The organism is Streptococcus sp. NLAE-zl-C503 (assembly GCF_900104285.1).
Classification (GTDB): domain Bacteria; phylum Bacillota; class Bacilli; order Lactobacillales; family Streptococcaceae; genus Streptococcus.
On the sequence record NZ_FNJT01000001.1, the window covers coordinates 531946 to 589616 of the forward strand.

General features: G+C 39.3%; 57 protein-coding genes, 1 tRNA gene and 2 pseudogenes (2 of these 60 only partly in view). 25 read left to right on the forward strand and 35 right to left on the reverse strand.

The features are described 5' to 3' along the window. From BLS46_RS02575 to efeO, 13 genes are all read right to left on the reverse strand, one after another. A protein-coding gene (locus tag BLS46_RS02575; protein WP_000382509.1) for a PTS galactitol transporter subunit IIC crosses the window boundary here: on the reverse strand, positions 1 to 1151 show its 5' portion. 325 nt of this gene lie to the left of the window's left edge; only the first 1151 of its 1476 coding nucleotides appear in the window; the start codon lies at positions 1149 to 1151; its stop codon lies beyond the left edge, outside the window. A gap of 44 nt (positions 1152 to 1195) precedes the next feature. Then, positions 1196 to 1501 (reverse strand): PTS sugar transporter subunit IIB, encoded by a 306-nt coding sequence (locus tag BLS46_RS02580; RefSeq protein WP_000590551.1) that lies wholly within the window; start codon positions 1499 to 1501, stop codon positions 1196 to 1198. Between the two features lie 38 nt (positions 1502 to 1539). Continuing rightward, positions 1540 to 2016, reverse strand: a complete 477-nt coding sequence (locus BLS46_RS02585) for a PTS sugar transporter subunit IIA (RefSeq protein WP_093585493.1) — start codon at positions 2014 to 2016, stop codon at positions 1540 to 1542. A gap of 217 nt (positions 2017 to 2233) precedes the next feature. Next, positions 2234 to 2923, reverse strand: a complete 690-nt coding sequence (locus BLS46_RS02590; RefSeq protein ID WP_093585495.1) for a sugar phosphate nucleotidyltransferase — start codon at positions 2921 to 2923, stop codon at positions 2234 to 2236. Positions 2924 to 2934: 11 nt separating this feature from the next. Beyond that, entirely contained in the window at positions 2935 to 3813 is an 879-nt protein-coding gene (locus BLS46_RS02595; RefSeq protein ID WP_000791845.1) for a DMT family transporter, read from the reverse strand. Position 3814: 1 nt separating this feature from the next. Next, positions 3815 to 4672, reverse strand: coding sequence for a phosphotransferase family protein (locus BLS46_RS02600; protein WP_093585497.1), 858 nt, complete (start codon positions 4670 to 4672; stop codon positions 3815 to 3817). A gap of 16 nt (positions 4673 to 4688) precedes the next feature. Continuing rightward, positions 4689 to 5711 (reverse strand): ribitol-5-phosphate dehydrogenase, encoded by a 1023-nt coding sequence (locus BLS46_RS02605; RefSeq protein WP_093585499.1) that lies wholly within the window; start codon positions 5709 to 5711, stop codon positions 4689 to 4691. A gap of 4 nt (positions 5712 to 5715) precedes the next feature. Then, entirely contained in the window at positions 5716 to 6423 is a 708-nt protein-coding gene (locus BLS46_RS02610) for an IspD/TarI family cytidylyltransferase (RefSeq protein WP_093585501.1), read from the reverse strand. Positions 6424 to 6718: 295 nt separating this feature from the next. Beyond that, a complete protein-coding gene (locus tag BLS46_RS02615) occupies positions 6719 to 6889 on the reverse strand; it encodes a twin-arginine translocase TatA/TatE family subunit (RefSeq protein WP_038805334.1) in 171 nt (56 codons plus the stop codon). Further along, positions 6873 to 7604, reverse strand: coding sequence for a twin-arginine translocase subunit TatC (gene tatC / locus BLS46_RS02620; RefSeq protein WP_093585503.1), 732 nt, complete (start codon positions 7602 to 7604; stop codon positions 6873 to 6875). The genes BLS46_RS02615 and tatC overlap by 17 nt, the downstream gene beginning before the upstream one ends. Further along, a complete protein-coding gene (locus tag BLS46_RS02625) occupies positions 7605 to 9293 on the reverse strand; it encodes an FTR1 family iron permease (protein ID WP_093585505.1) in 1689 nt (562 codons plus the stop codon). Continuing rightward, the gene (gene efeB, locus BLS46_RS02630) at positions 9268 to 10482 is read right to left on the reverse strand and encodes an iron uptake transporter deferrochelatase/peroxidase subunit (RefSeq protein WP_093585507.1); all 1215 of its coding nucleotides are present in this window, start codon (positions 10480 to 10482) and stop codon (positions 9268 to 9270) included. Before efeB ends, BLS46_RS02625 begins: the two co-directional genes overlap by 26 nt. Positions 10483 to 10487: 5 nt before the next feature. After that, complete coding sequence (gene efeO, locus BLS46_RS02635) at positions 10488 to 11360, reverse strand: iron uptake system protein EfeO (RefSeq protein ID WP_093585509.1); 873 nt, start codon at positions 11358 to 11360, stop codon at positions 10488 to 10490. Between the two features lie 234 nt (positions 11361 to 11594). Between efeO and BLS46_RS02640 the strand changes: the two genes are divergently transcribed. Next, positions 11595 to 12290, forward strand: coding sequence for a VIT1/CCC1 transporter family protein (locus BLS46_RS02640; RefSeq protein ID WP_093585511.1), 696 nt, complete (start codon positions 11595 to 11597; stop codon positions 12288 to 12290). A gap of 39 nt (positions 12291 to 12329) precedes the next feature. Here BLS46_RS02640 and BLS46_RS02645 read toward each other — a convergent pair whose 3' ends face one another. Both BLS46_RS02645 and BLS46_RS02650 read right to left on the reverse strand, forming a co-directional pair. After that, complete coding sequence (locus BLS46_RS02645) at positions 12330 to 14318, reverse strand: FtsX-like permease family protein (protein ID WP_093585513.1); 1989 nt, start codon at positions 14316 to 14318, stop codon at positions 12330 to 12332. Between the two features lies 1 nt (position 14319). Beyond that, the gene (locus BLS46_RS02650) at positions 14320 to 15078 is read right to left on the reverse strand and encodes an ABC transporter ATP-binding protein (protein WP_093585515.1); all 759 of its coding nucleotides are present in this window, start codon (positions 15076 to 15078) and stop codon (positions 14320 to 14322) included. A 443-nt stretch (positions 15079 to 15521) separates the two neighbouring features. Between BLS46_RS02650 and BLS46_RS02655 the strand changes: the two genes are divergently transcribed. Further along, complete coding sequence (locus tag BLS46_RS02655; RefSeq protein ID WP_093585517.1) at positions 15522 to 17516, forward strand: DUF1430 domain-containing protein; 1995 nt, start codon at positions 15522 to 15524, stop codon at positions 17514 to 17516. 1 nt (position 17517) lies between these two features. Further along, positions 17518 to 18168, forward strand: coding sequence for an ABC transporter ATP-binding protein (locus BLS46_RS02660; protein ID WP_000571616.1), 651 nt, complete (start codon positions 17518 to 17520; stop codon positions 18166 to 18168). Positions 18169 to 18272: 104 nt separating this feature from the next. Here the strand turns inward: BLS46_RS02660 and BLS46_RS02665 are convergent, their stop codons facing one another. From BLS46_RS02665 to BLS46_RS02675, 3 genes are read right to left on the reverse strand one after another with little or no spacing between them, the layout of a single operon-like run. Next, positions 18273 to 18545, reverse strand: coding sequence for a PspC domain-containing protein (locus BLS46_RS02665; protein WP_093585519.1), 273 nt, complete (start codon positions 18543 to 18545; stop codon positions 18273 to 18275). A 59-nt stretch (positions 18546 to 18604) separates the two neighbouring features. Beyond that, positions 18605 to 19054, reverse strand: a complete 450-nt coding sequence (locus BLS46_RS02670; protein WP_093585521.1) for a SprT family protein — start codon at positions 19052 to 19054, stop codon at positions 18605 to 18607. Then, a complete protein-coding gene (locus BLS46_RS02675) occupies positions 19041 to 21170 on the reverse strand; it encodes a Tex family protein (RefSeq protein WP_093585523.1) in 2130 nt (709 codons plus the stop codon). The genes BLS46_RS02670 and BLS46_RS02675 overlap by 14 nt, the downstream gene beginning before the upstream one ends. A 130-nt stretch (positions 21171 to 21300) precedes the next feature. Between BLS46_RS02675 and BLS46_RS09985 the strand changes: the two genes are divergently transcribed. From BLS46_RS09985 to BLS46_RS02770, 18 genes and pseudogenes are all read left to right on the forward strand, one after another. Continuing rightward, on the forward strand, positions 21301 to 21432 hold the full coding sequence (locus BLS46_RS09985; protein ID WP_093585525.1) for an SPJ_0845 family protein: 132 nt from the start codon (positions 21301 to 21303) through the stop codon (positions 21430 to 21432). Then, entirely contained in the window at positions 21433 to 22338 is a 906-nt protein-coding gene (locus BLS46_RS02685) for a permease (protein ID WP_093585527.1), read from the forward strand. Then, positions 22335 to 23153 (forward strand): TIGR03943 family putative permease subunit, encoded by an 819-nt coding sequence (locus BLS46_RS02690; RefSeq protein ID WP_093585529.1) that lies wholly within the window; start codon positions 22335 to 22337, stop codon positions 23151 to 23153. Before BLS46_RS02685 ends, BLS46_RS02690 begins: the two co-directional genes overlap by 4 nt. Positions 23154 to 23981: 828 nt before the next feature. Continuing rightward, positions 23982 to 24296, forward strand: a complete 315-nt coding sequence (locus BLS46_RS02700) for a YdcP family protein (protein WP_000420682.1) — start codon at positions 23982 to 23984, stop codon at positions 24294 to 24296. A 15-nt stretch (positions 24297 to 24311) separates the two neighbouring features. Continuing rightward, positions 24312 to 24698: a YdcP family protein gene (locus BLS46_RS02705; protein ID WP_000985015.1), complete on the forward strand. Its 387-nt coding sequence runs from the start codon at positions 24312 to 24314 to the stop codon at positions 24696 to 24698. 28 nt (positions 24699 to 24726) lie between these two features. Next, a complete protein-coding gene (locus BLS46_RS02710; protein ID WP_000813488.1) occupies positions 24727 to 26112 on the forward strand; it encodes an FtsK/SpoIIIE domain-containing protein in 1386 nt (461 codons plus the stop codon). Between the two features lie 2 nt (positions 26113 to 26114). Next, on the forward strand, positions 26115 to 26267 hold the full coding sequence (locus BLS46_RS02715) for a hypothetical protein (RefSeq protein WP_000879507.1): 153 nt from the start codon (positions 26115 to 26117) through the stop codon (positions 26265 to 26267). A 22-nt stretch (positions 26268 to 26289) separates the two neighbouring features. Then, complete coding sequence (gene mobT, locus BLS46_RS02720; RefSeq protein ID WP_000398284.1) at positions 26290 to 27495, forward strand: MobT family relaxase; 1206 nt, start codon at positions 26290 to 26292, stop codon at positions 27493 to 27495. A gap of 42 nt (positions 27496 to 27537) precedes the next feature. After that, positions 27538 to 27759, forward strand: coding sequence for a hypothetical protein (locus BLS46_RS02725; RefSeq protein ID WP_001009056.1), 222 nt, complete (start codon positions 27538 to 27540; stop codon positions 27757 to 27759). A 116-nt stretch (positions 27760 to 27875) separates the two neighbouring features. Next, on the forward strand, positions 27876 to 28373 hold the full coding sequence (locus tag BLS46_RS02730; RefSeq protein ID WP_000342539.1) for an antirestriction protein ArdA: 498 nt from the start codon (positions 27876 to 27878) through the stop codon (positions 28371 to 28373). An 88-nt stretch (positions 28374 to 28461) separates the two neighbouring features. After that, positions 28462 to 28854 carry a conjugal transfer protein gene (locus tag BLS46_RS02735; RefSeq protein ID WP_000723888.1) on the forward strand — a complete coding sequence of 131 codons (393 nt, stop codon included), beginning with the start codon at positions 28462 to 28464 and terminating at the stop codon, positions 28852 to 28854. Continuing rightward, positions 28838 to 31285, forward strand: a complete 2448-nt coding sequence (locus BLS46_RS02740) for a conjugal transfer ATPase TcpF (protein ID WP_000331160.1) — start codon at positions 28838 to 28840, stop codon at positions 31283 to 31285. The genes BLS46_RS02735 and BLS46_RS02740 overlap by 17 nt, the downstream gene beginning before the upstream one ends. A gap of 2 nt (positions 31286 to 31287) precedes the next feature. Further along, entirely contained in the window at positions 31288 to 33465 is a 2178-nt protein-coding gene (locus BLS46_RS02745) for a CD3337/EF1877 family mobilome membrane protein (protein WP_000804748.1), read from the forward strand. Beyond that, positions 33462 to 34463, forward strand: a complete 1002-nt coding sequence (locus BLS46_RS02750) for a bifunctional lytic transglycosylase/C40 family peptidase (RefSeq protein WP_000769868.1) — start codon at positions 33462 to 33464, stop codon at positions 34461 to 34463. Before BLS46_RS02745 ends, BLS46_RS02750 begins: the two co-directional genes overlap by 4 nt. Continuing rightward, positions 34460 to 35392: a conjugal transfer protein gene (locus BLS46_RS02755; protein ID WP_001224319.1), complete on the forward strand. Its 933-nt coding sequence runs from the start codon at positions 34460 to 34462 to the stop codon at positions 35390 to 35392. Before BLS46_RS02750 ends, BLS46_RS02755 begins: the two co-directional genes overlap by 4 nt. 313 nt (positions 35393 to 35705) lie before the next feature. After that, positions 35706 to 35753: pseudogene (locus BLS46_RS10115) on the forward strand (hypothetical protein); the annotation flags it as partial. Between the two features lie 15 nt (positions 35754 to 35768). Continuing rightward, the gene (gene tet(M) / locus BLS46_RS02765; protein WP_000691727.1) at positions 35769 to 37688 is read left to right on the forward strand and encodes a tetracycline resistance ribosomal protection protein Tet(M); all 1920 of its coding nucleotides are present in this window, start codon (positions 35769 to 35771) and stop codon (positions 37686 to 37688) included. Positions 37689 to 37806: 118 nt separating this feature from the next. Continuing rightward, complete coding sequence (locus BLS46_RS02770) at positions 37807 to 37974, forward strand: cysteine-rich KTR domain-containing protein (RefSeq protein WP_000336323.1); 168 nt, start codon at positions 37807 to 37809, stop codon at positions 37972 to 37974. Positions 37975 to 38033: 59 nt separating this feature from the next. Here the strand turns inward: BLS46_RS02770 and BLS46_RS02775 are convergent, their stop codons facing one another. Continuing rightward, entirely contained in the window at positions 38034 to 38387 is a 354-nt protein-coding gene (locus BLS46_RS02775) for a helix-turn-helix transcriptional regulator (protein ID WP_001227347.1), read from the reverse strand. Positions 38388 to 38891: 504 nt separating this feature from the next. Between BLS46_RS02775 and BLS46_RS02780 the strand changes: the two genes are divergently transcribed. After that, entirely contained in the window at positions 38892 to 39314 is a 423-nt protein-coding gene (locus BLS46_RS02780) for a sigma-70 family RNA polymerase sigma factor (RefSeq protein ID WP_000804885.1), read from the forward strand. Continuing rightward, entirely contained in the window at positions 39311 to 39541 is a 231-nt protein-coding gene (locus tag BLS46_RS02785) for a helix-turn-helix domain-containing protein (protein ID WP_000857133.1), read from the forward strand. The genes BLS46_RS02780 and BLS46_RS02785 overlap by 4 nt, the downstream gene beginning before the upstream one ends. A gap of 225 nt (positions 39542 to 39766) precedes the next feature. Here the strand turns inward: BLS46_RS02785 and BLS46_RS09990 are convergent, their stop codons facing one another. Beyond that, on the reverse strand, positions 39767 to 40018 hold the full coding sequence (locus tag BLS46_RS09990) for a hypothetical protein (RefSeq protein ID WP_001845478.1): 252 nt from the start codon (positions 40016 to 40018) through the stop codon (positions 39767 to 39769). Between BLS46_RS09990 and BLS46_RS02795 the strand changes: the two genes are divergently transcribed. Both BLS46_RS02795 and BLS46_RS02800 read left to right on the forward strand, forming a co-directional pair. Next, on the forward strand, positions 40002 to 40205 hold the full coding sequence (locus BLS46_RS02795; RefSeq protein WP_000814511.1) for an excisionase: 204 nt from the start codon (positions 40002 to 40004) through the stop codon (positions 40203 to 40205). The genes BLS46_RS09990 and BLS46_RS02795 overlap by 17 nt on opposite strands. Positions 40206 to 40286: 81 nt before the next feature. Next, positions 40287 to 41504, forward strand: coding sequence for a tyrosine-type recombinase/integrase (locus BLS46_RS02800; protein WP_001291561.1), 1218 nt, complete (start codon positions 40287 to 40289; stop codon positions 41502 to 41504). A 246-nt stretch (positions 41505 to 41750) separates the two neighbouring features. On the opposite strand, the pseudogene BLS46_RS02805 reads toward BLS46_RS02800, so the two are convergent. The 15 genes and pseudogenes from BLS46_RS02805 to leuB all read right to left on the reverse strand — a co-directional run. Next, positions 41751 to 42203 (reverse strand): annotated as a pseudogene (locus tag BLS46_RS02805) (tetratricopeptide repeat protein); the annotation flags it as partial. 17 nt (positions 42204 to 42220) lie between these two features. After that, positions 42221 to 43270 (reverse strand): hypothetical protein, encoded by a 1050-nt coding sequence (locus BLS46_RS02810; RefSeq protein WP_093585531.1) that lies wholly within the window; start codon positions 43268 to 43270, stop codon positions 42221 to 42223. A gap of 8 nt (positions 43271 to 43278) precedes the next feature. Further along, positions 43279 to 44052, reverse strand: coding sequence for a nucleotidyltransferase domain-containing protein (locus tag BLS46_RS02815; protein ID WP_093585533.1), 774 nt, complete (start codon positions 44050 to 44052; stop codon positions 43279 to 43281). A gap of 136 nt (positions 44053 to 44188) precedes the next feature. Continuing rightward, positions 44189 to 45139, reverse strand: a complete 951-nt coding sequence (locus BLS46_RS02820; RefSeq protein WP_093585535.1) for a bifunctional riboflavin kinase/FAD synthetase — start codon at positions 45137 to 45139, stop codon at positions 44189 to 44191. A gap of 143 nt (positions 45140 to 45282) precedes the next feature. Then, a complete protein-coding gene (smc, locus tag BLS46_RS02825) occupies positions 45283 to 48822 on the reverse strand; it encodes a chromosome segregation protein SMC (RefSeq protein ID WP_093585537.1) in 3540 nt (1179 codons plus the stop codon). Then, positions 48813 to 49511 (reverse strand): ribonuclease III, encoded by a 699-nt coding sequence (gene rnc, locus BLS46_RS02830; RefSeq protein ID WP_000661472.1) that lies wholly within the window; start codon positions 49509 to 49511, stop codon positions 48813 to 48815. Before rnc ends, smc begins: the two co-directional genes overlap by 10 nt. Positions 49512 to 49682: 171 nt before the next feature. Further along, positions 49683 to 49754 (reverse strand) — tRNA-Arg (locus BLS46_RS02835). Between the two features lie 65 nt (positions 49755 to 49819). Then, a complete protein-coding gene (locus BLS46_RS02840; protein WP_093585539.1) occupies positions 49820 to 50806 on the reverse strand; it encodes a GMP reductase in 987 nt (328 codons plus the stop codon). Between the two features lie 172 nt (positions 50807 to 50978). Further along, positions 50979 to 52283 carry an McrC family protein gene (locus BLS46_RS02845; protein ID WP_180364048.1) on the reverse strand — a complete coding sequence of 435 codons (1305 nt, stop codon included), beginning with the start codon at positions 52281 to 52283 and terminating at the stop codon, positions 50979 to 50981. Then, positions 52270 to 54264 (reverse strand): McrB family protein, encoded by a 1995-nt coding sequence (locus tag BLS46_RS02850; protein ID WP_093585543.1) that lies wholly within the window; start codon positions 54262 to 54264, stop codon positions 52270 to 52272. The genes BLS46_RS02845 and BLS46_RS02850 overlap by 14 nt, the downstream gene beginning before the upstream one ends. Positions 54265 to 54413: 149 nt before the next feature. Continuing rightward, positions 54414 to 55193, reverse strand: coding sequence for an L-threonylcarbamoyladenylate synthase (locus tag BLS46_RS02855; RefSeq protein ID WP_093585545.1), 780 nt, complete (start codon positions 55191 to 55193; stop codon positions 54414 to 54416). A gap of 25 nt (positions 55194 to 55218) precedes the next feature. Further along, positions 55219 to 55812 carry a 3-isopropylmalate dehydratase small subunit gene (gene leuD / locus BLS46_RS02860; RefSeq protein WP_093585547.1) on the reverse strand — a complete coding sequence of 198 codons (594 nt, stop codon included), beginning with the start codon at positions 55810 to 55812 and terminating at the stop codon, positions 55219 to 55221. A 9-nt stretch (positions 55813 to 55821) separates the two neighbouring features. Continuing rightward, positions 55822 to 57204, reverse strand: coding sequence for a 3-isopropylmalate dehydratase large subunit (leuC, locus tag BLS46_RS02865; RefSeq protein WP_093585549.1), 1383 nt, complete (start codon positions 57202 to 57204; stop codon positions 55822 to 55824). A 3-nt stretch (positions 57205 to 57207) separates the two neighbouring features. After that, positions 57208 to 57477 (reverse strand): DUF1294 domain-containing protein, encoded by a 270-nt coding sequence (locus BLS46_RS02870; protein ID WP_093585551.1) that lies wholly within the window; start codon positions 57475 to 57477, stop codon positions 57208 to 57210. Next, a protein-coding gene (gene leuB / locus BLS46_RS02875) for a 3-isopropylmalate dehydrogenase (RefSeq protein ID WP_093585553.1) crosses the window boundary here: on the reverse strand, positions 57474 to 57671 show its final stretch. It continues 840 nt past the right edge of the window; the window shows 198 of its 1038 coding nt (coding positions 841-1038); its start codon lies off the right edge, out of view; its stop codon occupies positions 57474 to 57476. The genes BLS46_RS02870 and leuB overlap by 4 nt, the downstream gene beginning before the upstream one ends.

Genomic DNA, 57671 nt, shown 5'->3' on the forward strand with positions numbered 1-57671 from the left:
TTACCACGAGTAACAACCAAGAGAGCTGGAGTTACACCCATAGCGATGATACCTGCAAGTGGCAAGATACCATTTCCGACGTTTGAAAGAAGCACTGCTTCTACTAGCATGATTGGAGCAAGTACGTTGGCACAAGCCCAGATTTCAGCACGACCAGCGATGAAAGGCCAGTCAAGACCGATGTTGAATTTACGTCCTTGAAGACGTTTAGTAGCAACGTTTGTAATACCTTGTGAAAGTGGTTCTACGGCTGCGATGAACCAAGATCCGATAAGTGAGAAGAGCTCCAAGCAGACACCGGCAGTCAAACCAAGGCTCAACCAACCTTTAATAACAAGTTCCCATTTATCGGCTCCTTCTACACCAGCAACTGGGTGTGGAGTTCCCATCAAACCAATAACGATACCAAGAATGAAACCAATGAAGAATTTAGATCCCCAGAAACCGATTTTCTTGTTCAATTTTGCAGCATCAAAGTCATATTTATCAAGACCTGGCAATACTTTATCAAAGATCTTATCCAAAACCATGATAACTGGGTTCATCATGTAGTTCATGTGAGTTGAAGTCATTGGTGATGAACTTGGTGCGTTAAGAAGGTCGTCGAATGTTGGTTTCATCAAGTCAGAGTTGATGATTTTCAAGACACCGACAAGGACAACTGCAGCAGTCGCGATGAAGAGTGAAACCCCTTGGCTAACTCCATTGTTGTCTGCGTACCATTTGATCAAAAGACCAGTGATTGACAAGTGCCAGATATCAAAGATATCAACATCAAGTGTGTCTGTTTTCTTCATTGCAAGCATCACAACGTTGACAATCAACATCACAAGCAAGAAGTAAAGTGTCCAGGCAGATCCCCAGGTGATTGTAGCAAGTGGTGCCCAACCAACGTCAGTGATGTTCAATTGAATACCTGTGTTTTCAACGAATTTCGCAAGAGATGCTGAGAAAGCTCCGTTGAGCATACCGATGATAGCACCGATACCAGTAAGGGCGATGGCAAGTTTGATACCACCTTCAAGCGCTTTGGAGAATTTCACTCCAAATAGTAAGGCCAATACTGTCAAGATGATCAGCATGATGATAGGACCACCCATTTCCAAGACTGGCTTGAAAATCTTATTGGCTAGTTCGATAATGACATCCATAATAGTTCCTCCCTTTATTTTTATGGAATCTTACAAAATAATAATTAACTTAGTCCGTGTTCTTTGATAGCTGCCTCAATATTGTCAAATACTGGAGCGCTCATTGCTGGAATACGGAACAAGATTGGCCCAGCTTCAATTACTGGAATTCCTGGTTCAAAACCAAGGTCAGTTGCAGCGATTGGTGTAAAGATATCATATCCTTTGATAAGGTCTTCATTTACATCTTTTACCATAACTGCATCGCAGTGAACATCATAACCACGGTTTGAAAGTTCTTCTTCTAGAGCACTTTTAATTTGGTGACTTGAGTTAACACCTGCACCGCAGGCAGCGAGAATTTTAATCATTTGGATTTCCTCCGATTTTATTTTTTATAATGTACGATTTAAGCTGTTGCTTCAGAGATATAGGCATACAAGGCTTCTGGTTCAGAAATATTTGATAAATCTTCTAGATGACCATTCCCTGTGAAAAAGTCCATCAACTGAGCCAGAATATTTGTTTGAGTCGAACTTGAATTGTTAATGATAAAGAAGAGTAAAGATACTTCCACTTCCTTATCAGGAGCAATCATATTGTGAAAAGTTACTGGTTTTTCTAATCGAACAACCACCACTTTCTCAGCCAGATTATGAACAATATCTGTATGAGGAATCGCTACATTTGGCAAGTCCTTTCCCAGAAATTCCATATCTAAGCCAGTTGGAAATGACTTTTCACGTGTGATCAAGGCTTCACGATAAGTTGGAGTCACGATTTTTCGTTCTTCCAATAGGGTTGCTACCTGATCAAAGAGTTGTTCTTGATTATCCGCTTCTAAGCAAAACACCAGGTTTTTGTCAAAGAAATGACCTAATCCCATAACATTTTCCCTTCTTTCAATTAACTTTTACGTTATAAGTATAACACTATATGAAATCGTTGTCAATACTTTTTGTTTTATTTTGTTTCTTTTTTGTTGATTGTGTTTTGTTAATTAATTATAATCATTATCAAACAATCTTTTTAAATTCTATTTTCGTGCATTTCAAACAAAAAAAGACCAAAATGGGTCTTTTTGTTACTAATTCTAATGTTATTTAGTTAATGGAAGATAAAATTTCTTCTAGCTTTTGATAGTCCTTAACACTATCGATTTCATAGATGCTGTTGCCTTCTAATTCTTCGACATACACATCTAATTCTTTGATATTATCCTTAACCATATTGTCCCAATAGAGATCAACAAATTCGCCGCTTGCATAGGCTTTGTCAATAAAGCCAACAATCTTTTCTGCAGTTGGAGCATCCCAGAATGATACGCCGCTCAGAATACGACCAGCCTTGCTATCAACGATGATGTCTTGAACTTTATAGTCATCACCATAAACCAAGAACCATTCATTCTCACAGTCTTCACGATAAACACTGAAATAGGTCGAACGTTTAAGATTATTTCTAAACATATTTTTTAAAAGATAATTATCCGCATCAATAACATAGCTGTTAGCTAAATCTTCTTTTACAAGGTAAAGTGAGTAAAAGTTGTTGTAATCAGCATACTTGTCGTTGAAGACTAAACGAACACCATATTTTTCTTTTAGGTAGTCAAATTGTTCTTTGAGGTAGCCAACAACGATAATAATCTCATCAATTCCTCTCTCTTTCAAAAACTCGATTTGGTATTCTACCAAGGGTTTTTGGTTGACCTTAACCAAGGCTTTGGGGGTATTTTCAGTCATAGGACGCAGACGAGTTCCCAACCCCGCTGCCAAGATAATTGCTTTCACGCGATTCTCCTTTATTCTTTAATAATAATATAAACACCAGCCATGACAACAAGCGATGTAATAATGGTCACCATATCGAGTGGTGTTCCTAAAAGCATTGCTGAGAACAATACTGTCCAAACGACATAGCTTACGTTCAAACCAGTTGCTTTTGCTGGCTGCAGACGATTGATAGCAATATAGTAAGCTAAGTAAGAAATCATATTACATGCTGCAAAGACTAACATCAAACCCAGCAATTGTCCATCTGCTACTTCTGCAAATGAATGATGAGAAAAGAGGACAATGACAAGATATGACAAGAATGAGGTTACTTGGCGGATTAATAGTGCTTCAATTTCACTTAAATCACTTTCCATAGCATAGGAGCTGAGAACACTTTCACTTCCCCAAGCGATGGCACAAACTAATGCACAAAGAATTCCGATATAAAAAGAATTAACCTGCTCAACTTTGTAAGTCTGGGCAATAATACCAGCGATAATCAACAAAATACCAAACACAGTATTCTTAGATACCTTGTGTTTCAAAATGAAAAATGCTAGTAAAACAGAAACTGCTGGGTAGATAGCTGATACTGAAGATGCAAGAGAACTACCGATATACTTAACCGCATAAAGATTGGCCTGCATTCCTATTGGTCCAGCTAGCAAGGCTCCGATAATAACACTGACATTTCGAATATTTAGAAAAATCGAGAGTCGAACTTTTCCTTCTTTTACCAAAAGAAAAGCTAACAAGATAAAGATACTCAAGAAGTCATGTGCCGCTGCCACTACAAAAGGTGAAAGATTTGTAAAAATCGAAAAGATATAAGAACTAATTGTCAGACCTAATCCCCAGAAGATCCCTGAGAGCAGACCGAAAGAGACACCATTTTTATTCTTCATCCTAACCTCCATAATAGGTCAAACCGTCAACAGCTCTTTTGTAACGACTCACACCATAATCTCCAAAGTCAGCGCCTTGATCTTCTTTGTACACTGTCCACAAACTCCAGATAGTATCTTGTAAGATTTTATAGATTCGAATCTTCTCGCGAGATACTGGAGTTTTGTCACTCTCATAGTAGGAAAGGAAATCTTCTTCTTCCTGATTTGTAAATTCAGACTCCAAAAAGAGAGCTGCCAAATCCCACATCGGGTCATTCATAGAAGAGTATTCCCAGTCGATCAAATACATGCGTCCTTGTGGTGACTCGATAAAGTTTTCTGGTACCAAATCGATATGACAGGACTTTCTATCAACACCCAAATCAGCCAATCTCTTTTCTAGTGAAAATACTTCTTTTCTCACAGCTTCATAGTTGGCGTAAGGGATATTCCCCTCAATCAAGGATTCATATTTTCTGATTTCCTCAAATGGAGCAAACTCTCCTCTTAGCTCTTTTCCTGAAGCATGAATGGTTTGTAAAATTGGTGCAATCTTTTTAAACTTGGACTTGATTGAAGTGGAATCAAGCGTTGTGGCAGAATCAATGTACTCATTTACCTTGATTCCTGACTCAATATCAAAAAGATAATTCTTGACATCAAGATTCAAATCTTTCAACAATTCAAGATTATATTTTTCATCTTGACGATTGATGAGCTTTTCAGTCCCTTTTCCGAAAAATTTAACGATATAAGGTTTGGAGGTTGTTTTAACCAAGTAGTTTTGGTTGGTCATGCCACCCAGTTGTTCAACACTGAGGACTTCCTCTTCTTCAGATAGCAAAGAAGAAATTTTTTCTTTGATGAGTTTCTCCACAATTAACCTCCATCTTCTACACTTCCCACTTAAATACTGTTTTAAAAGCAGTATTTAGGTCGGTGGCAAAGACACGGTGAATGTCCTTGATTTCTCTCACTGGTTCTTCGATATAAAGAATATTTTTCAAACGATTCGCAAACTTTTTAACTTCCATCATTTGAATGGCCTTCTCAAAATCAATGCGTCCTGAGCGAGATGAACCAACCAAGAGCAAGCCTTTTTCTAAAGCATCTCGTGTATTGATATTGACCTTGTACTCGCTCACTCCCATCATGAGAATCGTTCCCTGAGGTCGGATGTAACGAATCAGATCATTGATAGCTGGTCCTGTGCCATCACCACCGCAACACTCAAATCCATGATCAAAGGTCAAATCCTCTGGGATATTATCAGTAATGTAGCACTCTTTTGCAAAAGAGAAAAGCTCCAATTTTTCCCAATGGCGACCAATGACGATAATCTCTGCTTCTGGTAGTGTGTAATTGATAATATTGGCAACCACAAAGGCCAAACTACCATCTCCAATAACAGCGATGCGCTCTCGCTTGCTGTGGGCAAGATTCAAGAATCGATCCATGGCATGCATACCAACACTTACAAACTCAGAAATTGCTGCAACTGTGTCCTCAATGTCATTATAAGAAACAACTCGGTCTTTTGGAAGAGAGACAAATTCTCGCATAAAGCCATCATAACCACTAGATAGGAAGTAGGTTCCTGTCATGTAGTTTTCGTAGAACTCCTTGTCACTCTGCATAGGCGGTTGATTTGGAATCATGACGACCTTTTGTCCGACTTCGTAAGTCCCAGTTGGATCAGAAATAACAGTTCCACAAGACTCGTGAATCATAGCCATAGGAAGCTTTTTAGCCAATATCTTTGGATCACGTTTTCCTTGATAGTAACGTTGGTCTGCATGACAAACCGCCATAAAATTTGGACGGATAAGGATATGATTCTCCTGATCAATGTCCTCTTCTTGGTATTTTACATTGATAAACTTTGGTTTAGTCAGTTGATAAATTTGATTAATCATAGCCTTAGTCTTTCTCAATCATGCATTTTGCAATTTTCAAATCTGTCACAGTTGTGATTTTAAGGTTTGAATATTCCCCTTTAGCTAGGGCAACGTCTTTCCCTTTGATAACAAAAATCTTACATGCATCCGTCAGGATTTCCTTTTCTTGATCAGATAGGGGACCATACAAATCCATGAAATCCTTGCAGCGGAAGGTTTGAGGTGTTTGACCTTGATAGAGGTGGGCACGATTTGGAATATCAGTAATAAACTGACCATTTGTACTTTCAACAATGGTATCAACCGCTTCTACTACTGTGTCAACTGCATCATGATCTTGAGCGAGCGTGATATTGTCCTGAATCATTCGAAGTGTGATAAATGGACGAACAGAGTCGTGGGTAATCACAATATCTTCTGGAGTAATTGGACGGTAGGCATCAATGGCTTCTATAATCTTCTCAATACTGCTATTGCGATCAGCACCACCCTTGGTAATGATGATGCGATCCTTGTGAAGAGAAAGATACTTGTCAACTAGGTCCTCAGCGTGTGACACCCAGTCTCCATGAACTCCAACTACAATTTTTTCAATACTTGGTTCCAAAACAAATTTTTCGATTGTGTGGATCAAAATAGGACGATCACCCAATTCTAAGAATTGCTTTGGTAAATTGCTGATTCCCATGCGTGTGCCAGTTCCTCCGGCTAGGATTCCTGCATAGATCATATATATTCTCCTTTAGTTTATTCTAAAAAACTCATTACCATCTATTATATCACAATCTGCCTCTATCATGAAGAAAAGACCGAAAACTATCTATTTGAGAAATAAAATTAGATTTCCCTCTATATTTTTTACTTAACATTCGGTTAACATAGAGTTTTTTAGAATATAATACAAACCTTAAAGAAAACTTAAAATCACTTTTAAGAATACAATAAAAAGCTAGGAAATTGCTCACCTAGGCCTAGACAGCTACAGTTCCTAACTTTCTTGTTTTTATTTATGATCATGGAATAGATTACTTTTCCTGATCTTGGTCACCAACTCCTTTAACTGCCTTTTTAAACTCAGACAGCATTTTACCGATTGATTCACCAAGTTCTGGTAACCGTTTTGGTCCAAAGATTAAGAGTGCACCTAGAACAATGATAATCAATCCTGGAGCACCGATATCACGTAAGATTCCCATTCTTTTCTCCTTTCATTTTTTTCTTTACAATACTCTTGCTAATTGCAATACTAAGCTCATAGAGCGAGATTAAAGGAACAGTCATAGCTAGATCGCTGATAAAATCAGCGGGTGTCAAGATAACAGCTAGTACTAATAAAATAAAGTAGGCATAACGGCGATAGGTAACTAAGAAACCTGGTCCAATCAAGCCAATCGACGTTAAAAAAGCGATGATGACTGGCAATTCAAAGATGAAACCCAAGGGTAGGGTTGTTTGAAAAACAAAGGCTAAGTAGTTCTGCGCCGTTAATTGAGTTTCAAATAATCCTTCCCCAAGACCTAAAAGCACTTGAAGTAAGGCTGGTGTCACAAAGTAGAATCCAAATGCCAGACCAAGTATGAAGCTAATAAAACTAGCTGGAATATAGACAAAGATTGCTCTTGCTTCTTCTGTTTTCAATCCTGGTTTGATAAAACTCCAAATATGATAAACTGTAAAAGGTAGCGTAATGGTAAAGGACATTAGGCTCGCTAAGCGCAAATAAATCCACAGAATGTCATTTGGACCTAATACAATCAACTTTTGATTAAAGGACTGAGTCAGATAGTAATAAAGCTGATCAGCAAATAATAAAGCTCCGCAGAAAACTATAGAAAAACAGACTATAACAGCAATGAACCTCTTTCTAAATTCTATCAGATGTTCAACGATTGTCAATTCTTTTGTATCCATCTACTTTTCACCCTGTCTCAATGTGACAACCAAAACAATTATCAAAAAGACTAGCTGACTTCCTAAACCTTCCCAACTTGGATAGATGCCCAATAGGTCGATAGTTGGGAAACTTGATAGCAGGTGATTTGGTGCCATATTTGTCAGCTGCAGAGCATGAACGCTAACTCCAAGCATCTTGAAGGCAAGAGCATAAATCATCCAAGTTAAGATAAAGAAGACCTTATGAGGTAGGAATAATTGACTCGCCTTGTTCATCAGAAATGCAATAATCAGCAAGACTAACAAAGCTAGAGAAATACCTAGGATAAACTCAAAACGAGATATTCTCGGTAAAATCCCTACGTAAAATAGAATGGTCTCTGCCCCTTCACGGAAAACAGCTAGAAAACTAAGAGCAAATATGGAAATGAATGAACCTGTCTTGGTCACAGTTTTCATTTGATTATCCATAAAATCATTCCATTTTTTGACCGAGGATTTACTGTGAAGCCAGATACCAATCAAAATCATCATAACGACTGCAAAAATACCAACAACTCCTTCGATGATTTCGCGATTGGCCCCTGATGTTACTGCAGGAAAGGCAATTTGTAGTATAAATGCAATCACTAGACTCGCAACGATACCTGTTAGGGCCCCACCGTATACCCACTTGAGCCCTTTACGCATCTTGGCTGCTTTTAATGTTGTGACCAAGGCCATGACGATTAAGAGGGCCTCTACTCCTTCACGTAAGAGAATGAGCATGGCATCAAAAGCATTGTAGCTTGCAGTCGTATCAATTTGAGATAAATCCGCAATCAGTTTTTCTAATTTTTCTTGATATTCCTTCTCACTTCCCTTGACCATGATTACAGGACTTTCGCTTTCGACTCGGGTGTAGAGGGAAGGATTGGTCGTGCTAACAGAACCCTCAATCGTTGGCCAGATAGTGATGAATTCCTTCATACTAGCTGCTCCTGATGCTTGGTCACCAGCTTGGAATTGTTCCAAAGCCTTCTTCAAAAGGGCAATACCGTCTTTGAGACTTAGATTAGAGGAACTTGTCGCCACTTCTTTACCAGCCACGAAGTTATCGATGGCAGTTTTTAAGTCATTAAAAGAAGACTGAATTGCATTATAATCTGTCGGCTCTGTTTCAATGCTACTCCGTAAGAAAGAAATAGCTGTTTCTACTTGACCATAATGAGCTGTACTGTTATCGCGGACGACACTTTCATTGAGTGTCCAAGTTGAATTCATTTTTTTATAGGCTTCTCGGACTTGCTCTATATCTTTGGAAGAAACTGCCTTATCCAAAGTCTCAAAACGTGGTCTTAAGCGACTGACAAGTTTTTCCTTCTCCGCATTCAGATCTATTGGATTTTGTTCTTTTTCAAAAGCTAGAAGGGCAGAAGAGATTTGTGTCAGATTTTCTTCACTAATCTCCCCTGACAGAGCAAGTTTCTCCTTGACAGCCTTTCCAGCATCCGAATCAGCATGTTCTACTGTTTCAAAATCCATCGCCATTTCTCTAACTAGGGCCTTGGCTTCTGCCTGATTTCCATTTTTTACAGCCTGAGAGGCATCGGTAATCTTTACAAAATAAGAACTCAGACTTTCCTTCGCACCGACAGGAGAACTAGCTAACAAGAGAAAAGACAAAGCCAAGAAACAAATGTTAGTCTTCCAATAATTTCTGACCAATATAGCCTCCTTTCTCTACTCCACCAAAGCAGGCAAAAAGACCGCTACCGATGTGGGTTACATACTCATTCATCTTGTCTGTAGCTCCGAGGTTGGTTTGAACCTTGACAAAATTATCTGGATCTTTCTGGAAAGAGATAAAGAGTAAGCCTGTGTCAAATTGTCCAGTCTTTTCATCAATGCCATCTGAGTATGAATAGGATCGTCGTAAAAGTGGCTTATCTACCTCTTTGGCTAATCGAACATGCGAATCATCTGGTAAAAGACTCAAATCAACTTCATCAAACTCATTCTTCTTACCAAAGGGGGCGCCACTTTCCTTGTAGCGACCAAAGGTATTTTCTTGCTCTTCAAGATTGGTTCGGTCCCAGGTATCGAGAAACATTTGGATGCGACGAACAGCCATATAGGATCCATTTTCCATCCAGTCCTTGCTGTCGGCCCAGACAACACGATCAAAATCCTTTTCTTTGGTCACATTAGCTGTTCCATCTTTGAAACCAAAAAGGTTGCGTGGTGTCTCCATACGATCCCCAATAGCAGCAAATCCAGATTGGCTCCAACGGAGGGTCACTGCATTTCTCCCTTTACGAATGAGGTTGCGAATAGCATGAAAAGCAACTTGCTCATCATCTGCACAGGCTTGGATAACAATATCTCCCCCAGTATATTTTTCACGCAGTTGCTCCTTTGGAAAGGGGGGGAAATCCCTAAAAAGTTGAGGACGCTTGTGCTCCAAATTCATCTTTTTCAGGAAACTAGCAGACACACCAAAAGTCAGCGTTAAACGATGAGGATTTAGCCCCACGGTTTCTCCAGTGTCACTAGGAGGCAAGAGGGCATTCTGACCATTTTTTTTTACCAATTCTCCTTCTACCAACTTGCTACTATAACCTGTCCAATCCTTAAAAAGCTGGATAATTTTATCTTTATCTGTCGTATGCAAATCTAGGACAACAAAATAGATATTCTTCTGCATAGGGGTCGTGATACCCGCTTGGTGTTTCCCATAAAAGTCAATCTTTTCATTACCGTACGAGATTTTTTCCTGCTTGTCTAACCTAGGCGCTAAAAAAGCGGAGGCACCAGAGAGACCAAGTGCTAGACCAGCACCTCCAATACCCGCTTTTTTTAGAAATTCTCGACGGTCCATTTTTTTCTCAAAAAACTTTTCGTCTTTCTTAGTCATACCGCTTATTCTCCATCAAGAAATTTGCCCATTTGTGATAGAGGTTCACCAAGTTTTGTCACGGCTTCAGCCAATTCTTTGGTGTCTTCTTTTGTCAAATCTGTATAGAGTTTGTAGTGTTCCTTGTCTGTCATATGTTTGTCCAACAAGCTATTAACAGATTTGAAATCAGCTTCTAATTCTTTAACTAAATCAGCATCTGATTTTTCTAGTAAAGGTTTAAAGAGTTGGAATATCTTTTCAGCTCCCTCGATATTAGCGCGGAAGTCGTACAAATCTGTATGAGAGTAGATTTCCTCTTCACCAGTAATCTTACTTGTTGCTACTTCATTGAGCAAGTCAACTGCTCCTGTCAACATAATCTTGTGATCTACTTCAACAGTCGCTACCTTAGCCTTCAACTCTTTGATATCGTTGACAAGCTGTTCTCCATAACTTTCTGTCCCCTTGGTTGTGTTTTCTTCCCAGAGGATACGCTCGATACGGTGGAAACCAGACCAACCTTCCTCAGTCTTATTTTCATCAACATAGTCTGCTAGACGAAAGTCAATCTTAACATCTGACTCACCAAAACTCTCTGCGATTGGCTCGGAGCGTTCGTAAGCCATACGAACAAGCGGATAAGCTTTCTTGGCTTCCTCCAATTTTCCGTATTTTAAAAGCTGGACAAATCCTTCTGTATCCGTTAAAAGCTTATCAATTTGTCCTTGAACAAAGGTCTTATAATCTGCGGTTGCCTTATCAAGTAATTTTTGTTTATCATCTGATAAAGCTGTCACCTTAGAGGAATCATTTGTCTCGGTTGATTTTTCAAAACGGACTGCACATGCTGTCAATAGCAAAGCAGAAGATAAAAGGACAACACCTAGTTTTTTCATTATTTACTCCTATTGGTTCAGGAAACCTGAATTTATTTTATGTTCCATTATAACATCCTTTCCTTAATTTTTTAATAAATTGTCAGAAAATTTAATATTTAAGAATTTGAAATAGCATTTTCCGGTAAAATTAGAAAGGACTTAAAAATTAGAATCGTAGAACTTTTTTCAGATAGTTTAAAAAGATTGTTTTCCCCTACTCTTTTCTCTATAATGGAGAGAAAGGAGATGACTATGACAGAATTGAAACATGAAATTGATGCTAACTTTGCAGGACGACTCAATATCCTACGCGCAGGTGTTCTGGGCGCCAATGATGGAATTATTTCCATCGCTGGAGTCGTTATCGGCGTTGCCAGTGCGACAAGCAATATCTGGATTATCTTTTTATCAGGTTTAGCGGCTATCCTCGCTGGTGCTTTCTCTATGGCCGGTGGCGAATATGTCTCTGTATCCACTCAGAAAGACACGGAAGAAGCCGCTGTTGCTAGAGAACAGTTGCTCTTGGATAAGGATATCGAATCTGCAAAACAATCCCTCTATGCTGCCTACCTTCAAAACGGTGAGTGTGAAACGTCAGCCCAACTCTTGACCAACAAGGCCTTTTTAAAAAATCCACTCAAAGCCTTGGTCGAAGAAAAGTATGGAATCGAGTATGAAGAGTTTACCAACCCTTGGCATGCTGCTATCTCTAGCTTTATTGCCTTTGTACTGGGAAGCCTTCCTCCTATGCTTTCAATCACCGTCTTTCCAAGTGACTATCGTATTCCTGCTACTGTTTTTATTGTGGCCCTTTCCCTTCTCGTCACCGGCTATACCAGTGCTAAACTAGGCAAGGCACCTACGAAAACTGCCATGATCCGCAACCTCTGTATCGGACTTCTCACCATGGGTGTAACCTTCCTCTTGGGACAACTCTTTAGCATTTAAGATAAAAGAAATACCTCGACAAGCATCGAGGTATCTTTTTTACATTTGCACAATCTTGCGATAGCTTCTTGAGGTAATCATAAAGATTAAGACATAGACGATGAGGAAGATAGCACAGATGGACAGAGTGACTGTCAACATCATGGTCGCATCTAGGACCCCAATGACTTTTAGGATGAGACTAAGCATATGATAGGCAAAGGCAAGGTGTAGGAAGGCAAAGAGCAATGGGAGGAAGAAAACAGTTAGGACCTGTTTATTAATGGTTTGCTTGATTTGCTTTTGATCGAGACCGACCTTTTGCAAAATGATAAAGCGTTCACGGTCTTCATAGCCTTCAGAGATTTGTTTGTAGTAGATGACGAGAACTGTTCCCACCATAAAGATGATGGAGAGGAAGATACCGATAAAGAAGGTCCCACCAAAGAAAGCACTCATCTGCGCACTACTATCAGCCAGATTGCTTCCGTAAATAAAGCTTCCTTCTTTGCTTGATTCTCTATTAAAATCATCAAGGAATTTTGAATAGTCATCTGCAAGTTTGAGTTGCTCTTCCTCACTAGCTGTTACATTCATACCACCATAGTATTGATTAAAAATGGAAGAATTAGGATGCTGGTCAAGAAAGGCTTTCAAGTCAGGAACAACCAGATAGTTATAGTCCGAAGTTAGAATATTGTACTGATTTGGGACATGTTCAAGAATAAAATCTTTTTTGATTTCTTCCTTTATTGTATAGGTCTGGTCATTTAGAGTCAGTTCTTTCTGTCCTTGAAGTTCTTTGTTCTTAGTAAACAATCCAACTTCCTTTCCTGAAAGTGCAAGTTTTTGGCCCGTCATATTCTCATAGTCTTTTTGGTCAAAGACCATAAAAATAGTTTTCGGTTGAACACGATTTTGACCTTTCTCAAAGATTGTCAATTTCGTACCTTCTTGGTTTGCTACACCAAAGCTACTGTATGTAAGGACTTCTTTCTTTGTGACAGTCAATCCTTTATCGCTAGCATACTGGTCTAGGAGTTTATTTATGTCTTCTTTTTCAACATTCTGCCCTGTAATTCCAAAATCATGTGGATTCATGACTTTCTTGAAAGTTTCAGAGCCTTTAAAGATACTCGTTGCAGCAGACATAGTCACCAAGACCATGGTTGAGAGAATAGCAATCGTCGCTAGACCAACAGCATTTTTCTTCATACGAAAAATGAGATTGGATACGGAAATCATGTTGTTAGGTTGGTAATAGTAACGCTTGTTTTTCTTCAAGATTTGTAGGAAAACTGTGATTCCTGCATTGAAGAGAAGATAAGTTCCCAAAATTACCAACAAGACTGCTACAAAGAAAATCAGAACAGCAGAAAGTGGATTTTCAACTGTTACTGCTAGGTAGTAGCCAGCTCCCATACTAATCAAACCTAGTATAGTTTGAAGACCTAAGAAACGTCCTTTTTTCTCACCACTGGCTTTTTCACGAGAGAGTTGAAGGGCATTCATGCGAGCGATGCGAAATGCATTGATAAAAATCAAACCTAGGAAGATAGCGCCAAAGACGATGAGAACTAGGATAAAGACGATTGGTTGGAATGTTGAAACGAGCTCTACCTTCATTTTCATTAACTTCAGAAGAAGGGCAAAGATTAGCTTATCAAAGAGAGCTCCTAGACCGAGACCAGCTGTCAGCGTTAAGGAACCAAAAATAAGAAGTTCCTTAAAAACCATACTGATCAAATGGCGCTTTTCAAGACCCAGCATACCATATACACCCAGCTCTTTAGAACGGTTCTTCATGACAAAACTATTGGCATAAAGGACAATAATTCCAGAAGCGATGGTAACAACCACCATACCGAGAGCCAGAGTCATAGAGATAGATTCTCCCCCTCGAATCTTGCCAATGTTAGGATTAAGTGACAAAGAGTAGAAAAGATAGGTGATGGTCACAGCTAAGAGAACTGCAAGGGCAAAGGGATAGTAGAGTTTGCGGTTTTTGATTAAGTTTGACACCGCTAACTTATTGGTTAATCGGAACATACTAATTCACCTCGCTTGCCATAACAGTCAAAGTATCAGAGATTTCTTGGAACATCTGACGCTCTGTCTTGTCTCCACGGTAGATTTGGTTGTAAAGAATGCCGTCTTTGATAAAGAGTACACGCTTGGCCCTGCTGGCTGCCGCCGTTGAGTGGGTTACCATGAGAATGGTTTGACCACGCTCATTGATTTCATCAAAAACATCTAGAAGAGCTGATGATGACTTGGAGTCAAGGGCGCCTGTTGGCTCATCCGCAAGGAGAATTTCAGGTTCAGTGATGATGGCGCGTGCTACTGCTACCCGCTGTTTTTGACCACCTGAAATCTCGTAAGGGTACTTCTCTTGCAATTGGTTGATACCCAAATTTTCAGCGGTTACTACCAATTTCTTCATCATCTCTGTGATAGGTTTTCGAGATAGAACTAACGGAAGCAAGATATTGTCCTTAACAGACAAGGTATCTAGCAAGTTAAAATCTTGGAAGACAAATCCCAACTTCTCACGACGGAAGCTGGAAGCCCGTGAGTTTTTAATCGTTGCTGTGTCTACTCCGTTCAAGTAAACTTGACCACGAGTTGGCTTATCCAGCATAGCTAGGATGTTGAGCAGGGTTGATTTCCCAGAGCCAGACTCTCCCATGATGGCAACATAGTCACCCTTCTCTACAGTAAAATGAATATCTTTGAGTGCTTCTACTTGGTTGCCTTGGAAACGTGTTTTATAGATTTTTTGAACGTGTTTTACATCTAAAAGTGTCATGATTTTCTCCTTCTTAATATCCCATCAATTGAAACTGTGCTTGCATCATAGCGCATCCCAGTTGAACACGCTCGATATCTTTTTGACTTGGTTTTCTTGTTTTATTTTGTATGATTCTTTTCATGGTTTTGCTCCTTTGTTCTTTATGAGTCTAGTTTATCGCAAAAAAAGGCGGCTTGCCATAACCTAACCTTACAAAAGAGACTTTAATCTTACATTTTTGTAAGATTGAGGAATTTTTTTGAAAATAGCTACTATAAAGAAGTCCTGTCATTGCTTGTTTTATTCTTAAAATAATAGTAAAATTAAATTATGAAAAGGCTTTCTTTGACATCTTTTAAAAGAATTGGCTTTCTGCTAATTATTTTTAAAAGTGCTAAACTATCATTCGTATCACTGCTATAAGGAGGGAGGTTCAGCCCCTCTTTTAGAAAGAGGTTCCTATGAAACGTGTTTTTCTCTTCATCAGCAATCTTCTTTTAACTTTCTTTCTCATTGCGACTCTGTCCTTTTGGAAAGAAGCTCTTCCTCAACGCCTATTTCCAGGTGTGGCTGTACTCAGTGGACAAGCCGATTATACTACCCTCAAACAAGAATTAGATAGCCTTGCTAGGAAACATAATAGTCTCATCGCAAGAACCATTTGGGAAGTGGATGGTGATGGAAAATCAAGAACTCTCTACGAAGCTTTTGGAGAAGGGCAACTCCCAGACTGGATGCCTCCAGCAAGTCAAGAAAGCATTCACAAAAGTGATCTTCTCAACAACTACAATATTATCAGCGGATCCCTAACTAGTCAAGAATTGGCCACTCATCTGAAAGAACTTGGACTAGAAAAAGCGAATGCATTTGAAAATGACAGAGTATCCTTTGTATTTGCCATCTTTACTCAACCTAATCAACTTACCAGTATGTTAATATTTTTGCTGACTTTCTTAGCTTTGATTGTTATTGGTCAGATTCAATCTCTCTCTCAGTCAGGGATTCGATTGATTTCTGGAGAACGACTGAGCCATCTCTTCTTTCGTTCTCTCGCAAGAGACGGACTTGATATCCTTCTTTTTGGTCTACCTGCTTTGCTGATAGCAAGTGTCTTGCTCATTTCCCTAGGATATCCTTATGAGGTTCAAACTTTTTTAGGAATACTTTTTATTCTTTACAATAGCCTACTTTTCTTACTTAGCCTCCTAATTGCCCTTCTTTTTACCATTTCTTTGAAAAAAGTTCATCTCCTCTCTATCATCAAAGGAAAATTACCAATCAAGTCAATTCTACGCATTCTCTACTTTGGTCAGGTACTTGCCATTCTACTGGTTATTGTAGGATTTGGACGTATGTCTACTTACTATCATATCCTTGAGAAAAATGAGGCTGGACAAGCTACTTGGGAACAACGCTCCAATGTTGTTACTCTTCAAACAGGGCGTTCCAGTCAGATGAAAAATTTAGATGAACTGCAGACAAATACTGATAAATGGTTTGACTTTATTCAGCATGCTATAGATAATGAGAATGCCTTCCTTATTAAACATAATCTAGTTGAGCAAGCTCTTAAGCAAGCTACCTCAAATCATAATGAAACTGAAAATAACCCTTATGGTGTGGAAGGAAAAAATATTCTCTATGTAACACCTAACTACTTCAAAAAAGAAGGTATAAAGTTAACATCAGAAACCTTTCAAAAAATCAACACCCTCAAAGATGGACAGATTCTTGCCATACTCCCAGAAGAACTACAAAAAAATGAAAAAGATATAAAATCAACCTTGCAACAAGAGTTAACCAACCGATTATACAGTAGCAAGTCTAATCAAACTGTCGAAATTAGTATAGCTTATACCAATCAAAAAAATGATGTATTTCTCTATAATACCGCCCATATTGCTTATGATCAATGGTTATCAAATCCCATCTTTCTTGTGCTTTCTCCTAAAGCACTTGGCAAGGCTTCCTCCATCTTCTGGTTTAAAAATCTAGAATATCTCTATTTTACAGACCTCCACCAAACACAAGAACTTTTGAAACACTATCAACTTGATCATATGGTCTCAAGGCTATCGCCTGCTAGGGAAACCTATCTCCAGTTAAATCAAAAAATTAAAATCGAAATTTTTAGTAACTTAGCGAGTGCTATGTTTGCTATTTTGACTTCAATTTTGCTGTTTACAAGTTTAAATCTGCTCTATTTTGAAGCCTTTCGCAAAACCATATTCTTGAAAAAAATAGCAGGCTATTATTTCTTTGAATTACACAGTAGATATATCACTTCTCAAATAGCAGCTCTCTTTCTCGGAAGTGGTCTAGCTTTCATTATTTCTAAGAATATCTGGATTACCCTGATCCTATTTTTCAGCTTTTCAAGTTTAGCCGTTCTTCTATTGAAAATCTGTGATAAGAAGGAAAGTAAAACCTATGCTAGCATCATCAAAGGAGGATAGTATGATTGAATTACAACATATTTGGAAACAATTTGGTTCTCGTATTATTTTTTCAGACTTGAACCTGAATTTTCAAAGTGGTATGGTGTATGCTTTGATAGGAGATAGTGGTTGTGGAAAAACCACTTTGCTCAATATGCTCGCAAAACTAGAGACTTTCGACAAAGGAGAAATAGTTTACAAAGGAAAGTCTTTGACTTCTCTAAAAAATGAGGAATTCTATCGTAACGAGCTAGGTTATCTCTTCCAGAACTTCGGATTATTAGAAAGTCAGACCATTCGAGAAAACCTTGAGCTGGGACTGATTGGCAAAAAACAGAACAAGAAACAAGAAAAAGAGAGACTTCTTCTTCAAGCACTACAAGCTGTCAGACTAGATTATCTAAGCCTCAACCAAAAAATCTATGAATTATCTGGTGGCGAGGCTCAACGCGTAGCACTTGCTAAGATTATCCTGAAAGATCCTCCTTTAATTTTAGCCGATGAGCCTACCGCCTCGCTAGATCCAAAAAATTCCAAGGAAATTATGGAAATTCTCCTTGAACTTCGTAATGCTAATAGAACAATTATCATCGCAACTCACAATCCTAGTATCTGGAAAATGGCTGATCAGGTAATTCATCTCTCTCAAGATGGAAAAGAATATACTTAAATACCAAAATCCCTTGTGGCTAAATAACCACAAGGGATTTTCAGTCATTTATGCTGCTTCTTTTAAGTAACATAGTGCAAATAATAAATACTTCCTATTAAATCTCACCAAAACCAGCCATCATTGTCTTCAATAGCTTGGACTTCCTTGCGTTTGCGTGGTCCTGTTCCGTACATTTCAGCTTCAATCTCTTCCTTAGTTGGCAAGATAGAGGCAAGGATGATGTAAATAATCACACCGACTCCAAAATTTGATATGGTAAAAATGGCAAAGAGAAAGCGGACTAAGGTTACATCAAAATTCCACTTGTCTGATAGACCAGCTAAAACTCCCGATACCATGCGATTTCGTCTCATTTTATAAAATTTTGTATTCATGATTGTTTCCTCTTTCGGTATTCTTACAAGTAGTATAGCATGAATCAGAACTATCAACATCAGTCCGTAGGCCGATTTATGATGACGAGTTTACCTCGACAAACTCCACAGCGATAGCGTTTGGTATCAATTCTTCTCTTACGCTGATAACTTTGCTGGCAAGATTGGCACTGATAGACTAGGTAGGCACTTTGAGATTGTGTTTTCAAGAGTGGTACATAGCGCAATCCATCCACTTCTGTCAAAAGTTCCTTAAAATCTCGGTCCTTATGGCGATAACCCTTTTTCTGAAAATAAAGATGATAGTGACAGAGTTCATGGCGCACGATTTTGCGAAAGACTTCCAAACCTAGTTCATTATAAACCTTGGGATTAAAATCCAAATGCCCATCCTTTGGGAAAAATCGTCCACCTGTCGTTCGCAGACGAGAATTCCACTGGGCTTGGTGGGTAAAAGGTCTACCAAAGTCTTCGAGGGAAACACGTTTAACGTACTCAGTTAGATTCATCTGGAGCTAGGAGCGACAGATTGACTTTTTCACGTTCAGTATCGATTTTCTTAACCCAAACCGTTACCAAATCTCCGACTGACACCACTTGGCTGGGATGTTTGATAAATTTACGACTCATATGGGAAATATGAATCAAGCCATCCTCATGAATTCCGATATCAACGAAGGCACCGAAGTCGACGACATTCCGCACCACACCTTCCAGCTTCTGGCCGACTTTTAAGTCTTTGATATCCAAGACATCTTGACGAAGCACAGGAGCATCAAAGGAATCACGGAAATCTCGACCTGGTTTGAGAAGGTCTGCAATGATATCTTTAAGCGTTTCTGGACCAAGGTCTAGTTCTTGCGCCATCTCCTTGACTGATAGGGACTTAAGCTTATTTTGTGCTTCTTCATTCAAATCCTTGATATCCAAGCGTTTGAAGAGTTCCTTAACGGCAGCGTAGTTTTCTGGGTGAACCCCTGTATTGTCAAGGATATTGCTACTTTCTGGGATACGGAGGAAACCAGCAGCCTGCTCAAAGGCTTTGGCACCTAGGCGAGGAACTTTCTTGATTTGAGCGCGTGAAGTGATTTTTCCTTCTTCCTCACGGTATTTGACGATATTTTCAGAAATAGTTTTATTGAGTCCAGCTACATGGGAGAGAAGAGCTGGGCTGGCTGTATTGACATTGACACCAACTTGGTTGACAACGGTATCGACGACAAAGTCCAGACTCTCAGACAGTTTCTTCTGACTGACATCGTGCTGGTATTGACCAACACCGATTGACTTAGGATCGATTTTGACCAATTCAGCAAGGGGATCTTGCAAACGACGGGCAATAGAGATGGCAGAGCGTTTTTCAACAGTTAATTCTGGAAACTCCTGACGAGCAAGTTCACTGGCAGAGTAGACAGAAGCACCACTTTCATTGACGATGACATAGCTCACTTCTGGAAAATCTTTCAGAACTTCCGCCACAAAGGCTTCACTTTCCCGACTAGCCGTCCCATTTCCGATAGCAATAATTTCCACACCGTATTGACCAATCAAGTCTGCCAAATCTTTCTTGGCTTCTTCAATCTGACGAGCTGATGCTGGTTTAACAGGATAAATGACCTGAGTTGTCAGCATTTTCCCTGTTGCATCTACGACAGCCAGCTTGGCACCTGTACGAAAGGCAGGGTCAAATCCTAGAACCACACGCCCTTTCAGCGGAGCAACCAAGAGGAGATTGCGCAGATTATCTGAAAAGAGTTGGATAGCCCCTTCTTCCGCTTTCTCAGTCAACTCTGTTCGAATGCGGCGCTCGATAGCCGGCAAGACCTTTTTCTTGACTGACTGTTGAACAACTTCATCAATATAGGCATTTTTCACCTTGAAACGGGCAGCAAAGAAGGCAAGAATACGGTCTGTCGCATGTTCAAAACCGACCTTCAAAATCCCTAGTTTTTCCCCACGGTTGAGAGCCAAGGTACGATAGCCTTGCATATTGCCAACTGTCTCTGAAAAATCATAATATATCTGAAAAACTTGCTTTTCATCAAGACTCTCATCTTTGACTTGCGATGTGATTTTAGAGTGTCCCAGCACTTCCTGATAGGTCAGTGAACGCAAAGTCACATCTTCGGATAGAGCTTCTACTAAGATATCAACCGCACCAGACAGGGCTTCTTGAACAGTCGCAAATCCTTCACAGACAAACTTCTCAGCTTCTTTCTCTAAACCATCTACATTTTGCAAGATCAAGCGAGCAAGAGGAAAGAGTCCAGCTTCACGGGCAATGGTTGCCTTGGTCCGACGTTTTTCCTTATAAGGAAGATAGAGTTCTTCTACGTCTGCTAATTTTTCAGCTGCCAAAATAGCTGCTTCCAATTCCTTGGTTAGTTTGCCTTGTTCTTGAATCTTAGCTAAGACAGCTTCTTTACGGTCGTGGAGATTTGTCAGACTTTTATCCAAGTCGATAATGGCCTTAATCGCCACCTCATCCAGACTTCCAGTCATGTCCTTTCGATAACGCGCGATGAAGGGAATTGTCGCCCCCTCAGCCGTCAAACTTAGAACAGTATCGATTTGCTTTAAGGTTACACCCAAATCTTGGGAGATTTTTTCATATTTTTTACCCATAAACCTATTATACCATAAGGAACAGCTCTTGTTTTGCCTTACCTGTTTTTGCATCTTTGATTATCAAAATAATCCCATTTCCGTAAAATAATAGTATAATAGAGGTAGAATGTAGAAAAGAGGTAGGCCCATGGCTGTTAAATTTACAAAAACGGATGATTTGGACAAGATGTTTGAAGAATTCGCCAAACTTCCTGACGTAACACAAGTCACTTTCCCAGATGACAAAGACAAAAAAGAAAAAGTTGAGAAGAAAAAATAAATGACTGTTTTCCAATCTCTTCCTCCTAGTGTATTACAAGCGGGAGCTATTTTTCTCTCCATCATGATTGAAGCCCTTCCTTTTGTTCTAATTGGGAGTCTCATTTCAGGCTGGATTGAAGTCTATATCACACCTGATAAAGTTTATGAGTTTCTTCCTCGCAATCGTTGGGGGAGAATCTTTTTTGGTACCTTCATTGGCTTCCTCTTTCCATCCTGCGAATGTGGAATCGTTCCGATTATCAATCGTTTTTTGGAAAAGAAAGTGCCCAGCTACACGGCCGTTCCTTTTCTGGTGACTGCTCCCATCATCAATCCTATCGTTCTTTTCGCTACTTATTCTGCCTTTGGCAATTCAATAAAACTTGCCTTCTTGCGAGCGCTGGGAGCTATTGTGATTGCTTTGGTGCTTGGGATTTTCCTAGGATTTTTCTGGAAGGAACCCATTCAAAAAGAGAATCCTATCGCTTGCCATGAACATGACTTTTCACACTTGGGTCCCGCTAGAAAAGTATTTCAGGTCTTCATACAAGCTATTGATGAGTTTTTCGATATGGGGCGTTACTTGGTCTTTGGCTGTCTCTTTGTGGCTATCGTGCAGGTCTATGTCCCGACTCGGATCTTGACCTCTATCAGCGCAAGTCCAATACTTGCGATTCTCTTGCTCATGTTTCTAGCCTTTCTCCTCTCTCTTTGTAGCGAGGCGGACGCCTTTATCGGTGCTTCTCTCCTCTCGAGCTTCGGCCTAGCGCCAGTCCTTGCCTTTCTGGTCATTGGCCCCATGCTTGATATCAAAAATCTTCTCATGATGAAACACTATCTCAAAGCGCGCTTCATCTGGCAATTCATGGGCATCGTGACAGTGCTTGTCTTGCTTTATTCTTACATGATAGGAGTGATGCTATGATCCGATTTTTCATTTTACTTGGTTATTTTGCCCTAACTCTGTATCTGCAGCTATCTGGCAAGCTCAGTCACTACATCAACCTCCACTATTCCTATCTAGTCTATATCTCCATGCTCCTTTCTCTTCTATTGGCTCTGGTCCAATTCTACATCTGGATCAAGAAAATCAATTCTTACAGCCATTTAGAAAGTCGTCGAGCTAGACGAATCAGCATCCTGTTACTGTCACTACCTCTATTGATTGGAGTTGCCTTTCCGACAGTAAGTTTGGACTCGAGAACCGTATCTGCTAAGGGATATCATTTCCCGCTTGCTGAGGGGATCAACACAGCCATTCAGGCCAGCGAAGGAACATCTAGTCAATACCTCAAACCCGATACCAGCACCTATTTTTCCAAATCTGCTTATGAAAAGGAAATGAGGTCTACAGCTGATAAATACCTCTCCCAGCCAACCATTCAAGTCACTGATGAAAACTATATGGAGGTCATGGAAGTTCTCTATGACTACCCTCAAGAGTTTGAAGGAAAGAAAATCGAGTTTACAGGCTTTGTTTATAACGATCCTAGCCATCCAGATATCCAGTTCCTCTTTCGCTTTGGAATCATTCACTGTATCGCCGATTCTGGTGTATATGGACTCTTGACAAAGGGAAACTCACGCCAATATCCTGACAATACCTGGATCACCGCTAGAGGAATCCTGACCCTCCACTATCATAAAGAACTCAAACAAAAACTCCCAACACTAGAAGTTGAGAGTTTCACAAAAGTAGACAAACCAGACAATCCCTACGTTTATCGTGTGTTTCAATAAAAAGTGACCCAACAACAGACAAATTACTTTTTAAAGTAGCTTGTCTTTTTTGTTCTCCTAGTTCAACAAAATCAACACACAACCTTTCAAACAATAGAAAAAGTCCCAAGAAATAAGATTTCTCGAGACCATAAAAATGTTAATAAGATAGGGTTGACAATTATCACACATCATAGCTTAACTGCAATAGAGTTGTGATAGAAAACGTTAATTTACTAGAAAAAATAAAACTCATATTAAACTGAATATTCAGTTTCTTACTGGCATAAAGCTATTTGAGTTTAATTTAACAACCACTAACCTCTATTAACGCCACCAAATGCTGAACCAAAAACGGAAGTAGAATCCTAAGAACATAATGTGCACCTCCTTTTGAAAAACGTTTTTCCATCTCAACTATATTATATATTTTCTTGTGGAGAATTGCAAATTTTTTCAGTCAAATTACTAGCTTTTTTCAAAAAAATATGATAAAAGACAAAATTTTAAATAAAAAATAGCATAAAAATCTAGTTATCCGCATAAAAACTGGACTTATCACACTTTATCAAGGTCAAAACCACTCAATTTACTACTAATTTACTACTTATGAATGAGCTTTGATACGACGATTTATCCTTGAAAAGTGAAGATATAAAGATACTTCCAATAAAATTTGAATATTTAATAGGTAGACACTTCAAAAAATGAGGTGTCTATTTTTTTACCCGATTTTGAAAGGAAGTGAACTTATGAAAACAAAAAATCAAGAATCAAAAGGTCGTTCCCCACTCTTTAAGACCATCAAACATTCATTCAGCCAATAAAAAAGAAAGGATAGGTAAAAATATGGAACTTAAATTTGTGATTCCCAACATGGAAAAAACATTCGGCAATTTAGAATTTGCTGGCGAGGATAAAGTCGTTCAGCGAAGAATCAACGGACGGCTAACTGTCTTATCAAGAAGCTATAATCTCTATTCTGATGTTCAAAGAGCAGATGATATTGTGGTGGTGCTTCCTGCTGAAGCTGGCGAAAAACATTTCGGCTTTGAGGAACGTGTGAAGTTAGTCAATCCACGTATTACCGCAGAGGGCTACAAAATCGGCACTCGTGGTTTTACAAATTACCTTTTACATGCTGACGACATGATAAAAGAATAAAGAAAGAGAGGAAAAATGATGAGATTAGCAAATGGCATTGTATTAGATAAAGACACGACTTTTGGAGAATTGAAATTCTCTGCTCTACGTCGTGAAGTGAGAATCCAAAATGAAGACGGGTCGGTTTCAGATGAAATCAAGGAACGTACCTATGACTTAAAATCCAAAGGACAAGGACGCATGATTCAAGTAAGTATTCCTGCCAGCGTGCCTTTGAAAGAGTTTGATTATAACGCACGGGTGGAACTTATCAATCCCATTGCGGACACCGTTGCTACTGCCACCTATCAAGGAGCAGATGTTGACTGGTATATCAAGGCAGACGATATTGTGCTGACAAAGGATTCTAGTTCATTCAAAGCTCAACCACAAGCAAAGAAAGAACCGACACAAGACAAATAGTCGCTAGGTAGAAAGGAGACTTTTTCGCATGAAACAGCGTGGTAAAAGGATTCGCCCATCTGGTAAAGATTTAGTCTTTCATTTTACGATAGCGTCACTCCTGCCTGTTTTCCTGCTGGTTGTCGGACTGTTTCATGTGAAGACAATCCAGCAGATCAACTGGCAGGATTTTAACCTATCACAAGCAGATAAGATTGACATTCCCTATTTAATTATCAGTTTCAGTGTCGCAATTCTTATCTGCTTGCTGGTAGCGTTTGTATTCAAACGGGTTCGCTATGATACGGTTAAACAACTTTACCACCGTCAAAAACTGGCAAAGATGATACTTGAAAACAAGTGGTATGAATCTGAACAGGTCAAAACAGAGGGTTTCTTTAAAGATAGTGCTGGTCGTACAAAGGAAAAGATAACCTACTTCCCTAAAATGTATTATCGACTTAAAAATGGCTTGATACAGATACGGGTGGAAATCACGCTGGGAAAATATCAAGACCAACTCTTACACTTGGAAAAGAAATTAGAGAGTGGCTTGTACTGTGAGCTGACGGATAAAGAGTTAAAGGATTCCTATGTGGAATATACTTTGCTCTATGACACCATAGCCAGTCGTATTTCTATTGATGAAGTAGAAGCTAAAGATGGTAAACTTCGCTTAATGAAAAACGTATGGTGGGAATATGATAAGCTCCCTCATATGTTGATTGCTGGTGGTACAGGTGGCGGTAAAACTTACTTTATACTGACACTGATTGAAGCCTTGCTTCATACAGATTCAAAACTGTATATTCTTGACCCGAAAAATGCTGATCTTGCGGACTTAGGTTCTGTGATGGCAAATGTCTACTATAGAAAAGAAGACTTGCTTTCTTGCATTGAAACATTCTATGAAGAAATGATGAAACGTAGTGAGGAAATGAAGCAGATGAAGAACTATAAGACTGGCAAAAATTATGCTTACTTAGGTCTCCCGGCACACTTCTTAATCTTTGATGAATACGTCGCTTTCATGGAAATGCTGGGAACAAAAGAAAACACCGCAGTTATGAATAAGCTGAAACAGATTGTCATGTTAGGTCGTCAAGCTGGCTTCTTTCTAATACTGGCTTGTCAACGTCCAGACGCAAAATATTTAGGCGACGGAATCCGTGATCAGTTTAATTTCAGAGTGGCTTTAGGTCGTATGTCTGAAATGGGCTATGGCATGATGTTTGGCAGTGACGTACAAAAGGATTTCTTCTTAAAGCGAATCAAAGGTCGTGGCTATGTTGATGTAGGAACAAGTGTCATATCAGAGTTTTATACTCCCCTTGTACCAAAAGGATATGATTTCTTGGAGGAAATTAAAAAGTTATCCAACAGCAGACAGTCCACGCAGGCGACGTGCGAAGCGGAAGTCGCAGGTGTGGACTGATCTTGCTGGCTGGTGTGGCAATAGCCACGCCAGCACTTAACCCCCCGTATCTAACAGGGGGGTACAAATCGACAGGAAACAGTCAAAAAAACATTAGAAAATCCTTTGGTTACAAGGGATTTACAAAATTTCAGCGTATGTCAAATGGGCTTTAAAAGTTGACATACGCCTTTTTGATTGGAGGGATTTTTACTGAATGAACAAACTTGGTTACAGCATTTAAAAGAAAAACGCTTGGCTTATGGACTATCTCAAAACCGTTTAGCTGTTGCGACTGGTATTACAAGGCAGTATCTAAGCGATATTGAAACAGGAAAAGTCAAGCCATCAGAGGATTTACAGCAGTCCCTTTGGGAAGCTCTGGAACGCTTCAATCCCGACGCTCCCCTTGAAATGCTGTTTGATTATGTAAGAATTCGCTTTCCGACAACAGACGTACAGCAGGTGGTCGAAAACATCTTACAACTGAAACTGTCCTATTTTCTTCATGAGGACTATGGTTTCTATTCTTATTCAGAGCATTATGCTTTAGGCGACATATTCGTCCTTTGCTCCCATGAACTGGACAAAGGAGTTCTGGTGGAATTGAAAGGTCGTGGGTGCAGACAATTTGAAAGCTATCTTCTGGCACAACAAAGAAGCTGGTATGAGTTCTTTATGGACGTTTTGGTGGCTGGCGGTGTGATGAAACGCCTTGACCTTGCCATTAACGATAAGACAGGGATTTTAAATATCCCTGTACTCACTGAAAAGTGCCAACAGGAAGAATGTATCTCCGTCTTCCGCAGTTTTAAAAGCTATCGCAGTGGCGAACTGGTACGCAAAGAGGAAAAGGAATGTATGGGAAACACCCTCTATATCGGTTCATTACAAAGTGAAGTTTATTTCTGTATCTATGAAAAGGACTACGAGCAGTACAAGAAAAATGATATTCCCATTGAAGACGCAGAAGTAAAAAACCGTTTTGAGATTCGATTGAAAAATGAGCGTGCCTATTATGCAGTCCGTGATTTACTCGTCTATGACAATCCAGAGCATACCGCCTTTAAAATTATCAATCGGTATATCCGTTTTGTAGATAAAGACGATTCCAAACCTCGTTCTGATTGGAAACTGAATGAAGAATGGGCTTGGTTTATTGGGAACAATCGTGAACGATTAAAACTAACCACAAAACCAGAGCCTTACTCCTTCCAAAGGACGCTGAACTGGCTATCTCATCAAGTTGCCCCGACCTTAAAGGTTGCGATTAAACTTGATGAAATCAACCAGACGCAGGTTGTAAAAGACATTCTCGACCATGCGAAACTGACAGACCGACACAAGCAGATTTTGAAGCAACAGTCAGTAAAAGAACAGGACGTGATAACAACAAAAAAATAACTCAAATACAAATTCATTGAATATAGAGAGGAGAACATTTTTATGAATTTTGGACAAAACCTTTATAACTGGTTTCTATCAAACGCTCAATCACTGGTGCTTTTAGCAATCGTTGTGATTGGCTTGTATCTTGGCTTCAAGCGTGAGTTTAGCAAACTGATTGGCTTTTTAATTATTGCGATTATTGCGGTTGGCTTAGTCTTCAACGCTGCTGGAGTAAAAGACATTTTACTAGAGCTATTCAATCGCATTATTGGTGCTTAAATAAAACCGTTCTTTTGTGGAATATAAGTGGTTTTCTTATGTTCCGCAAAGGAATGGTACACCAAACGAAGTGCGGTAGGGATTTTTGAATCTCTACAAAGAAAGGACGTGAATATATGGACGATATGCAAGTCTATATTGCGAATTTAGGCAAATACAATGAGGGCGAATTGGTCGGTGCGTGGTTTACCTTTCCCATTGACTTTGAGGAAGTCAAAGAGAAAATCGGCTTGAATGATGAATATGAGGAATACGCCATTCATGACTACGAGTTACCCTTTACGGTTGACGAATACACTTCCATTGGCGAACTCAATCGACTATGGGAAATGGTATCGGAATTACCCGAAGAATTACAATCGGAGCTATCTGCTCTGCTCACTCATTTTTCAAGCATTGAAGAACTAAGCGAACATCAAGAGGATATTATCATTCATTCCGATTGTGATGATATGTATGACGTGGCACGCTACTACATTGAAGAAACGGGTGCTTTAGGCGAAGTACCAGCTAGTCTTCAAAACTATATTGATTATCAAGCCTATGGTCGGGATTTAGACCTTTCAGGAACGTTTATCTCAACCAATCATGGGATTTTTGAAATCGTCTATTAAATCTGTCGGTACATTACTACTGGCAGATTTTCTATTTTACGGGGTGGCTCAATCAGCTACCCCTATTTTTTATGAAAGGATTGATTACATGAAGAAAATACGAAGCTATACCAGTATCTGGTCTGTGGAAAAGGTACTGTATTCTATCAATGATTTTAGACTTCCGTTTCCCATAACCTTTACGCAAATGACATGGTTTGTCGTGTCACTCTTTGCAGTGATGATACTTGGCAACTTGCCCCCTCTTTCCATGATAGAGGGAGCATTTCTCAAATACTTTGGGATTCCTGTGGCTTTCACATGGTTTATGTCTACAAAAACTTTTGATGGTAAAAAGCCTTATGGATTTTTGAAGTCTGTCATTGCTTATGCACTGCGACCAAAGCTGACCTATGCAGGAAAAAAAGTAACGCTTGGCAGAAACCAGCCACAAGAAGCCATTACAGCAGTTAGGAGTGAATTTTATGGCATATCCAATTAAATACATTGAAAACAATCTCGTCTGGAATAAAGACGGGGAATGTTATGCTTACTATGAGCTTGTTCCTTACAATTACTCATTTCTAAGTCCAGAACAGAAAATACAAGTGCATGATTCTTTCAGACAGCTTATCGCACAAAATCGTGATGGCAAAATTCATGCTTTACAAATCAGTACAGAATCCAGCATACGTTCTGCACAAGAGCGTTCCAAAAATGAAGTCACTGGCAAGCTCAAAGCGGTTGCCTATGACAAAATCGACCAACAGACAGACGCTTTAATATCCATGATTGGCGAAAATCAAGTGAACTACCGTTTCTTTATCGGCTTTAAGTTGCTTCTCAACGATCAGGAGTTTTCTATGAAAAGTCTTACCGTTGAAGCAAAAAATGCTTTGTCTGATTTTGTCTATGATGTGAACCATAAGCTGATGGGCGATTTTGTTAGTATGAGTAATGATGAAATCCTGCGTTTTCAGAAGATGGAAAAGCTCTTAGAAAATAAAATCTCTCGTCGTTTCAAAATCCGCAGGTTAGATAAGGACGACTTCGGCTATCTGATTGAACACCTTTACGGACAGACAGGCACTGCCTATGAAGAGTATGAGTACCATCTATCAAAGAAAAAGCTGGATAATGAAACGCTGATTAAATACTATGACTTGATTAAGCCTACTCGCTGTTTGGTGGAAGAAAAACAGCGATATTTGAAAATCCAGCAGGAAGATGAAACCGTCTATGTAGCTTACTTTACCATTAACAGCATTGTCGGAGAACTGGACTTCCCGTCCTCTGAAATCTTCTACTACCAGCAACAGCAATTTACATTCCCGATTGATACGTCAATGAATGTGGAAATTGTAGCGAATCGTAAAGCCCTATCTACTGTCCGCAATAAAAAGAAAGAACTGAAAGACTTGGATAACCACGCTTGGCAAAGTGATAATGAAACCAGCTCCAATGTGGCGGAAGCTCTGGAAAGTGTGAATGAGCTGGAAACCAATTTAGACCAAAGCAAGGAATCTATGTACAAGCTGTCTTATGTGGTAAGGGTATCAGCAAATGATCTTGACGAACTCAAACGTCGTTGTAATGAAGTGAAAGATTTTTATGACGATTTAAGCGTAAAACTGGTACGACCATTTGGGGATATGCTCGGCTTACATGAAGAATTTTTACCTGCCAGCAAGCGTTATATGAATGATTATATTCAATACGTGACCTCTGATTTCCTCGCTGGTTTAGGTTTTGGTGCTACTCAAATGCTGGGGGAAAATGAGGGGATTTATGTTGGCTACAGCTTAGATACTGGACGCAATGTCTATCTGAAACCTGCTCTTGCCAGTCAAGGGGTTAAGGGTTCAGTAACCAATGCGTTAGCGTCGGCTTTTGTTGGTTCGCTGGGTGGTGGTAAATCCTTTGCGAATAACCTTATCGTCTATTATGCGGTGCTTTATGGGGCACAAGCAGTGATTGTAGACCCAAAAGCAGAACGTGGCAGATGGAAAGAAACCTTGCCAGAGATTTCCCATGAAATCAATATCGTCACTCTGACTTCTGATGAGAAAAACAAAGGCTTACTTGACCCTTATGTGATTATGAAAAATCCCAAAGATTCTGAATCACTGGCTATTGATATTCTGACATTCCTTACGGGGATTTCCTCTCGTGATGGGGAACGCTTCCCAATCCTTAGAAAAGCCATTCGTGCAGTAACCAATAGTGAAGTACGAGGGTTGATGAAAGTGATTGAGGAATTACGGGTTGAGAATACGCCACTAAGTACCAGTATAGCCGACCATATCGAAAGTTTTACAGACTATGACTTTGCACATTTATTATTCAGTAATGGTTATGTGGAGCAGTCTATCAGCTTAGAAAAACAACTGAACATTATACAGGTTGCGGACTTGGTACTTCCCGACAAGGAAACTTCCTTTGAGGAATATACCACTATGGAGCTTTTATCCGTTGCTATGCTGATTGTCATTAGTACCTTTGCTTTAGACTTTATCCATACAGACCGAAGCATTTTCAAGATTGTAGATTTAGACGAAGCATGGAGCTTTTTACAGGTAGCACAAGGAAAAACACTATCTATGAAGCTGGTTCGGGCTGGTCGTGCTATGAACGCTGGGGTATATTTCGTGACCCAAAATACAGACGACCTCTTAGATGAAAAACTGAAAAATAACCTCGGCTTAAAATTTGCATTTCGTTCCACTGACCTTAACGAGATTAAAAAGACCTTAGCCTTTTTTGGTGTAGACCCAGAGGACGAAAACAATCAGAAGCGATTGCGTGATTTGGAAAACGGGCAATGCCTTATCAGTGATTTATATGGTCGTGTCGGTGTGATACAGTTCCACCCTGTATTTGAAGAACTGCTCCATGCCTTTGATACCAGACCACCTGTGCGAAAAGAGGTGTAAATGTGAAACCATCAATAGTAAACAGAATAAAATCAAACTGGACGCTGAAACGTCTAGGTAAAGTGGCAATGACAGTGGCTTTCACACTTGTGATTGCCATTTTTCTTTTAGCCATGCTGGGAACGGTGGTTCAAGCTGCGGGCTTGGTAGATGATACGGTCAATGTGGCAAATGAATACAGCCGATACCCACTTGAAAACTATCAACTGGATTTTTATGTGGATAATAGCTGGGGCTGGCTTCCGTGGAACTGGTCGGACGGGATTGGAAAACAGGTCATGTATGGACTATATGCCATTACCAATTTTATTTGGACAATCAGTTTGTATGTTTCCAATGCGACAGGTTACTTAGTACAGGAAGCCTATTCCTTAGACTTCATTTCCGCTACAGCAGATTCCATTGGTAAGAATATGCAGACCTTAGCTGGTGTGAGTGCAAACGGATTTTCAACAGAGGGTTTCTATGTTGGATTCCTCTTACTCTTGATTTTGGTTCTTGGGGTTTATGTTGCCTATACGGGACTGATAAAGAGAGAAACCACAAAGGCAATTCATGCCATTATGAATTTTGTGCTGGTGTTTATCCTATCGGCTTCCTTTATTGCCTACGCTCCCGACTACATTAAAAAAATCAATGACTTTTCATCAGACATCAGTAATGCCAGTTTATCACTTGGCACGAAGATTGTCATGCCCCATTCCGATAGTCAAGGCAAGGACAGCGTGGACTTAATCAGAGATAGCCTGTTTTCCATACAGGTTCAGCAACCGTGGCTACTGCTTCAATACAACAGTTCAGACATTGAAAGTATCGGTATTGACCGTGTGGAAAGCCTGCTCTCCACCAGCCCAGATTCCAACAATGGCGAAGACAGAGAAAAAATTGTTGCGGAAGAAATTGAAGACAGAAGCAATACCAATCTAACCATTACAAAGACCATTAACCGTTTAGGTACAGTCTTCTTCCTATTTGTCTTCAATATTGGGATTTCCATATTTGTATTCCTATTAACAGGAATCATGATTTTCTCGCAGGTACTTTTTATCATCTATGCTATGTTTCTGCCTGTGAGCTTTATTTTAAGCATGATTCCATCATTTGATGGTATGTCAAAACGAGCCATAACAAAGCTCTTTAATACCATTTTGACACGAGCTGGAATCACATTGATTATTACGACAGCATTTAGTATTTCAACCATGCTCTATACCTTATCGGCTGGTTATCCGTTCTTTTTGATTGCTTTTCTACAGATTGTGACCTTTGCAGGAATCTACTTCAAGCTGGGCGATTTAATGAGTATGTTTTCTCTACAGAGTAACGATTCTCAAAGTGTGGGAAGTCGTGTGATGAGAAAACCTCGTATGCTTATGCACGCTCACATGCACCGTCTACAGCGGAAACTTGGACGTTCCATGACTACTCTAGGGGCTGGGTCTGCCATTGTTACAGGTAAAAAAGGACAGTCGGGTTCGGGGAGTTCTGCAAGGACACAAGCAGATCACTCCCGACCAGACGGAAAGGAAAAATCAACACTTGGAAAACGTATCGGTCAAACCATCGGTACAGTAGCTGATACCAAAGACAGAATGGTAGACACTGCTAGTGGTTTGAAAGAACAGGTTAAAGATTTGCCGACCAATGCAAGATATGCAGTATATCAAGGAAAATCCAAAGTAAAAGAGAATGTCCGTGATTTAACCAGTAGTATTTCTCAAACCAAAGCGGACAGAGCCAGTGGACGCAAGGAACAGCAGGAACAAAGGCGAAAAACCATTGCGAAGCGTCGCTCTGAAATGGAACAGGTCAAACAGAAAAAACAGCCTGCTTCTTCTGTTCATGAAAGACCGACTACAAGACAAGAACAATATCATGATGAACAGACCTCAAAACAGTCTAATATTCAGACTTCATATAAGGAATCTCAACAAGCCAAACAAGAGCGTCCAGCAGTTAAGTCCGATTTTTCAAGTCCAAAAGTGGAACGCCAAGGCAATACCGTTCAAGAAAAAACCGTTCAAAAGCCAGCAACTTCAACCACTACAGCAGATAGAACTTCACAACGTCCAATCACAAAAGAACGTCCGTCTACTGTTCAAAGAGTACCACTACAAAATACAAGAAGTAGACCACCAATCAAAACCGCCACCATTAAGAAAGTCGGTAAGAAACCATGAAGTTGAAAACTTTAGTGATTGGTGGTTCTGGATTATTCTTGATGGTCTTCTCACTGCTTCTGTTTGTTGCCATTTTATTTTCAGATGAACAGGACAGCGGAATTTCCAATATTCATTATGGAGGTGTGAATGTTTCCGCAGAAGTGCTGGCTCATAAGCCTATGGTAGAAAAATATGCCAAAGAATATGGCGTTGAAGAATATGTCAACATACTTCTTGCGATTATACAGGTGGAATCGGGCGGTACTGCGGAAGATGTTATGCAGTCCTCGGAATCCCTCGGTCTTCCACCTAATTCATTGAGTACAGAAGAATCCATTAAGCAAGGTGTGAAGTATTTCAGTGAATTATTAGCCAGTAGCGAAAGGCTCAGTGTAGATTTAGAATCGGTTATCCAGTCCTACAATTATGGTGGTGGTTTCTTAGGGTATGTGGCTAATCGTGGAAATAAATATACCTTTGAACTGGCTCAAAGTTTCTCAAAAGAGTATTCAGGTGGCGAAAAAGTGTCTTACCCCAATCCCATAGCCATACCTATCAATGGGGGCTGGCGATACAACTATGGCAATATGTTTTATGTGCAACTGGTAACGCAGTATCTTGTCACAACAGAGTTTGATGATGATACGGTACAAGCCATCATGGACGAAGCACTGAAATATGAGGGCTGGCGATACGTTTACGGTGGAGCTTCCCCGACTACTTCTTTTGATTGTAGCGGACTGACACAATGGACGTATGGAAAAGCTGGAATTAACTTACCACGAACCGCACAACAGCAATATGATGTGACCCAGCATATCCCACTATCGGAAGCACAAGCTGGCGATTTGGTTTTCTTTCATTCTACCTATAACGCTGGCTCTTATATTACTCATGTTGGGATATACCTTGGCAATAACCGTATGTTTCATGCAGGCGACCCAATCGGTTATGCCGACTTAACAAGCCCCTACTGGCAACAGCATTTAGTGGGAGCAGGACGAATCAAACAATGAGAAAGGAAGATTTAATGATGAAATTTAGAAAAAATCAGAATAAAGAAAAACAGATACCAAAGGAAAAGAAACCTCGTGTCTATAAGGTCAATCCTCATAAAAAGGTTGTGATTGCCTTGTGGGTACTTTTAGGGCTTAGTTTCAGCTTTGCGATATTCAAGCACTTTACAGCTATAGATACTCATACTATTCACGAAACAACTATCATAGAAAAGGAATACGTTGATACTCATCATGTAGAAAATTTTGTAGAGAACTTTGCGAAAGTCTACTATTCATGGGAGCAATCCGATAAGTCCATTGATAATCGAATGGAAAGTCTAAAAGGCTATCTGACAGATGAACTTCAAGCTCTCAATGTTGATACAGTACGCAAAGATATTCCTGTATCGTCTTCTGTAAGAGGATTTCAGATATGGACGGTAGAGCCAACTGGCGACAATGAGTTTAATGTAACCTACAGTGTAGACCAGCTCATTACAGAGGGAGAAAATACAAAGACCGTCCACTCTGCTTATATAGTGAGTGTCTATGTAGATGGTTCTGGAAATATGGTACTGGTTAAGAATCCGACCATTACCAACATACCTAAGAAATCAAGTTATAAACCAAAAGCCATTGAAAGTGAGGGGACGGTTGATTCCATTACAACCAATGAAATCAATGAGTTTTTAACGACGTTCTTCAAGCTCTATCCTACAGCGACAGCCAGTGAACTTTCCTACTATGTGAATGACGGGATATTAAAACCAATCGGAAAAGAGTACATCTTTCAAGAACTGGTAAATCCTATTCACAATCGTAAGGATAATCAAGTCACGGTATCGCTGACAGTGGAGTATATCGACCAGCAGACCAAAGCAACGCAGGTATCTCAATTTGATTTGGTACTTGAAAAGAACGGGAGTAATTGGAAGATTGTAAAATAACAAATATTGGTACATGATTACAGATACTTTGTAATCATGTACTCTTTTTGATAAAAAATTGGAGATTCCTTTACAAATATGCTCTTACGTGCTATTATTTAAGTGACTATTTAAAAGGAGTTAATAAATATGCGGCAAGGTATTCTTAAATAAACTGTCAATTTGATAGCGGGAACAAATAATTAGATGTCCTTTTTTAGGAGGGCTTAGTTTTTTGTACCCAGTTTAAGAATACCTTTATCATGTGATTCTAAAGTATCCAGAGAATATCTGTATGCTTTGTATACCTATGGTTATGCATAAAAATCCCAGTGATAAAAGTATTTATCACTGGGATTTTTATGCCCTTTTGGGTTTTTGAATGGAGGAAAATCACATGAAAATTATTAATATTGGAGTTTTAGCTCATGTTGATGCAGGAAAAACTACCTTAACAGAAAGCTTATTATATAACAGTGGAGCGATTACAGAATTAGGAAGCGTGGACAAAGGTACAACGAGGACGGATAATACGCTTTTAGAACGTCAGAGAGGAATTACAATTCAGACAGGAATAACCTCTTTTCAGTGGGAAAATACGAAGGTGAACATCATAGACACGCCAGGACATATGGATTTCTTAGCAGAAGTATATCGTTCATTATCAGTTTTAGATGGGGCAATTCTACTGATTTCTGCAAAAGATGGCGTACAAGCACAAACTCGTATATTATTTCATGCACTTAGGAAAATGGGGATTCCCACAATCTTTTTTATCAATAAGATTGACCAAAATGGAATTGATTTATCAACGGTTTATCAGGATATTAAAGAGAAACTTTCTGCCGAAATTGTAATCAAACAGAAGGTAGAACTGTATCCTAATATGTGTGTGACGAACTTTACCGAATCTGAACAATGGGATACGGTAATAGAGGGAAACGATGACCTTTTAGAAAAATATATGTCCGGTAAATCATTAGAAGCATTGGAACTCGAACAAGAGGAAAGCATAAGATTTCATAATTGTTCCCTGTTCCCTGTTTATCACGGAAGTGCAAAAAACAATATAGGGATTGATAACCTTATAGAAGTGATTACGAATAAATTTTATTCATCAACACATCGAGGTCCGTCTGAACTTTGCGGAAATGTTTTCAAAATTGAATATACAAAAAAAAGACAACGTCTTGCATATATACGCCTTTATAGTGGAGTACTACATTTACGAGATTCGGTTAGAGTATCAGAAAAAGAAAAAATAAAAGTTACAGAAATGTATACTTCAATAAATGGTGAATTATGTAAGATTGATAGAGCTTATTCTGGAGAAATTGTTATTTTGCAAAATGAGTTTTTGAAGTTAAATAGTGTTCTTGGAGATACAAAACTATTGCCACAGAGAAAAAAGATTGAAAATCCGCACCCTCTACTACAAACAACTGTTGAACCGAGTAAACCTGAACAGAGAGAAATGTTGCTTGATGCCCTTTTGGAAATCTCAGATAGTGATCCGCTTCTACGATATTACGTGGATTCTACGACACATGAAATTATACTTTCTTTCTTAGGGAAAGTACAAATGGAAGTGATTAGTGCACTGTTGCAAGAAAAGTATCATGTGGAGATAGAACTAAAAGAGCCTACAGTCATTTATATGGAGAGACCGTTAAAAAATGCAGAATATACCATTCACATCGAAGTGCCGCCAAATCCTTTCTGGGCTTCCATTGGTTTATCTGTATCACCGCTTCCGTTGGGAAGTGGAATGCAGTATGAGAGCTCGGTTTCTCTTGGATACTTAAATCAATCATTTCAAAATGCAGTTATGGAAGGGATACGCTATGGTTGCGAACAAGGATTATATGGTTGGAATGTGACGGATTGTAAAATCTGTTTTAAGTATGGCTTATACTATAGCCCTGTTAGTACCCCAGCAGATTTTCGGATGCTTGCTCCTATTGTATTGGAACAAGTCTTAAAAAAAGCTGGAACAGAATTGTTAGAGCCATATCTTAGTTTTAAAATTTATGCGCCACAGGAATATCTTTCACGAGCATACAACGATGCTCCTAAATATTGTGCGAACATCGTAGACACTCAATTGAAAAATAATGAGGTCATTCTTAGTGGAGAAATCCCTGCTCGGTGTATTCAAGAATATCGTAGTGATTTAACTTTCTTTACAAATGGACGTAGTGTTTGTTTAACAGAGTTAAAAGGGTACCATGTTACTACCGGTGAACCTGTTTGCCAGCCCCGTCGTCCAAATAGTCGGATAGATAAAGTACGATATATGTTCAATAAAATAACTTAGTGTATTTTATGTTGTTATATAAATATGGTTTCTTGTTAAATAAGATGAAATATTTTTTAATAAAGATTTGAATTAAAGTGTAAAGGAGGAGATAGTTATTATAAACTACAAGTGGATATTGTGTCCTGTATGTGGAAATAAAACACGATTAAAGATAAGGGAAGATACTGAATTAAAAAAATTCCCCCTCTATTGTCCGAAATGCAGACAAGAAAATTTAATTGAAATAAAGCAGTTCAAAGTAACTGTGATTACAGAGCCAGACGCAAAGACGCAGAGCCGATAAAATGAGATTAATACAATCTCATTTTATCGGCTCTTTCCGTTATGTATGGATTCTTTTAATTAGTCTTCGATGTTTCTTGCTTCGTTGATACCGCTGGCTAAAGATTCCATTAAGGATAGTTCTTTGTCTGTAAAGCTATCCATGTATTTCTCTATCTGTAATCGTCGGGTGCTTTTTACCAAGTTATTAGCAGGTAAGAAAAATTCATCAACGGAAACATGAAGTAACGATACAAGGTCATAAAGAACTTGTATGCTGGGGTGTTGCCCTTTATTTTCAATATTAGTTAAGTACCGTGGGTCAATTTCAATCAATGCTCCCACTTGTTCACGAGTTAAACCTCGTTTCAATCGAGCTTCTTTAATGGCTAAACCAAAGGCTCTAAAATCATATTTATCTTCTTTTTTACGCATAGTAGACCACCTCTATACATTTTATTGTTCCTACTGAATTAAAAACAGGTATAGAAAAACGTGTTATATGGTTTATAGGTTTATATTTAATAAAAAGCACTACTAAACGCCAATAAAAAAAACCGTTATATGGTAGTGCTATTTACGCTGTTAAAATATTGTATATTACTTCCAAATGGCGGTTTGTTGGAGGTCAACGTCGCCATGAAGTACATCATATACAATAAATTTCCTTACATTGGGTTCTTGTCAAAAAAAGTCGTCTATCTGCAATAGATAAGTACGTCCACCAATGTGGTTTTATAAATCATATAGATAGAATAACAGAAGTATGTAAACAGAGAAATAAATCTGTTTATATGCTTTTTTGGCTATTCAGAACTTTTTTACAAAGTTTATTTATCAGTAATGCAACAAATCCCCCTTTCACATTGGGACTAAGAGTGAAAGGAGATAAACGAGCAAGGCTCACTTCCTTTCCTAGACAGAAAGGGGGTGAGAAACATGAAACCATCTTCTTTTCAGACCACAATAGAAAATCAGTTTGACTATATCTGTAAACGTGCTATGGAAGACGAGCGAAAGAATTATATGCTTTATCTTTCAAGGATTGCAAAGCGTGAGGTGTCCTTTTCGGATGTTGGCGATTATCTTGTTAGCCAGTTTGCGACAACAGATAACTATTCAACTGACTTTCAGATTTTTACACTCAATGGGTTATCAGTAGGCGTTGAAAATGATTTGTTGAGTGAAGCATTACGTGAGTTGCCAGACAAGAAACGTGAAATTCTACTGCTGTTTTACTTTATGGACATGAGCGATTCAGAAATTGCAGACCTGTTGAAATTGAACCGTTCTACTGTCTATCGGCATAGAACCAGTGGACTAGCCTTAATTAAAAAGTTTATGGAGGAATTTGAAGAATGAAAACACAATATCCTATGATTCCCTTTCCTCTCATTGTAAAGGCAACAGATGGCGATACCGAAGCGATTAACCAGATTCTACATCATTACAGAGGGTACATAACGAAGCGTTCCCTACGACTTATGAAAGATGAATATGGCAATCAAAGTATGGTCGTTGATGAAGTCTTACGTGGAAGAATGGAAACCAGACTGATTACAAAGATTTTGTCATTTGAAATTAAGTAATATCCTCTCTCCTTTCGTGGAAGCGTGCTAAACCATTCCACGCTTCCCGAACAGGGAGGTTTGTTATTCCACCAAAGCATATTGAGCTTTCAATGTGTTTTGATAGGCTAACGAGCCATTGTTCTTTGAAAACTGAATAAAAGTAATCGAATACGTTTCGATAAGAAAAGAGCCAACGGAACTAACCGCCATGACCTATCTTATAAAGATAGCGAGCGATTCATGTTAGTGATCCGAGAAGCAATCTTTAGCAGGATTGCCTGCAACGACATTCTTATCGTGATAATGATACTCCCATACAGTCAATAGTCCGAGCGTGATAAAACCGTCGCAGGCAATGAGTATGGCTACATGAGAACCATGCAGGGGTGGAACTCCCGTGAGCTTTGCTAAAGCTGTTCGATTGCTGGTAAAACAACTTTTATGAAATCCAAATAAGTGATTTGGAAAGGAGGATTTTATGAAGCAGACTGACATTCCTATTTGGGAACGTTATACCCTAACCATTGAAGAAGCGTCAAAATATTTTCGTATTGGCGAAAACAAGCTACGACGCTTGGCAGAGGAAAATAAAAATGCAAATTGGCTGATTATGAATGGCAATCGTATTCAGATTAAACGAAAACAATTTGAAAAAATTATAGATACATTGGACGCAATCTAGCGTCGCCAAAGGGTCTTGTATATGATAAAATAGTATTAAGTCGTATCAAGGCTCTTTCCATAAAGGAAAGGAGCAAATGCCATGTCAGAAAAAAGACGTGACAATAAAGGTCGAATCTTAAAGACTGGAGAGAGCCAACGAAAAGACGGAAGATACTTATACAAATATATAGATTCATTTGGAGAACCGCAATTTGTTTACTCGTGGAAACTTGTGGCTACAGACCGAGTACCAGCAGGAAAGCGTGATTGTATCTCACTTAGAGAGAAAATCGCAGAGTTACAGAAAGACATTCATGATGGTATTGATGTTGTAGGAAAGAAAATGACACTCTGCCAGCTTTACGCAAAACAGAACGCTCAAAGACCAAAGGTTAGAAAAAACACTGAAACTGGACGCAAATATCTTATGGATATTTTGAAGAAAGACAAGTTAGGTGTAAGAAGTATTGACAGTATTAAGCCATCAGACGCTAAAGAATGGGCTATTAGAATGAGTGAAAATGGTTATGCTTATCAAACCATCAATAACTACAAACGTTCTTTAAAGGCTTCATTCTATATTGCTATACAAGATGATTGTGTTCGGAAGAATCCATTTGACTTTCAACTGAAAGCAGTTCTTGATGATGATACTGTCCCTAAGACCGTACTAACAGAAGAACAGGAAGAAAAACTGTTAGCCTTTGCAAAAGCTGATAAAACCTACAGCAAAAATTATGATGAAATTCTGATACTCTTAAAAACAGGTCTTCGTATTTCAGAGTTTGGTGGTTTGACACTTCCAGATTTAGATTTTGAGAATCGTCTTGTCAATATAGACCATCAGCTATTGAGAGATACTGAAATTGGGTACTACATTGAAACACCAAAGACCAAAAGTGGCGAACGTCAAGTTCCTATGGTTGAAGAAGCCTATCAAGCATTTAAGCGAGTGTTAGCGAATCGAAAGAATGATAAGCGTGTTGAGATTGATGGATATAGTGATTTCCTCTTTCTTAATAGAAAGAACTATCCAAAAGTGGCAAGTGATTACAACGGCATGATGAAAGGTCTTGTTAAGAAATACAATAAGTATAACGAGGATAAATTGCCACACATCACTCCACATAGTTTGCGACATACATTCTGTACCAACTATGCAAATGCAGGAATGAATCCAAAGGCATTACAGTACATTATGGGACATGCTAATATAGCCATGACGCTGAACTATTACGCACATGCAACATTCGATTCTGCAATGGCAGAAATGAAACGCTTGAATAAAGAGAAGCAACAGGAGCGTCTTGTTGCTTAGTAGTACAAATGAATTTACTACTTATTTACCACTTCTGACAGCTAAGACATGAGGAAATATGCAAAGAAACGTGAAGTATCTTCCTACAGTAAAAATACTCGAAAGCACATAGAATAAGGCTTTACGAGCATTTAAGAAAATATAAAAAGATAATTAGAAATTTATACTTTGTTTATATTAAAAATAGTTATTTACTTTCGGTTTCTGTAAAATGAAGACATAATATAAATGCACTAAGTCCCATAAAATGAAGTCCTCAGTTGTCAAAGCAAAATCTAGGGATTCTTGCATATAGCTTTCTGCCTCTTCTAGATTTCCCAACTTTAAACGAACGTAGCCTTGTTCATAGTTGTTAACAGAAAATTTCAAAGCATCATTGGGAAAATATTTTTTTATAATTTGCATTTCCTGATCGATATAGAGTAGAGCTTTTTGAAAATGACCCATTTCACGGTAAACCATCGCTAACTGATGATAACCTATATGTTCATTTTCTTGGTCACTTTTAGTTCGGACTAAGTCAATATAACGCTGGTAGATACTTAAGCACTCGTTATAATTTTGCTCTTCAAGATAGATATAGCCCATCAAATTTAATAAACTAAAATTAGTGCAAGTTTCCAATAAAAAATCAGCTTCAACTAATTTTTTAGCCTAATTAATCTTGCCCTCAAACAATAATCCCCATGCTTGATTCATGCTTTTTCTCCTGCATCTTACGTTGTATAGAAATCTATTGACAAATCGCTATCAGACTCGTATTTTTTCCAGGCTAAACTGAAACCATAATAATCCTGAAATTCAGGGTGCCAGTCATAATAAAGTGGGATACGACTATATTTTCTTGCAACAACTTCGTCTTCAAATTCTGGAGATTCCCCTGCAGTAATACCAAATTGAAGACCATTTAGTTCCCAGCTATTGCCCCAAACATTTTCATCAGAAAGAACATCAATCCATCTAGAAGCATCAATATCAAAATCTGCACATAATTCCAGTTCATAGAATTTTCTACAGTTAATCTCTGAAGGCTTAATATAAATGGCACCATCCACTTGGTACTGTTTATCTTTGACTTGAATCTGTGTGATTTTCATTGGAATCGGAACTCCATTTAGTTCTAACCAGAAATATCCTAAAGGGGTTTTGATACTATAATATTGCTGATTAGCAGGTTTAGCGTTTTTAGAACAAGCATCAAGAATTCTTCCAAGCTTAATTAAATTTCTACAAACGATTTTCGAAGTGAGTGTGTCGAAATGTGAATACCTACGAATGACACGTTTTAACTTTTCAACAGGAAAAGTGATATCCTTTGGTAGAGCATGATACTTCTGTACAACTAGAGCAGTTTTTTCAGTATTTTCCTTCCCCACTGGGACAACTACAGCATGTCCAATATGGATATTTAGGTCATCGCAGATATAAGTATAGCCATTCCCTCCCTCCTGAAACTCAACAACAACGAGATTTAGCTCTTGATTCGGATCAAAGAGAGGTTCAACCTTTTCTGCTTCTTGGCGCTCATAAAAAGTAAAACGATGAGTTTCTCCGTCTTCGCCAAAAACCATAAAACTGCCACATTCAGGGCATTTCAACATATAAAAGGATGCTTCAGAAATATCATCATAAGAAATTTTATTATGGTCGTCAGCTTTATTCATGATTTCTTCAAACAACTCATCCGAATAAACTGAATAAGCATTTGGATCGGGCGCTCGGTGGTCGTTCATTGCTTGCCCGCATTTACATGTCCATTTCCCCATAAACAACCTCAGTCGTAACTTAATTCTTCAAGGAAAAATTGATTTAGAGCTTTCCAGTCTTTCTTCATCTCAGTAACGCTTTGAACGTATACATCAAGCTCTTGGATATTATCTAAAATATAATCTTGAATTGGCTTAATCGGATCAATTTCCATACCTTCAGGACCGTTTACCTTGATATTAAGCAAACTTGACACATGCTCCTTCATTTGAGACGGAAGCAATTCTTTGACCAAATCGTCAAATAAAATCGGAGGGACTGAATGATATTTTTCTATCCAACGACAAGCCAAAATGGGACGCAGCACGTAGAAATACTTTTTAGGTTTGACCTTGTCTCCAGAAAGATACTTATTCATTTGAGTTCTAGCAGTATTCAAGTAATGGTAGAGCATTTTTTTCTCTGAAAAATACTGGTTTGCAAGAGGACGTATACGTTCAATAAAATCCGTTTGTTGATAGACAATTGGTGACTGTAACCATTCAAATAGTGTTGGATTTGACTTATAAAGGAGTTTTAAAGTTTTGTCTAAATCCCAGCCACTCACATCCCAAGTATCGTCAATCGGTAGCTCGATAACGTCACGCTGTTCATTCAAACGGAGATAAAAATCTTGCTTGTGTTTGTAGATAAACCGTACATCAAAATCACTATCAGGAGACTCAAAGCCCCATGCACGACTACCAGACTCGATAGCCCACAAAACTGTAACATCATAATCACGCTCAATTTCTGCCAATTTTTCAGGTACCAGAACATTCATTTCTTCTTGCGTTTGCATAATAAAGCCTCGTCTATAATTTGAACATAAATAGTTGCTAACATAGGAAACTAGGGGAGCTGAAAGTGCATTATATCACACTTTCAAAACTACTACCAAAAGAACTAATCCTTCTAGTAGCTTTTTCACACGTTTTCTATACCTGAGACCCTTGAATGACAGAATCTTCATCCTTCCAGTTTCGAGCAATCTCTTCATCTTTCTGGAGTTGGTCTACCAATTCTTCAACGGAGTCAAATTTGACCATATCGCGGACACGGTCCAGCCAGTAGACAATGACGGTCTCACCATAAATATCATCTGAAAAGTCAAAAATATTGACTTCAAAACGCGGCTCTTCTCCATCGAAAGTAACATTTTTCCCAACACTTGCCATGCCACGATATCTCTGACGTTGTACTTCTACATCAACTACGTAAACACCGTCTGCTGGCATATAAGTTCGATCTCTCAAGACTAGATTGGCTGTTGGATAGCCGATAGTACGCCCACGAGCATTCCCGTGAACGACCATCCCACGGGTTGGAAGCGGTGTGCCGAGTAGATGATTGACTTCCTTGACATCTCCATCAAGGATAGCTTGGCGAATCCGTGTGGAACTAATCTTCCCCTTTTCATCCTCGACCGGAGGAACAATGATAATCTCTCCATCAAAATAATCCTTCAAATCATCCGCAGTTTTCTTATCTGAACCAAACGTATAATCAAATCCTGCTACGATAATCGCTGGTTTTAAAGCTCTAACATAGGTATCAAAGAATTCTTGACCCGTTAAACTAGCAAATTTGCTACTAAAGTCAAGTAAGAAGAGCGCCTCTACTCCGTGCCACTTCATCTTGTGCTCCCGTTCCTCGTGATTGACGATGTGGAGCATGAGCTCAGGTTTGTAAGGTTGTAAGGCAAGTTTTGGCGACTCTGTAAAGGTCATCACGACAACTGGCAGATAATCCTTCATCGAAGACTTACTGGCCACTTCAAAAAGTTTCTGATGCCCCTTATGGATGCCATCAAAATAACCTAGTACAAGGACCGTTTTACCCGGTACTGCAATATCTTTTTCGTTCTTAATAGGTACTGTTGTAATCATGAAACTATTATATCATAGAGAAAGCCTTTTCGCTAAGAGGAAATCCCAAATGTCGTTTTTTGCGCCTGAACTGATCTTGATAGACAATTCAAGGTATTCGTTTAAAAAAATAGCACCTCCTAAGAGATGCTATCGTTTGGTAACTAGTCTACTGTTTCTTCTAAATCTTTTAACTTAACCGAAACAATCTTTGACACACCTGATTCTTGCATGGTAACTCCATAGATAGAATCCGCTGCCGCCATGGTCCCCTTACGGTGGGTCACAACGATAAACTGACTATCCTTGTCAAAGCGGTTGAGATAATCCCCAAAACGTTTAACATTGGCTTCGTCCAGCGCCGCCTCTACCTCGTCCAAGATAACAAAAGGAATAGTCTTGACTCGAATGATAGAGAACAACAAGGCCAGAGCCGATAGGGCTTTTTCACCACCACTCATGAGGTTAAGCGACTGGATTTTCTTACCTGGTGGTTGAACAGAAATCTCCACACCAGCTGTTAAAAGATCGCCCTCAGTTAATATCAAGTCTGCCTGACCTCCACCAAACATCTGTCTAAAGGTCACTTTAAAGGACTCACGAATAGCCTCAAAGGTTGATTTGAAGCGTTCCTTAACCTCATCATTCATCTCTGTGATGATTTCAAGAAGCAGGTTTTTCGCAGATAAAATATCATCTCGTTGGCTATTTAGGAAATCCAAACGGTTGTGGACTTCTTCGTACTGTTCAATAGCATCCAAATTGACTGGTCCGAGTGAGCGAATAGCCTTTTCAAGATCTTTAACTTCTTGCTCTGCCAGATTGAGATTTTCCAACTCATGCGCTTTTTCTAGAGCCTCAGTGTAGCTGATCTGGTACTGATCAGTTAATTGAGCTTGTAGATAGCGCAAGCGTTCGCTGACCTTTTCTTTCTTTGCTTCAGCACGTGTTTGTTTGCGAATCCACTCCTCATTCTGCTGACGAGCCTGATCCAAATGACTGGCAATATCATCTAGCTGACCTTCAATATCATCCAACTCAAACTGCTTGCGAATCAAACCTTGTTGGAGGTTTGTTTTCTGAGTTTTGGCTTCTTCCGTCTGCTGACTTAGCAAATCCGTATCAACCTTCTCAAGATTATCAACCTTTTCTTGAAGGAGACGCTGGATTTCCTCTTGTTCAAGATTGAGGTTATCCAATTCCTTACCTAGACGTTCAATATCAGTCACTTCGTACCGCTTTTGTCCTTGCAGTTCTGACTTAAGCAAGCGTGCTTGAGAAACCTGTTCCTGCAAGTTTTGATAACGTTCTTGAATAGCGTTTTTGTTAGACTTAATTTCTTCAATCTCAGTTTCCAGATTTTGCTTTTCACTGGCAATGGTAGCAAGGCGCTCTTGGCACTTTTCCTGATCTGCTTGCCAATCTCCTTCAGTAAGACGATTTAATTCCTCTTCTTGAAGTTTCCAAAGCGTTTCTAACTCTTCTACTTGCTGACTAGTTTGCTGATAAGCGAGGGACAAGCCTTGCTCATGGATACGAGCCTGTTCTCCCTGAGATTTGATGGCTTCTAATCTTTCTGTCAATACCGCCATCTCATCTTGCAAGGTCTTCAAACTTTCTTCTTCCGAACGCAGACTAGCTTCTTCTTCAGCAATTTCTTTTTGTAATTGCTCCAGCTCTGGCTTGATGAAGATACTGTTATTCTGGCGATTGGCACCACCCGCGTAGGAACCACCTGTGCGCAACTCTGTCCCATCCAGTGTCACCATACGAACCTGGTAACGAACTTGGCGAGCTGCCGTACGCGCATGTTCTACAGTATCAAAAATTGCTGTCGTTGCTAGCAAGTTTTTGAAAATTGCTTCTAGTCTCTTATCAAACGACACCAACTCATCTGCCATGCCAAGGAAGCCTGGACTTGCAGCGATAGCGTCTTGATTCTGACTAGAGATTGTACGCGCCTTAATCGTTGTCAAAGGAAGGAAGGTCGCACGACCAGCTCTGTTACGTTTTAGGAAATCAATAGCCTTGGTTGCCGCGTTTTCATCTTCTACGATGATATGCTGACTGCTGGCTCCAAGTGCAATTTCTAGGGCGGTTTGATAATGAACATCAAAGGTCAAATGTTCACTGACTGCACCAATGATCCCACCCAGGCGATCTTTCTCTTGGAGAACACTCTTAACACCCGCGTAAAAATTACTATGATTTCTTAGAATGTTTTCTAAACTTTGGGCTCTAGCCTGCTTGTTTTTGAGACTATCCAGACGATCAAAGAGTTGGCTCTGCTGAGCTTGGTAAGAAACTTTCTGCTCCTCTTGTTCCTTGGCACTAGCTTGGTAGTCAGCCAATAATTTCTGAACCTGCTCCTTAGCAGTTTCAAGCTCAGCCTCTTGCTGACTCGCCTTTTCTTTAGCTGTAGCCAGTTGTTCTTTCAGTTTTTCAAGTTGATCTGCTTGTTTTTGAGATAGCTGACGGCTGTTCTCTAGTTCATTCTCGATGCGAGTCAGTTGGTTTGAGACATCCGCTTCTTCTTGTAAAAGAGCCACAAAGCGTTCTCGCAAGAGCTCTATCATCTGGTCAGGATCGTCTGAGAAAGCTAGCAATTCTGCCTCTAAACGATTGAGTTCCTTGTTATTTTCAGCTAGATTTTCCTCTAACTGTGCCAAGTTCGCTTCTTTTTCAGATTTCTCTTTACTTAGAGTCTTTCTCTTATCTTCTAAAGCAGTCAAACGAGTTTGTGCTTCTTGTTGATTGAGGGCTACCTGCTCGGACTCCAGTTTTGATAGGGCTAATTTTCGCTCTAAGTCACTGATCAAACTAGTCAAATCCATCAAGCTCCCTTGGTCTTTGGACATTTGAGCTTGGAGATCTTGGCGTTTCTTTTTAAGAGTTTGATTTTCTTCTTCTAACTCTTCACGCTTTTGGTAATAGCCAGTCAAAAGTTCCTGAACTTGCGTTAGCTCTTCTTCTGTTAGCTCTAGTTCAGCCTTATTTTCCTTGATTTGGGCAACCAGTACATCCAAATAAATCGCCTTGCGTTGACCATCCAAGTCGAGAAACTTACGAGCATTCTCGGCTTGTTTTGCAAGGGGCTTGATTTGATTGTCCAACTCATAGATAATGTCCTCTAAGCGGTCTAGATTGTCCTGAGTTTGTTGCAGTTTGCTTTCTGTTTCTTTTCTACGAGTCTTGTATTTTAAAACTCCAGCTGCTTCTTCAAAAATAGCACGGCGTTCTTCAGGCTTGGAGTTAAAAATTTCCTCAACCTTCCCTTGGGAAATAATAGAGAAGGAATCCCGTCCCAATCCTGTGTCCAAGAAAAGGTCGTGTACATCACGCAGACGGACTTTCTTGCCATCAATTCGATACTCGCTATCTCCACTACGGTAGATATGGCGTTCTACCTTAATGACTTGCCCTGCATCCTTGATAAAACCATCTTCATTATCCAAGGTCACGACAACAGAGGCATAATTGAGCGGTTTACGACTTTCTGTTCCAGCAAAAATGACATCAGGCATCTTGCCACCACGGAGACTCTTAACACTGGACTCTCCCAAAGCCCAACGCAGACTTTCTGTAATGTTAGACTTCCCAGAACCATTGGGCCCAACGACAGCTGTCACGCCTTGGTCAAAGACGACCTTGGTCTTGTCAGCAAAGGACTTGAATCCCTGGATCTCAATTTCCTTTAAATACATGAATCCAGCCCCTTCTCAACAGCATTCTTTGCGGCCTCTTGCTCTGCTAATTTTTTAGAACGTCCTTGTCCTTTTCCGATACTCTTGCCTTCAACCAGAACTTCTACATCAAAAACCTTATCATGAGCAGGTCCCGTTTCAGAGGTCACCTGGTAACGAATATCCACATCGCCATTGACCTGGAGCAGCTCTTGCAAGTGTGTCTTGTAATCCTTAATCATTTCAAAGTCACCTGCTTCAACCTTGGGGATCATGACCTGATAGATAAACTCTTTTACTCTAGCAACATCCTTGTCTAAAAGCAAAGCACCCAGAAAGGCTTCAAATGCATCGCCAAGAATGGTGTCACGATTGCGCCCACCAGACTTTTCTTCCCCTTTTCCTAGCTTGATAAACTGATCAAACTGGCAATCACGCGCAAAACCAGCCAAACTCTCCTCGCGAACAATCATGGCACGGAGTTTGGACAAATCTCCCTCTGGTTTCTTAGGATATTTTTTATACAGATATTCTGAAATCAATAATTGCAGAACAGCGTCTCCTAAAAATTCCAAGCGCTCATTGTGTGAAATTTTTAAGAGGCGGTGCTCATTGGCATAACTCGTATGAGTAAAGGCCGTTTCCAGTAAGTTTTTGTCCGCAAATTCGATTGCAAAACGCTTCTTCAGTACAGTTTGTAATTCTTTCATACTGACCTCTTTCTAATAATTACGATCCTTTCTATTATAACAAAAAAAACCCTCTGAGTCACTTTAAAACGGGACTGGAGGGAATTTGGGCATTTTTTAGAAGAAAATTTTCAATTTTAAGGGCAGTATAAAGAAAAAGCCTTATTTAAAGGCTTTTTTAGGCTATTTACATCCACCCTGAGGGAATCGAACCCCCATCTTAAGAACCGGAATCTTACGTGATATCCATTACACTAAGGGTGGAAACTTGTTTTATTATAACAGAAATTTGCTCTAATAACAAGTTTTTTGGGTGGGGTATGCCTCCATTAGTGGGAAGCATCTCCGTTCCAGATAGAGTTTTTCACGATAACATAATCAACGTGCTTGAGGTCAGCAACCTTGCGTCCACCTGCGTAGGAAATGGCACTCTGCAGATCTTGCTCCATCTCGGTAAGGGTATCTTGCAAATGTCCTTTTGCAGGAAGTAAGATGCGTTTTCCTTCCACGTTTTTATAAGCACCCTTTTGATATTGTGAAGCTGAACCATAGTATTCTTTGAACTGTTCGCCGTCGACTTCGATTGTCTTTCCTGGGCTTTCGATATGTCCTGCAAATAGGGAACCAATCATGACCATGCTAGCACCGAAACGGATAGACTTAGCAATATCGCCATGAGTACGAATCCCTCCATCAGCAATAATCGGTTTGCGAGCAGCCTTAGCACACCAGCGAAGTGCTGCCAACTGCCAACCACCTGTACCAAAACCAGTCTTGACCTTGGTGATACAAACCTTACCAGGACCAATTCCAATCTTGGTAGCATCCGCACCAGCATTTTCCAATTCACGCACAGCTTCTGGCGTTCCCACGTTACCAGCAATGACAAAAGTATCCGGCAATTCTTTCTTGATGTGTTGAATCATAGAAATCACGCTATCCGCATGACCATGAGCAATATCAATCGTGATATACTCCGGAGCATCAGCCCTGAGTTGGCTAACAAAGTCATACTCGTAGTCCTTGACACCAACAGAAATGGAAGCAATGAGCCCTTGATCGTGCATGCGTTTGATAAAAGGAATGCGCCCCGCTTCATCAAAACGGTGCATAATGTAGAAGTAACCGCCTTTAGCCAGTTGCTCTGCAACATCCTCATCTAAAATTGTCTGCATGTTGGCTGGTACAACAGGTAGTTTAAACGTGTAATTTCCAAGTGTGACACTCGTATCTGCTTCTGCACGGCTTTTAATGACACATTTGTTTGGGATCAACTGAATATCTTCGTAATCAAAAATTGGAAATTCATTTAACATATCGATGTCTCGTTTCTTTTGTAATGACCTACCTATGCTTCCGCATCCCTACGTCTTTTACGACGTTTCCTTGAATCATTATAAACCAAAGTACAGTTTTTGTCAAATATTTTCAATAATCAAATTATATTGTTCGGGAATTACTTGTATAAATAGCAAAAAAGCGAAGAGATTACTTTCTCCCCGCTTCTTCATCAATAATCGCTTTAAAATTTTCTTCTGAATTTTCCATCATTTTACAAAATGCACTATAGGATGAGGCATTCTGAGGGATTTGGATAGACCACTTCTTCAATTGAGCTCCATAGCCAGCTATTTTTCCTATTTCACTATTTACTGACCGCTCCACACTAGGAAAAATCAGTCCAGCCTTCTCAGCTTCTAAAATATAAGAATAGGAAATCAATTGGAACAAGTCCTCACGGTTAATCCCTTTTTCAGTGAACTCTAGTTTCTTATATTTTGCATCTAGAACAATCTTTCGTTCTCTGTCATAAAAATCTGGATATACTTTTCGTTTCCCAACAGAAAATACTGAAATTCCATCCGTCTTATCCTTATTTCTGGGATGTACAAAACCTTTTGGCAACAAGGTGTAAACATACTCTTCCCAAAGCCAGGCAACATCAAAGAGAATACCATGTACCATCTGGGATTGGGGCCCAAGACCATGCTTTTCTCTACTCAGAATCATCAAGCAGAGTTCCTGTAATTTTCTATACTCTCTAAAATAGGCGTGTCGGATGGGTTTGATTTTATTCATTCTGATAATCTTGGCACGATCAGCTAGTTTATAAGATGAGGTTACACGAATAATTTCTGTCATATTTTCACGATTACTATCGAGCAGAACTCCGAAACCTTTCTGATTCTTTATGTACTCAATCGTATGCCGAATCAACTGCATGAGTGGATTATCATAGGTGAACTCTCTAGTGGTATAGGCAATATTTCCCGTAAAAAGGAGATTTTTTTTCAGATGATTTCCAACATCTAGCACACCCTTCACATGACTATCGTTATGGAAAAATCGCTGGTATTCCTTATAAAGACCTTTTCGGAGAGCAGCTTGCAGATATTTGGGAAGGAGGTAAATCAAAAGCTGATAGAGTTTATCCTCTGGAGATAGACCGACATCTAAACTAGTCAGATTGATATTGAGAACCTTTTGTAAAAGATAATGCAAAAAGTGGTCGTTATATTCATCAGAAAAACGAGAGGAAATCGTTAATCTTTCCTGACCACAGCCCAGAAAACCAATCACATTTCCTGTGTTGATTTCCTGATTAACTGTTTCCAAAATCTTTTGGTCCTTGTCTAAATCAGGAGAATTCATCAAATCATTTGGGAAAATAAAAATATTGTCCTCTCGAGATAGGTTATCTAGTGTTCTATCAAGGAGCGCTTGACTTAGATTGGGAAATTCTGCGACAAAATCTTCTCTAGCAATTTTATAATGATTATCAGTTATACGCATCATTATCACCAGTCTCTTGCTGATTTGTTTGCTCGTTATTTGTCAGATCAAATGCTTTTTTCAATGTATCCAGAGTTTTGGCCTCTTCATAAGAACCACGTAAGTAATCTTCCAATAGAGGTTTGAGGTAATCAGACCAGAGTAATTCATAGTCAAAATCTACATCCTTCAACTTAAGGAAATAACTTGGTCCGATATGATAATGACTGTTTAGCTCCTGAACGTTTTCGATAGCAGCGTTCAAGTTTCTTAGACGAAGTTTTGCTTCTTCTGCATGGATACCCAGTTCTTTATCCAACATAGCAACTTGGCTTTCAGCAGTAACTTCAACAAAGCGGAAACGACGACGCATAGCAAAATCAAAGGTATCTACTGAACGGTCAATATCATTCATTGTTCCGATGATGTAAACATTCTCAGGAATATAAAACTTGTCATCCGTCTCATGTAAATTAGCATACTGGGTAGACACACTTCCCTTTTCACCACGATAGCCAGGGTCAATAGAAAAAAAGAGTTCACCAAAAATCTTAGAAATCTCACCACGGTTGATTTCATCGATGATGAAAACGAAGTTTTTCAATTCATTATCTATTTCTATTATTTCATCCTGAATACTTTCATTTTTTATCATTTTGTAAAGTGTCAAATAGTATGAAAATTCTTGGGTTGCATTATTTTTATTAAAAAACTGAGTTATGTCTTTAACTTGTTCAAATTGAGATTCTGAAGTTAACATTGTTTCGATATCTTTAATTTTCAATTTTGCATTTTTTGATACCTCATTTTCAGGAATAGATATATAAATGTAATTTTCATCAATTTCTGTAATGATAAAGGACGATTGACGTTTTGTATATAACTTGTCAGACGGAAACTCCATATTAGCAAAATATTTTGAAATCTTTGCTATTGATTTTTTTTCCTTTTCTAAATCATCCTTGTTTTTATGTGAATAGACCCAATTTTTCTTTGCTTTCAAACAAAACTCTTTAAAAATACCGTCTTGAGGCTTAAATCCAATAGCTCCATCCCCATTTGATACCGGTCTCAAACCCTCTACAAAATCTGTATAATCATAGGAAGGGTGAAATTGTACAAAGCCGATTTGATCTTCATTACCACCAGTTAGCTCTGCCGCTATTTCTTTAGCAAGATAAGTTTTTCCTGTACCAGGTGCGCCACGGAGGATAAGGTTTTTGGATTGTAACAAGATATTACTCAAGGGATGATGAATATTATTTTGTTCAGACATTTCTTTCTCTCCTTGCTTATTATCACTGTCTATAAAATCTTTTGAATACTCAAATAAAATACTACCCAACATTGAAGATTCTAGTTCAGGATATGTTTTAGAAAACAGTTTACAAATCTCATGATTCTGACGATAGGGCCCTCCTTGATTACTTTGGAGAATCAACCTATTCCAAAATTCATTTTGACTATTCATATTTACTCCTAAAAAAGAAGGATTCTCCGAATAAATACAAAGTAGTTTTGTGACTACCGCAGAACGCCCAATAAATTCATTCTTTGACTTTTTTATGTCAAAAATAGGGTTATTGAAATCCAACATTCTACCAGCTTGGATGATCTCATACAAATCCGATTTTAATTTGTTAAATCGGTCTTCTAGTTCTGATTCTGGAATGACTTTATTAGCTTGATCTTTATAACTCTTTGTTTTTTCATTCCAATAAATACCAAATTTTGAAGAACCTCCGCCTCCAATTCCCATAAATAAAGATTTGTATTTCCCCCTCTCAAGACCGTAGCAAAAAGAATTACTTTTAGCGCCTTTCCCAATGACATATTCATCGATAGACATGGTTAAAATTCTATCAAGTGGCCATTCTTTAAGAAATTCTTCACGTAATTTTTCATTGTGAATACTATATTTAAATGCATCTTCTCTTAATCTTATTTTATTTTCTTGGTACCAAGCATAAAAATCTTCCAAGCCAAGCTTTCTTTTATCCATCAATCTTACTCCTTTTATAATAATGTTCAAATAAAAACTATATATTTCACATATAGAATATCATATCTATATAAAAAAGAAAAGAAATTCTAAACAAAAAGCCCAGTGTAGAGACTTTATTCCCTCTTAACACTAGACTTCTTTCTGTCTTAATAATACTCACCTTGACGGTAGTCCCATGAGTTAAAGGTATCTGACAGGTGCATCATGATTTTATCAATGTCAAGCCCTTTGCGGATCACAACTGGCGCTGGTGAAGTTGAACGTGCTCCTCCTTGTTCTGGGATTAGTTTGCCGTCTTTATCAACCATAGACACCATCACACCTTGCTCGTAGCGCGTTTCAATCGTTTTATCAGGTTGGATAGATGCCACATAGTCGTCTGCTTCGATGACAAGGTCCACTGCTCCTTCGATACGTTCTCCGATACCTTCCACCTTACCACGATTTCCTTTTCCAGATGGGTTGGCTGATGAGGCATAGACCATTTTACCTTCTTCCCAAAGTTTAGCAGCCAACTGTTCACCAGCTTTACCAAACCTGATGACAAAACAGCTAGTACCACGAACGTCTGTCATAAGTTCTTCTCGGCCATCACCGTATGCTTTGAGTTTTTCAAAAGCTTCTGGTTTCCAAGGAAGGATACAGCCAAGGAGAATATCTTCGTCCCAATGTTTTTGGTAGAAGGCTTCAATTTCTGGGTTGAGTTGTGCTAAAGCACGTAGCTCGTCCATGCTACCACAAAGTACAACACCTGGTTTGTTACGGTTACGTTCTTTAGCTTCAAATTTGCGTTCAAGTCCTGCCTTATCGCTAGTCATGATAATGTAACCAACTTTTGTAGGGCATACAATGCACCCTCCCTCACCTTTTAAAATGTCATAGCCTTCTTGTGAAAGTGTTCCGTTCCATTGAATGTGTTTTGTCATAGTTCTATTTCCTTTTCTATTTTTTCTAGTCCTGCCAGTAGGCTGGTCGTTGTTTTTCATATGCAGCAATCAAATCTTCATACTGCAAAGTAATACCGATATCATCCAAACCATTTAAGAGCTTGTGTTTCCACTCGCTATCGATTTCAAAAGTGAATTCTCCAACTGGTGAGATGATTTTTTGTTGTTCCAAGTCCACAGTTACCTGGTCGCTTGGTTTCAATTGGGCTAGCTTTTCTCTAACCTCCCTAGGCTGAACAATAGGCAACATGCCATTATTGAGTTCATTATTGTAATGAATGTCACCGAAAGAGCCTGCAATCACGACCTTAAAACCGTAGTCTGCTAGAGCCCAAGCTGCATGTTCCCTCGAAGAACCTGCCCCAAAGTTATCCCCTGAGATAAGAATACTGGCTTTACGGTATTCTGGTCGGTTAAAAACAAAGTCTGGATCCTCAGTGTAGTTATCATCCAAATATCGCCAGGCATACATGAGGTACTTACCAAAGCCTTTTTTATCAATTAACTTGAGAAACTGCTTGGGAAGGATTTGGTCGGTGTCAATGTTATCATTCATAAGAGGAACGGTCGTTCCCGTATAAACTGTAAATTTCTCCATATCCTCTCCTTACTGGGCCTCTGGCATTTGCCGAACATCTACGAATCGCCCTGCGATAGCTGCCGCCGCTGCCATGGCTGGACTGCAGAGATGGGTTTTAGCACCAAATCCCTGTCTATCCTCAAAGTTGCGGTTACTGGTTGAAGCACAATGCACGCCATCAGGTACCTTGTCTGGATTCATCCCTAGACACATAGAGCAACCTGGGTCTCTCCACTCAAAGCCAGCATCTAAGAAGACCTTATCCAAGCCCAACTTCTCAGCAGCTCGTTTCACAGGACGCGATCCTGGTACTACAATTGCTGTTAGATTGGGAGCTATTTTCTTTCCTTTGACAAATCGAGCAGCCAGTTGCAAGTCACTGAGACGAGCATTGGTACAAGACCCGATAAAGATATAACCTATTTCAATATCTTCTGGTTTTTGACCAGGTTCCAAGTTCATGTAATGATAAGCTCGTTCATCATTCATATCCTTAATTTCTGGGAAGCTACTGTCAAAGTCAACACCCATAGCAGGGTTGGTTCCCCAGGTCACCATAGGTGCCAAGTCAGAGACATCCATATGGATAACCTTATCATAAACAGCATCACTATCACTGACAAGCGTCTTCCAGTCAGCAACTGCCTCTTCGAAAGCTTCTGGAACACATTCCCTTCCCTTGAGATAATCATAGGTAGTCTGATCTGGATTCATAATTCCCATCTTAGAACCAAACTCGATGGACATATTGCAGATAGTCATTCTCTCTTCCATGGTCAGTGCATCAATTGCTTGCCCACGATATTCCACCGCATAACCTACACCACAAGCAACGCCGTACTTGGCAATCAAGGCTAAAATGTAATCCTTAGAATAAACTCCTTTTTGAGGAACACCAGTGAATTCTACCAGCATTTTCTTAGGTTTAACTTGCCAGAGTGTCTGGGTAGCAAAAACATGCTCGACCTCACTGGTCCCAATCCCAAAGGCGATAGCTCCGAAAGCTCCGTGAGTAGCTGTGTGGCTATCTCCACAGACGATGAATTTTCCTGGTTGTGTCCGTCCTGTTTCTGGACCTACCATGTGAACAATCCCCTGCTTTTCAGAACCGTGGGCCGCATGTTCAATCCCAAACTCCTCAACATTTTCAGCAAGCTTGTCAATTTGGGCCTTAGAAATTACATCTCGAATATCGTAGATATTGACCGTAGGGACATTGTGGTCAAAGGTTCCAAATGTCAAGTCTGGCCGTCTCAATCTGCGACCCGCATCTCGTAATCCTTGAAAAGCTTGGGGACTAGTCACTTCATGAATATAGTGTTGATCCACATACATGAGTTGAGGCTGCCCCTCTTCTCCTGTGATGACATGGCGGTCCCATAATTTATCAAAAATTGATTTTCCTGCCATCCATTACCTCCAAATAAAATATAAGGCTACTAGTGTGGTCACCATCCCGAGAAACCAAACTGTTTTAAAATACCATTTTCTAGTCTTGTGGTGAAAGGTGATTCCTGCTAGCCAGGCACCAAAACCACCACAAGTAAAGGCTAAAATGAGTAAGATTTTCTCTGGAACGCGCCAAGCACCTCTTCTTGCCTTGGATTTGTCAATGCCATAGATTATAAATATCAAAAGATTCCAAATCAAGAGGGCAAGAGTTATTCCTTCATTTATCTTCATAATCTTTCAATGATGGCTTCTGTCATTTCCTTGGTCGAAGCCTGTCCTCCTATATCTCTCGTTAAAATTCCTGCTGCCAAACTGGCTTCTACAGCATGTTCGATACGCTCTGCATTCTCAAAACGTCCAAAACTATCTCTCAACATCATGGCAACTGACAAAATCATGGAAATAGGATTGGCAATTCCTTGACC

What these genes read in the sequence shown, in the direction of transcription:
- BLS46_RS02700 (WP_000420682.1), top strand. Translation starts at nt 23,982, where the DNA reads ATGGAACTTAAATTTGTGATTCCCAACATGGAAAAAACATTCGGCAAT.
- BLS46_RS02585 (WP_093585493.1), bottom strand. Translation starts at nt 2,016, where the DNA reads ATGGGATTAGGTCATTTCTTTGACAAAAACCTGGTGTTTTGCTTAGAA.
- tatC (WP_093585503.1), bottom strand. Translation starts at nt 7,604, where the DNA reads ATGGATACAAAAGAATTGACAATCGTTGAACATCTGATAGAATTTAGA.
- BLS46_RS02815 (WP_093585533.1), bottom strand. Translation starts at nt 44,052, where the DNA reads ATGCAAACGCAAGAAGAAATGAATGTTCTGGTACCTGAAAAATTGGCA.
- BLS46_RS02785 (WP_000857133.1), top strand. Translation starts at nt 39,311, where the DNA reads ATGAAAACACAATATCCTATGATTCCCTTTCCTCTCATTGTAAAGGCA.
- efeO (WP_093585509.1), bottom strand. Translation starts at nt 11,360, where the DNA reads ATGAAAAAACTAGGTGTTGTCCTTTTATCTTCTGCTTTGCTATTGACA.
- BLS46_RS09990 (WP_001845478.1), bottom strand. Translation starts at nt 40,018, where the DNA reads ATGTCAGTCTGCTTCATAAAATCCTCCTTTCCAAATCACTTATTTGGA.
- BLS46_RS02610 (WP_093585501.1), bottom strand. Translation starts at nt 6,423, where the DNA reads ATGATCTATGCAGGAATCCTAGCCGGAGGAACTGGCACACGCATGGGA.
- BLS46_RS02665 (WP_093585519.1), bottom strand. Translation starts at nt 18,545, where the DNA reads ATGAATACAAAATTTTATAAAATGAGACGAAATCGCATGGTATCGGGA.
- BLS46_RS02580 (WP_000590551.1), bottom strand. Translation starts at nt 1,501, where the DNA reads ATGATTAAAATTCTCGCTGCCTGCGGTGCAGGTGTTAACTCAAGTCAC.
- BLS46_RS02725 (WP_001009056.1), top strand. Translation starts at nt 27,538, where the DNA reads ATGAATTTTGGACAAAACCTTTATAACTGGTTTCTATCAAACGCTCAA.
- BLS46_RS02650 (WP_093585515.1), bottom strand. Translation starts at nt 15,078, where the DNA reads ATGACACTTTTAGATGTAAAACACGTTCAAAAAATCTATAAAACACGT.
- BLS46_RS02780 (WP_000804885.1), top strand. Translation starts at nt 38,892, where the DNA reads ATGAAACCATCTTCTTTTCAGACCACAATAGAAAATCAGTTTGACTAT.
- BLS46_RS02690 (WP_093585529.1), top strand. Translation starts at nt 22,335, where the DNA reads ATGATCCGATTTTTCATTTTACTTGGTTATTTTGCCCTAACTCTGTAT.
- BLS46_RS02740 (WP_000331160.1), top strand. Translation starts at nt 28,838, where the DNA reads ATGGCATATCCAATTAAATACATTGAAAACAATCTCGTCTGGAATAAA.
- BLS46_RS02675 (WP_093585523.1), bottom strand. Translation starts at nt 21,170, where the DNA reads ATGGGTAAAAAATATGAAAAAATCTCCCAAGATTTGGGTGTAACCTTA.
- BLS46_RS02810 (WP_093585531.1), bottom strand. Translation starts at nt 43,270, where the DNA reads ATGGGGAAATGGACATGTAAATGCGGGCAAGCAATGAACGACCACCGA.
- BLS46_RS02645 (WP_093585513.1), bottom strand. Translation starts at nt 14,318, where the DNA reads ATGTTCCGATTAACCAATAAGTTAGCGGTGTCAAACTTAATCAAAAAC.
- BLS46_RS09985 (WP_093585525.1), top strand. Translation starts at nt 21,301, where the DNA reads ATGGCTGTTAAATTTACAAAAACGGATGATTTGGACAAGATGTTTGAA.
- BLS46_RS02735 (WP_000723888.1), top strand. Translation starts at nt 28,462, where the DNA reads ATGAAGAAAATACGAAGCTATACCAGTATCTGGTCTGTGGAAAAGGTA.
- BLS46_RS02655 (WP_093585517.1), top strand. Translation starts at nt 15,522, where the DNA reads ATGAAACGTGTTTTTCTCTTCATCAGCAATCTTCTTTTAACTTTCTTT.
- BLS46_RS02750 (WP_000769868.1), top strand. Translation starts at nt 33,462, where the DNA reads ATGAAGTTGAAAACTTTAGTGATTGGTGGTTCTGGATTATTCTTGATG.
- BLS46_RS02605 (WP_093585499.1), bottom strand. Translation starts at nt 5,711, where the DNA reads ATGATTAATCAAATTTATCAACTGACTAAACCAAAGTTTATCAATGTA.
- BLS46_RS02845 (WP_180364048.1), bottom strand. Translation starts at nt 52,283, where the DNA reads ATGCGTATAACTGATAATCATTATAAAATTGCTAGAGAAGATTTTGTC.
- leuC (WP_093585549.1), bottom strand. Translation starts at nt 57,204, where the DNA reads ATGGCAGGAAAATCAATTTTTGATAAATTATGGGACCGCCATGTCATC.
- leuD (WP_093585547.1), bottom strand. Translation starts at nt 55,812, where the DNA reads ATGGAGAAATTTACAGTTTATACGGGAACGACCGTTCCTCTTATGAAT.
- BLS46_RS02855 (WP_093585545.1), bottom strand. Translation starts at nt 55,193, where the DNA reads ATGACAAAACACATTCAATGGAACGGAACACTTTCACAAGAAGGCTAT.
- efeB (WP_093585507.1), bottom strand. Translation starts at nt 10,482, where the DNA reads ATGACTAAGAAAGACGAAAAGTTTTTTGAGAAAAAAATGGACCGTCGA.
- BLS46_RS02670 (WP_093585521.1), bottom strand. Translation starts at nt 19,054, where the DNA reads ATGAATCTAACTGAGTACGTTAAACGTGTTTCCCTCGAAGACTTTGGT.
- BLS46_RS02705 (WP_000985015.1), top strand. Translation starts at nt 24,312, where the DNA reads ATGATGAGATTAGCAAATGGCATTGTATTAGATAAAGACACGACTTTT.
- BLS46_RS02660 (WP_000571616.1), top strand. Translation starts at nt 17,518, where the DNA reads ATGATTGAATTACAACATATTTGGAAACAATTTGGTTCTCGTATTATT.
- BLS46_RS02730 (WP_000342539.1), top strand. Translation starts at nt 27,876, where the DNA reads ATGGACGATATGCAAGTCTATATTGCGAATTTAGGCAAATACAATGAG.
- BLS46_RS02685 (WP_093585527.1), top strand. Translation starts at nt 21,433, where the DNA reads ATGACTGTTTTCCAATCTCTTCCTCCTAGTGTATTACAAGCGGGAGCT.
- BLS46_RS02595 (WP_000791845.1), bottom strand. Translation starts at nt 3,813, where the DNA reads ATGAAGAATAAAAATGGTGTCTCTTTCGGTCTGCTCTCAGGGATCTTC.
- BLS46_RS02775 (WP_001227347.1), bottom strand. Translation starts at nt 38,387, where the DNA reads ATGCGTAAAAAAGAAGATAAATATGATTTTAGAGCCTTTGGTTTAGCC.
- BLS46_RS02820 (WP_093585535.1), bottom strand. Translation starts at nt 45,139, where the DNA reads ATGATTACAACAGTACCTATTAAGAACGAAAAAGATATTGCAGTACCG.
- BLS46_RS02640 (WP_093585511.1), top strand. Translation starts at nt 11,595, where the DNA reads ATGACAGAATTGAAACATGAAATTGATGCTAACTTTGCAGGACGACTC.
- BLS46_RS02755 (WP_001224319.1), top strand. Translation starts at nt 34,460, where the DNA reads ATGAGAAAGGAAGATTTAATGATGAAATTTAGAAAAAATCAGAATAAA.
- BLS46_RS02795 (WP_000814511.1), top strand. Translation starts at nt 40,002, where the DNA reads ATGAAGCAGACTGACATTCCTATTTGGGAACGTTATACCCTAACCATT.
- rnc (WP_000661472.1), bottom strand. Translation starts at nt 49,511, where the DNA reads ATGAAAGAATTACAAACTGTACTGAAGAAGCGTTTTGCAATCGAATTT.
- BLS46_RS02870 (WP_093585551.1), bottom strand. Translation starts at nt 57,477, where the DNA reads ATGAAGATAAATGAAGGAATAACTCTTGCCCTCTTGATTTGGAATCTT.
- BLS46_RS02800 (WP_001291561.1), top strand. Translation starts at nt 40,287, where the DNA reads ATGTCAGAAAAAAGACGTGACAATAAAGGTCGAATCTTAAAGACTGGA.
- BLS46_RS02710 (WP_000813488.1), top strand. Translation starts at nt 24,727, where the DNA reads ATGAAACAGCGTGGTAAAAGGATTCGCCCATCTGGTAAAGATTTAGTC.
- BLS46_RS02850 (WP_093585543.1), bottom strand. Translation starts at nt 54,264, where the DNA reads ATGGATAAAAGAAAGCTTGGCTTGGAAGATTTTTATGCTTGGTACCAA.
- BLS46_RS02840 (WP_093585539.1), bottom strand. Translation starts at nt 50,806, where the DNA reads ATGTTAAATGAATTTCCAATTTTTGATTACGAAGATATTCAGTTGATC.
- BLS46_RS02615 (WP_038805334.1), bottom strand. Translation starts at nt 6,889, where the DNA reads ATGGGAATCTTACGTGATATCGGTGCTCCAGGATTGATTATCATTGTT.
- smc (WP_093585537.1), bottom strand. Translation starts at nt 48,822, where the DNA reads ATGTATTTAAAGGAAATTGAGATCCAGGGATTCAAGTCCTTTGCTGAC.